This is a genomic window from Blautia sp. MSJ-9 (assembly GCF_018919065.1).
Taxonomy (GTDB): domain Bacteria; phylum Bacillota; class Clostridia; order Lachnospirales; family Lachnospiraceae; genus Blautia_A.
The window spans coordinates 1-57,671 of the sequence record NZ_JAHLQG010000036.1 but is presented as its reverse complement, the minus strand read 5'-3'; the positions used below and the strand labels follow the sequence as shown (position 1 = coordinate 57,671).

The following is a 57,671-nucleotide window of genomic DNA, read 5'->3' as shown; positions in this document are numbered from 1 at the left end:
TCCTGCACCGACCAGCCAAACTTTACCTGCTGCCATTTTTTATTCTCCCCTCTCACAGTCCTCTTTAAGCTGCTTCGCAAGTGCGATACCAAGTTTCTCACACTCCTGTGCAGCACCTTTAATCTGTCCTGTGATCCATTTTCCTGTTGCTTCACTGTAATATAAACCGCGAATAAAGATCTCCTCTCCATTAACTTCTGCAAATGCAGCCACAGGAGAGGAACATCCTCCGTCCAGATATTTCACATATGCACGTTCTGCACTTCCTGCGATCCATGCGTCTCTGTCACAGTATCCATCCAGATAAGAATAATCCTGATCTTTACGTCCCTGCACTGCCAGGATTCCCTGACCTGCTGCCGGGAGCATCTCATCCGGTGTAAAATACCGGTTAATTCTCTGCTCCAGCCCAAGACGTTTCAGCCCTGCTGCTGCCAGGATCAGTCCGGAATACTCCCCGGAATCCAGCTTGCGCAGTCTTGTCTGCAGATTTCCGCGGATACTCTTCACTTCCATATCAGGATACAATTTCTTTAACTGCAGAGTTCTTCTTAAACTGGAACATCCCAGCGGTTTCTCCGGATCCAGTTCTGCCACTCCTTCCGGAAGCACCAGCACATCTCTCGGATCCTCTCTCTTTGAAAAAGCCAGCAGTGGAAGTTCTTCCGGCACTTCCATAGGCATATCCTTCAGACTGTGCACGGAAAGATTACTTCTGCCATCCATCAATGCCCTGTCCAGTTCTTTTACAAAAAGTCCCTTTCCGCCTACTTTATCAAGTGTACGGTCCAGAATAATGTCTCCTGTAGTCTTCATAGTCAGAATATCTACAGATACTCCGGAACCATTGTTTGCTTTATTATTCTGCTCTATGTAACTCTTTACCATCTCGCTCTGCAGAACTGCCAGTTTACTCTCTCTGCTGCCAATGATCACCTTAGTCATCGTTCTCTTCCTCGTCTTCCTGCGCCACTCTCTCCAGTGCTTTCTGTATTTCTTCTCTTACTCTGCGAGCTTTCTTATGATCCAGACCACTTGCTGTGATCCCCACAACTAATCCATCCTGCATATAAATTCCCGGAAAATAGAAATCACACTGTTCTCTGTCGCTGGCAACATTGACATAGATGCCCTCCTGCTTACAGATCCTGTGGATCTCATCATTCAGTTTCCGGTCATTTGTAGCGGCGATTACCATATACGCCATAGCAAAATCAGAACGTTTTACCGGACGTGTGATCAGCTGCACATAACCAGCCTTGCCAAGTTCCATCATCTCCATGGTAACTTTCGGCGCGATCACACGGATATTCCTCGTAAATGACAGCAGCGTCTTCACTCTTCGTGTCGCAATATTGCCACCGCCCACTACCACGATATTTTTATCCGATAAATCTATAAACATTGGAAAGTAAGGCTTATTCTTCATATATTTTCTCCAGTCCTGCCACACACTCCAGGAAAGCTTCCTGATTCAGACTGTCCCGTAAACCAAAAATTAATTTGTTCACCACTTTTCCGGCCGCAGTGTCCACTGCTTTTACTAGATTCTGTCTGTCATCGTCTTCCATCGGTGTCTTCTTCAATATTTTCGCAATCCTTAAATTCAGGTCATTGACTGCCTCGTCCTTGATCTCCTGAATCCTCGGGATCAGGTCTCTTCCGTCCAGCCATTGGAAAAATTCATCCATCTGTTCTCTTACAATGGCACCTGCTGCCTCCAGATTCTCCTGCAGTTCTGCCGGAATTTCCTTAATACGGAAACTGTCCATATCATAAAGTGTAATCCCCTGTATCTTTCCAATAGATGGCTCGATATCTCTCGGAACTGCCAGATCGATCAGAATCAGATTCTCCTTTGTCTGAAGTCCCTGAAATAATTCTTCTTTTAATGTATAGTTCGGACTTGCAGTTGCACTTACCACCAGGTCACACTGTGGAATATACTCCATTCGTTCCCCATAATTAATACGCTTGCAGCCTAACGGAATATTTACAACTCCGCTTCTGTACTGGCGAATAGTCACAGTCACATCTGCCCCAGCTTCTCTTAATGCCTGTGCAGCTACCTTTCCCATTTCACCGTTTCCGATCACCATACATGTCTTATCTTTCAGTGAATAACCGTTATCTGTCAGGAATCCGATTGCCTGATGGATCACAGATGGATTTCCATGTGAAAAAGGAACTTCTGTTTTAATTCTCTTTCCCGCAGTAACTGCCATTCGGAATAAAACTTCCAGAACACCATCTGCTGCAAAGTTCTCTCTTGCCAGATTCAGCGCATCCTTTACCTGGGTAAGAATCTGATCTTCACCGATGATCTGGGATTTCAGTCCACTGGTCAGATAAAACAGATGCTCCACTGCCTCCTGATTCTTTCTCTCTACAAAATATTCTCTGTAAGAATCTTCTGTAATTCCTTTTAACTGGCAAAGGCAGTCATAAAGACAGACTTCCTCATCATCGTCTACACTTGCCCATACTTCCAGTCTGTTACAGGTAGACAGGATCACGCACCCATAGATGCCTTCCTGCTCCTTTATTTTCTCCATGGCTTCTCCGGCGTTCTTCTTTGTAAAAGCAAAAAGCGCACGGATATCTACCGGTGCCATATTATGGTCTATTCCAATCATGGAAATGCTCATAATTCTTAATTCTCCTTCGTATCCCCTTTATTCCTCATCCATTTCACATCAAATAAACAGATTTCCGCACTCTGCTTATTTGATATGAAATGCAGCCGACACAAAATGCCAACAGAAATATCATAAAACATTTCTTATTGGTATGTCAATGCAAACACACAAAAACATAACTATCCTGAACAGGCTGCAAAATCGAAAAATCTTGTAGCTGTCAGGATAGTTATGGCTGTCATCATATTATTTTTGTATTTCCATCACAACTTTACATTTCTTCTTATAACAGGCAATTCCATACTTTAATTTTGTCGGCTTTTGCGCAAAAGTGTCCCGTATGCTGATTGTTTTTCTGTTTTCCCCATTCAGTAAGTAGCTGTTCGATTACCCGTGTCTTATCTACATAATAAAAGTCTTCCTGTCGTATTTCTTCAAAGTTTTCAATTCCGATGGGAAGTTTTTTTAATCCTGCCATTTGGTGCACTCCTCTACTTACAAAACATATACTCTCACTGTTACACATCTTTATTACTTTAATGATAACATGAATCCCATATGCCTGCCAAGTAAAATTGAGACCAAAAAGGGCTTCGCACTGCTGTCATAACAACAATACAAATCCCTCTCTCTTATTTTCTCACCTGTCACGGTGAATATTTTCTTACTCTTAACGGAATTCCGTTCTGTGCTGCCACAATCTTGCTCTGCTCTACTTTCTCCTCACCGATCACATCTACAACAGTGAAGCGTACATCGTCGATATACTGTTTGCAGTCTCTTGCAAATTTCAGCATTGCATCAAAAGATTTCTCTCCGTATGCCGGGCGGACTACTTCATTATAAGAAGCTGCATCCGGCATATTTAAGCTGATGGATACGCTGTCTACTGCCTGACAGACATCCTTCGCTGTAGAACGGTTATGGATCAGGTCTGAGAGCCCATTGGTATTCAGTCTGATCTTAAATGGATATCTTGCTCTCACATATTTGCTTACTTCGATCAGATTCTCCAGTGCCATAGTCGGTTCTCCGTATCCACAGAAAACTACCTCATTGCAGTCTGTAAAATCAAATTCGTCGATTGCTTTGTAAATTTCCTCCAGACTCGGTTCATGGTCGAACCAGAGATTGGATGCCTCACCGATGGCGTCTTCTGTATTTCTGATACAGAAAGTACATCTGCAGGGACATTTGTTGGTAATGTTAAAATATACCTGGTTTTTATATCTGTAAATGATATCTGTTGTCATTTTGTGTTCCCTTCAATCTTTATAATTACTGTTCACTTCGTGCACAGTAACATATTTCGCGATACACAGAATTTATTTGTCATTTATATAACTGTTCTTCTGCTGATATCTGATATTTTTATTTTCCTACATTTGCGATCTTGGTCTTAAATCCAACTCTGTCAAGCGCAGCTCCAATGATCAGGAACATAACTGCACTTCCGCCGGACTGTACAATACTTCCACTGACAGATGTAAAGAAAGATGCAGTAAATCCAAACATAATTCCTTCTGCCACATAATATCCTGTTGCAGAAATCATAAATGCAAGAAACAATGCGATCACATTTCTCTTTGTAACAAGTTTCTTTCCTTTAGAAGAAAATGGAAGACAGATCAGCATCTTGATAATGATCGTTGCAGGTGCCCATACCGGTGCAGTCAAAAGATCCGCTAGACCTCCGCCAATCGCGCCTGCCGCACATGCATAAGGCAGTGGCAGAAATGCTGCTGCAATATAGATCATCGTATCACCCAGATGTACATATCCGCCATTTACACCTACTGGAATATGAAAAATATAGGCAGTCATCAATGTAGTGAGAGCTGCCATTACTGCAGTTGCCGTAATCCTTCTCAATGTAACAGAAGTCTGTACATCCTGTTTCGTTGTTGTTACTTCTGACATAAACTTCTCCTCCTCGGCTGGATCATACCAGCATTTTTAAATATTTTTCAAAACAAACACCGTCATTTCTGTCTGTTCCTTCCAGCACTGCGTCATGAATGGCTCCTGACAGAAAAGCGATTGCCTTCTGCACACATTTCTTCATGGAAATGCCCTTTACCATTCCTGCACTAAGTACAGAAGCGAACAGATCTCCTGTTCCGGAATAGCTTCCACCTTCCTTCACAGAGAAATACCAGGCTGCTTCGTCTTTCTCTACAACAAGATTTCCCATCTTTACACTGCCATCCTCACACAGGATATCTACTCCTGTAATGACAATGGACTCCAGTCCAAAATGAGCTGCCAGTTTTCTTCCCAGTTCTTCGGTCTCACTAAGCAGCTGCTCTTCTTTCATACAGGAAAAAAGTTCCATTTTCTCTTTCATTCCCTGTTCTCCATACAAAAGGAGCAGTGCTTCCGTAATATTCGGTGTGATCACAGTCGCATGCTGTACTAGCACACGCATCTTCTCACATAATTCCTCGGAATAAGTTTTGTAAACATGTCCCTGATCTCCCATTACCGGGTCGATCAGAATATGTGTCCGTTCTGTACAGAACATATCCACAAATTTCAGGATCACATCTACCTGTCTGGCATCTGCCAGAAATCCTGTGTAAACACCATCTGGCTGAAATCCCATTTTCTTCCATTCTTCCATGATCTGCTCCATACGGTCTGTGTAGTCATCACAGAAATAAGAGCCGTATCCTGTCTGATTGCTCAGAACTGCTGTAGGCAGAGGACAGGCCTGCACTCCCATAGCAGAAATTACAGGGATCGCCGCTGTCAGGGAACATTTTCCCATACCGGACAGATCATGAATGACTGCAATTTTCTTCAATTTATCTGTACCTCTTACTTTCTCGTAAATCTGTTCCGAAAATTAAGAAAAATTTACATCCACTATTACTTTTCGCAATTAAAGCAGGAAACTCACCTAATTGGATTAAATTCCAGATTTTCGAAACAAAATTAGAATGATTTTTTATTATTCCATTCTGATCTTATTATTATAGCATCAGATTATTCATCTGAATATATTCAGTTTTGTAATTTTTTTAGAGATCAGTTTTATGTCGGTTTTATTTCTATTAAAAAACTATCGCAATTTCCATTTTATTTCTTATCATGCTCATCATGTTCATTCATAAAAAGTAACAATTTCCGTGTTCATATACTACTTAATTCCTATAGCTAACAATCTACTTTCATTTATAAATATAGTATTATACTTGTAAAAATTGTTATTTTTATATAGTTCTAATTTTTATTGCACTATGTAATCACCCTAATTCTATTCTTCCATCAATGTTCTTAAATGATCAATAATTTTACGCATATACACAATATTACTTGCAATATACTGTGTCATATTATCCATTACATGAATATCATAATTTTGTAATATTTCAAAATTATGTTTCTCAAGTTGGTCAAAAGTTAACAACTCTATCAAATCTTTATTTTTAAACTGGATATCTACCATCTCATGTGCCAATATATTGCGCATATTCAGCAGTCGGATCGCACAATCATAAAAAGAATATTCCGTAGTTGCTCTTTGAACAGATGATATTTCAAAGTTAAATGCTTTTAGACAAGAATTCTTTTTAAAAATTTTTACAATCTGGTTAATAGTAAGTTCCTTAAACAAATCATTATCCTTATACTTTATAGCAGATAACTTTACAGATTCTTCTTCAACATCAATATATGTTCCAATTCGACCTCCGCTATAAAAATAAAGTTGTTGAATGACTGTATTTGGCAATAAGGGAATATTTTTCTCAAATATTCCCCTAATCATCCGTTCAAGTTTATTATACTCTTTGAGAAATTCATAAATCATAAGTGATTTTATTTGAATAGATAAAGTATTTTGATCTATGCTTTTTATGCCATTCATATCATTTCTCCATTATCAACTTCTTCACTCGACAAAGTCGCTTATTCACATTACTTGTAGTTGCAGGTGATTTTTCAAGAGTATTTTTAACTAACTCATCAGAAAATATCCTATCTAATCCTATAAGTGCTCCATTATTATTGATTAGATCAATAAAAGGAACAAGAGCGTCAATTACATAATCTGCATTAGGAATATTTCCATAAGTCCTTTTCAGTTCAAGTGTTACATTCAGCAAAAGAAGTAGCTCCTCTTTCTTTATTGAATTGTTGCCTTTCTGTATATCTTGCAGTACATTATTGATCATATCACGAGGTCTAGAATTGTAGCCTTCAACAACACCTTCTTCAATATTTGAACGTAAATAAAATGCAAGAGATTTGTAAAAGCGCCCATAATCTTCATATCTCTTAATATCATTGGCCGTAAAAATAGTGTTATAAAATTCTTTATTTGTTTTCTGTTGACAATCAACAAAATCCGTAATCCAGCCAGTAATTTCTGACTTATAAATAGCTCGCCTAATTTCATTTACTTTTAGCTTTTCTGCACCCCGATTCAATCTGGCAAAAATATCATACTTTGTAAATTCCGGCGAATTAGCTGTAATTACATAAATATCAAGTATTGACGATAGCATTTGAGATGTTCTTTCAGGGTCAATTTCACGAACCTCAGAAAATGTTTTTCCGCCAAAAATATCAGCATAATATTCAAGATCACGTTCATTTAACTGCAATGAACCTTTTATAAAATCCATTATAGCTGTTAATCGTTGTTTGCCATCAACTACTTCATACTTTGTTTCATCAAGAATGTCTTCCCCAGGAATTTCAACAACATAAATTGGTGGAATCATAATTTCCATATAAAGAGATTCAATAAACGCTGTCTTTTTATCACTTCCCCAAATTACACGACGTTGATAATCAGGATCAAGAATAAGTTTCTTATCCTTTATTTTTTGATAAATTTCAGCAATAGACCATGTTTGACGAACAATTTTAGTTTTTTGGAGCAGACTTCGCTTTTGTACAAATTCATTCTCTACAAAATCTTTTTGTTCCTGCTCAATTTCTGTATTTTCGGCAAGAAGTTGAAGAGCTTCATCTTCTTTATCCTCTTCAACATTCATATTAACTCCCATTTCCATTTTCTCCATAATTCCCTCTCCTTTATATTCTATCACTATAAGGAAGTGATTTAATGTATTTTTCCATATAATTAAAATCAGGCATTCCATACTGGTCAACCGGTAACTTAATAATAACTTTTTCTATTCTCTTTGTCCCTAATTTTCTTCCATATGCATATTTAAATTTTTCTAACTCAATAACAGTTTTTATAAATAGTCCAGAATATACATTTATTTTTACATTTTCTTTAGGAGTTAAAATTCTAACATCATCAGGTGATGCAGCATAAGGTACAGGTTGAAAAAAGGTCGATCCAACAGACCCATTACGCGCAATTGTCAAAGTATTTGCTGCCTGTGATGGCTCTGTATCCACATAAGCTGTCAGTCCATTATTATCTGCTGAAGACGAAATGTACGGAGTTGTTCCACGATTACTATTCTGTAAATTTGGATCTTTGGACGTTGACACCAAAAATAAGTCAGAAAGTGGCATTTCTTTCCAATATTTAGGATCACTAAGTTTTATTAGTTCAGAAGCCGCATATTTCGAATTTAAAACCGTTATTCCATTTTTTACCTGAAAAGCCAAATAATCTCTAATAGATTGTTCAAAAATTGAATCATTTAACTTTTTATAATCTGTTTTCATATACGCTTCACATAACCATTCATCTTTATCAGAAACACAAGCTTTTATTGTGAATCCATCAACAACTTCCTTTTCTCGATATAAATGTAACCATCTTGCTTTTATATTGTCCCATTTGTTATATGCATCTATTCGTCCAAGTTTTTTTCGTTTAACAAATCCATCATCTTTATAATAACCAAAAAACGTAGAGATCTCCGAATTATGAGGTTTTCCAGCTTCCCAAATCATAACACAAACACACGTTCCCGCGCCTTGTCCATAAAAAATATCCTCCGGCATCGAAAAAACAGCTTTTAATGTATGTTTACTCATCAAACGTGACCGTATATCTTTAAATTTTGTTCCAATAGCACAGCTCGTAGGACATACAATAGCAACCTCACCACCCTGACAAATAATATCAAGTTCTTGCTCTAAAAATTCAAGTTCTGCATGATCTTTTTGAGAATATGGTGGATTCAGTAAACCTTTATTTAACACTATACTATTTCCTCTAGTATCTTTTAAATTTTTAAGTTTCTTTATTGTTTCATTATCAAAACAATCTCCATGAAAAATATGGGATTTTCCATCTCTTCTCATAATCATATTTGCAAGAGCAAGCGTATGAATATCTGAATCCTGCTCAACACCATAAAGATTATTTTTTCGAATATATTCAATCTCTTTTTGGGATGTAGCTTGCTTAAACATTTTCCCCATAGCAGTTACAAGAAACGCACCACTACCACAACAAATATCAACAACATGTGAATTCTTATCTATATTTATCAGCTCAGCCATAAACTCTGTTAAATGCTGTGGCGTTAATACAATGCCAAGAGAGTTACCATCTCCAGACGAATAACTAATAAACTCATGATAAAAAATTCCAAGAGCATCTATTGTATTCCCTACATAATCCATCATAGGTTTTATTTTCATTTCAAGTTGATTAATGTACCAACGCAAAGAGTGGTCATCTGAAAGAGGCGTAGCTTTCAATTTAATTACTGCCTTAATTTCACCAAATTTTCCTTTAATTTCATCAATTTTATCATATCCAATTTCACCATCAGAAAGTACACGGCTAATCGCAGAACAACAACTATCTAACAGTGTATCAAAACTTGTAATTTGATCGTAGTCATGGCTAAATGGATTATCTTGCAACGCTATAAGAATTCCTGCAATAAATAACGGTTTCAATTTTTCTGTCATCTTATTTATACGCAATGAATTATGAATGGTCACTGCTGTCGCCTTAACTTCCGACAAATTATATTCTTTTTGAACCCTCTCTCCCCGTACCAATTTCAAATAATTTTCTGGTTCCAAAATAATATTTTTTGCTTTAACAAGTTCTGTAAAAGATTCCTGGTTTTTAGGCCAATAATATGCATCAACCTGCAGTTCATTTTTTTTAGTTCCAGAAATTCCAATTGCAATCACATTAAAACTATTTTTAAGATATTTCGCATAATATAATACGCCATCAACTGCATAGTCTTTTGGGTGATCCAGTTGCTCACTTTTATGTTTTTTTACTGTATTCTTACATTCTACAACAAGTAATGTATTTAGATCACGTTTAAGAGTGATAATATATTCAGGCTTTGCTTTTCCTGTTCCATGAATATCAAAATCCGTCAAAGAACAGACTTTTGGTTTACCTCCAGCAGATTTCAATGCCTCATTAATGTTAGAATTAGGAGTATTTTCTCCCTGGACATATACAAAGCCAAAACTATTTTCGCCATATTCACCTATTTTCATTTCTTGTTCTGTTAATTTTTCAGTATATTTTTCAATCTTAGTAACTGCCATTCTTTATTCTCCATTTCCATAAAGAAAAAGTATTTACTCCAATATTTCATTGAACCCTTTTAAATATCAAGCACATTTCTTACAGGATTATATTAATTATATCCATCTATTTTATTCTTTCTACAATGTTTCCAGACTCTTATTATATCATATATAATCGAAGCAATAAACATTTGTTCTATCTTGAGCTAGGCAGTACATTTTCACTAGAATAATATCTCTAATATTACTATTCGCTATATTTTAGCAATATATTTTATGATGTACATCATGCTAACTTCAAATATTTGTAAAGAAAATTAAACTAATTTTCTATATTTTTGTAGGAATTTATTATACTCTCAAATAAAATAATTACATATTTAGCAATTGCATTTTGAACATTAAAACATTGTAATTAACTTGTATACAATTTTTACTAATCACTGCAAATCATCCTCATATTTACAAATTTTCGAATTCTCTTTATTTAAATCAATATCCTCTGTTATTATCAAGCATATAAAGCAGTGCATTACAGATGCATGCCGCGATATTGCTGCCGCCTTTTCTTCCTCTTGCCACGATATACGGCACATCTGCCTGCATGATCAGTTCCTTGGACTGTACCACATTTACGAATCCTACCGGTACGCCGATGATCAGTTCCGGATCAAGTTTGCCGTCTTCGATGAGCTCATAGAGACGTACCAGCGCGGTCGGAGCATTTCCGATGGCAAAGATCAGTTTCTTTCCCAGTGCTGCCGCTTTATCCATGCTTGCTGTTGCTCTTGTAGTCCCATTCGCTTTGGCTGTTGCTGCCACGTCTTCATCAGAGATAAAACAGAATACCTCGCCGCCGTAACGGGAGAGAACTCTCTTGTTGATCCCGGATTCTGCCATATGTGTATCTGTTACAATGCAGGCACCGTCTTTGATGGCTGCGATTGCTTTCTGTACGGCATCTTCAGAGAAGCAAAGGTTCTTTGCATAGTCAAAATCTGCACTTGTGTGAATGCATCTTTTTACGATCAGTTCTGTTCCAGGGATCAGTTTTGTATCGCCAAGTTCCTCTGTAATGATCTCGAAGCTGCGTTTCTCTATATCCATTGGTTTTACATTTTCCAGTTCTACTTTCATTTCTTATCTCCCAAACTCCATATTTCCCGTATCATTCATATAACAGTTACTTCTATTTCCGGCACGATAAATTTTCGCTATACTGATTCAGCCTATATCCCCTGCTCCAGTATCTCATAAATTTTCTTCATATCCAGATGTTTGCGAAGCTCCGCTGCCAGAATATCATACTGCGTCTCTTTAAATGCTGCGAAATCAACCCCTGTCATCTGAGACACATCAAGACCTTTCTTCTCACCAAGCACACGGACAACTGCTTCTGCCACATCCTCTTTATCAAAGACTCCATGTACATAGGTTCCACAGACGTTTTTACAGTATGCGCCATCTTCTTTCACAGTCCCTGACACATGATCCTCAATAGATACGCAATGTCCGGCATTCTCTTTCAAGCCGGTCTCTCCCATATGAATCTCGTAACCCTCCAGCTCTGCGCCGGAAAGTGCCGCCAGTTCTCCATCCAGATTCAAAAATTTTCCAGATACTCTGGTTCTTGTCTTATTCTCCGCAAATACAGTGTCCATAGGAAGAAGTCCCATTCCTTTGATAGTGCCACCTGCTTCCACATGATGAGGGTCGCTCAACGTCTCACCTAACATCTGATAGCCACCGCAAATTCCAAAGATGATCTTTCCTCTTGCAGCTTCTTTGAGAACTGCTGCCTCCAGACCATTTGCACGCATCCACAGAAGATCTTCCATCGTATTCTTAGTTCCCGGCAGGATGATCATATCCGGAGTCTTCAGTTCACTGACATGCTGCACATAACGGAGGGAAACCCCCGGAATACTTTCGAATGGGTTAAAATCTGTGAAATTGGAAATCCTCGGCACACGGATCACCGCGATATCGATCAGATCTACTTCCTGTTTTCTGTCAAAACGTTCCGTCAGACTGTCTTCATCTTCTACCTGAATATTCAGATAAGGCGCAACTCCCACTACCGGAATATGACTTCTCTCTTCCAGCATGTTCACACCTGGGTCAAGGATTGTCTTATCTCCGCGGAATTTGTTGATGATCAGTCCTTTGACCATCTGACGTTCATCTTCCTCCAGAAGTTCCACCGTACCGATGAGCTGTGCAAAGACACCGCCTCTGTCAATGTCTCCGACCAGAAGTACCGGAGCTTTCGCCATCTTTGCCATTCCCATATTTACGATATCTTCCGTTTTCAGATTGATCTCTGCAGGGCTTCCGGCTCCTTCGATGACGATAATGTCATTCTCTGCTGCCAGCGCATCATATGCTTTCATAATGTCCGGCACCAGTTTCTTCTTATATTTGAAATAGTCTCTGGCACTCATGGTTCCAAGAACTTCTCCGTTTACGATCACCTGAGAACCCACATCATTGGTAGGCTTCAGCAGGATCGGGTTCATTAGTACAGACGGCTTGATACCCGCTGCTTCTGCCTGCATCACCTGTGCCCTGCCCATCTCCAGACCCTCTTCTGTAATAAAAGAATTCAACGCCATATTCTGTGACTTAAAAGGTGCCACTCTGTAGCCATCCTGCTTAAAAATCCTGCACAGGCCTGCTGCCAGGAGGCTTTTTCCTGCATTGGACATTGTGCCCTGCACCATAATCGCTTTTGCCATTTCTTTGTCCCCTCTCTTAATCAAGTACCTCAGTCAGTACCTGTATCAGTTTCTCATTCTGTTCATGCAGCTTTACTGCAACACGGAAATATCCTTTCTCCAGTCCCGGATAATTGCTACAGTCACGAATCAGGATTTCCTTTGGTACACAGCGTTCAAACAGATCCGCCGGACCATGGAAAAAAATATAATTCGCTTCTGACGGATATACCTTCAGACCAAGCTGTGTCATCTTCTCTTTCATCCATGCAGATTCCCGGAAAATAAGCTGTCTGCCTTCTTCTACATATTCCGTTTCCTCAAGCGCTGCCAGTCCTGCCTGCTGTGCCATTGTAGATACATTCCATGGCTGTGTCACAGCTTCCATCCGCTCCAGCACACTGCTGTCCGAACAAAAGCCATATCCCAGACGCACTCCCGGAATCGCATAACGTTTGGTAAACGCTTTCAGCAAAAAGAGATTCGGATACTCTTCCAGCTTTTTTTTAAGAGAATGTTTCTCCGGTTCTCTCACGAAATCCAAGAAACATTCATCTACCACCATAAAGATTCCAAGTTTCGCACAGCTTCTGAGAATTCTTTCCAGAAGTCCCTGCGGCATGGTGATCCCTGTTGGATTATTCGGGTTACACAGAAAAATAATATCCGGTTTTTCCTTTTGCAGAATCTGCAGATAATCTTCTCTCACGCAGAAGTCCGCTGTTTCTTCCAGATAATATCTGGCAATCTCACATCCCACACTGACCAGTGCCTGTTCATACTCTGCAAAGGTCGGCGCCAGTAAGAGTGCTTTCTTCGGGTTCTGCGCTCTGCAAAGGGAAAAAATAAGGTCTGCGGCTCCGTTGCCGCAGATCAGATATTCTTTTTGTGTATGTTCATAGGCTGCGATTGCTTCTTTCAGCGGACCGCACCCTACGCGTGGATAATCGCTGAGCTCATCCACACTGTCCATAATTGCCTGTTTCACACTCTGCGGCGTTCCCAGCGGATTGCAGTTCGCTGAGAAATCCAGACAATGGTTATATTTGTAAACATCGCCGCCATGTATATGTTTCGTCATTGTTGTCTCCTGTCTCAAAATATAAGAAAACGCGCACCTGTGCCGATCAGCAGGAACACTGCCGCTCCCAGAATCGCAGTTGCATAAAGCAGGCGGTTGGATCGTCTGATATCTTCCACCTCTACCGGACGAATCGCATCTCCGATTGTTGGCTTCTCATAGAGTTTTCCAAAATAATATGCATTTCCGGCAAGCTGTACGTCCAGCGCACCTGCCATTGCAGCCTCTGTCTGTGCAGAGTTCGGGCTTGCATGGTTTCTTCTGTCCCTGCGGTAGATCTTAGCAGCATTCTTTGTATCCATTTTTACAAATACAGTTGCCGCAACCATAAGCCATCCGGAAATTCTGGCAGGAATAAAGTTCGCCACATCATCCAGTTTGGCAGCACAACGGCCAAAATAGAGATATTTGTCATTCTTATAGCCCAGCATGGAATCCATCGTGTTGATTCCCTTATAAAGGAACATTAACCATACACCGCCGATCGCCATATAGAACATTGGCGCTATGATCCCATCAGAAGAATTCTCCGCTACTGTCTCTACTGCTGCTTTTGTCACACCCTCTTCTGTAAGTGACTGTGTGTCACGGCCTACGATCATGGATACTGCATAACGCGCTTCATCTAAAGTACCGTTCTTCAGTCTGTCATAAACTTTCATACTCTCTGTTTTCAGAGATTTGGTTGCCAGAAGCTGATAACACCAGAATGTTTCCAGTGCAAATCCCGCCCATGCAGAAACTCCATACAGGAAATGCAGGATCAGATATGGGATGCCTCCGCTTAGGAGACAAACCAGAATTACCTCTGCAACACCTGCCACAAGTTCTCCTTTGTTGGTTTTCGGAAAAATCTTCCGAAGTATTTTCTCCAGAAATGCGATCAGATTTCCGATCAGACAGACCGGATGATAGAGCCATCTGGGGTCTCCTATGATGAGATCAAGGATAAAGCCTGCCGCAAGAGCAGTCATACTGTAATAAATCATACTTAATAAAACTCCCTCTTCTCACGTATTTTTCATACGCTCTGTTATAAAATCTTTGTCACTGTCCACTCTCTGCTGATTGCATAGAATGAACAATAACAAATTTTTTATATTCTCCCAGTTTTATGATATTCCATACATTTAAGCAGAAATGCTCTCGGAATCTCAGGATTTCCATAATAATATAAATGCGGATATCCTGCCAGCAAATTACCTGTACTGTGGATGCAGTCCCATCCCCGTTTGCTAAGTGGTTTCACTGCATGAAAATCATTGCCGCAGTTCTCTGAATCAAAATAGTGGAATTCATGAGCAGGAATCTCACCCACTTCTTCTGCGGCTATACCAAATATCGGCTTTGTGGCTGTCAAAGTAACATATCCGAATCTTGTCAGCTTCGGTGTCCGGAAACATTTTCCGGTAATTACTCCACAGGTCTTACGGCTGATTCCGTCCATGTCTTCCATCTGTTCATGAAGATACATAAAACCGCCGCACTCTGCTATACATGGCATACCTCCATTAACTGCCCGCGCAATCTCCGTTTTCATAGATTCATTGCGTTCCAGTGCTTCTCCGTTTAATTCCGGATATCCTCCGTAGAGCAATATTCCGTCCAGATTTTCTGGAAGATGTGCATCATGAACAGGTGAAAATTCCACCAGTTCTGCCCCCATTTCCTGAAGCATCCGGAAATTATCCGCATAGAAGAAACAGAATGCTTCATCCTTTGCCACTCCGATCCGTAATTTCTCAGGCAGGTGGAAATCAAATGCAGGATTTTTCTGTGACAGAGATTCCGGTGCATTCAGATCCGGCGCGTTTTCAGCAAGTGCAAGAATCCTGTCGATCTCCAATGTATCTTCCAGCACTCCCGCCAATTTCTGTAGCCGTTCTTTCAGATCAACAATCTCCTCTGGCAGTACCAGTCCCAGATGACGGCTCTCGATCACACAGTCCTCTACTTTCGGGACATATCCAAAAACTTCGATGCCAAGCTCTTCTTCCACCAGTTTCTTCATTCGTGGATAGAGCATGGGCGACATCTGATTAAAAATCACGCCTTTGATATGGCTGTTCTCTTTGTACTCCATAAATCCCTTGATATAGGCTGCCAGGGAAATGCTCATGCCTCTGCTGTTTACGATCAGGATTACAGGAGTGTCTGTCGTATCTGCCAGATCATAGGCACTTGCTCTGGTAGAGATTCCACCTACGCCATCATAAAAGCCCATAACACCTTCCATCACCGCGATATCGCAGTCTGCTGCGTTTCGTCTCAGAAGATATCTGGTTGTATCCGCATCTGTAAAAAAGGTGTCCAGATTCCGTGATTTTGTCCCGATGACTCTGGAATGAAACATCGGATCTATGTAATCCGGACCGCATTTAAAAGAAGCCACTTTCTTTTTTCTGTTGACAAGCGCCTGCAGAAGGCCGCAGGTGATCAGTGTCTTACCGCTGCCGCTGGCTCCTGCTGCAAGCAATATTCTTGGAATCTTCATTCTGATTCTCCTCTTGTTTTTTCATAAACTATACGAGTAAACTGCTCATAATCAGATAACTGCTTTGCAGTTTATTTGAGTCAGATAAATAAGATCTTTCGCCTCATTCCTTGCTCATAACCAAACAACTGCTATACAGTTTATTCAGTTGAATTATTTCTGAGGATTCTGCAATGTAATAATATAGATTGGATTCTCGCCCATCATCATATGATAACGCCCAATCGCCTTTGAACGCGCTGCACTAAGCTGAACAATCTCATTCTCCTCAAATCCGAATTCTTTCGCTGTTTCCAATGCTTCGGAGACAGTTTCCAGCGTGATGCAATTAATCACAATACGGACCTGCGGGTTCTTTTCGATCAGAAGCTTTACAATTTCTTTCAGATTTCCGGAAGAACCACCGATAAATGCATGGGTTGGGGCCGGAAGGTCTACGAGTGCTTCCGGTGCAAGTCCCTCGATAATTTCCAGATTGTCGGTTGCGAATTTCACCTTGTTCTGGCGGATCAGTTCTACTGCATCCTCTTTCTTCTCAATCGCCCAGACTTTACCCTGATGTGCGCGCAGTGCCATTTCTATAGAAAGAGAACCAGTTCCTGCTCCTACATCATAGCAGATGGAATCTTCTGTCAGACGAAGTTTGGAAAGAGAGACTGTACGCACTTCTTCCTTTGTCATCGGTGCTTTGCCTCTGATAAATTCTTCATCTTTAATTCCGTGGGTTTCCAGACGCTCTCCGGCAGACTCGTTTATTGCACAGATGACAGATAACGGATCACCTGTGTATTCTGTCATCTCATCTGCTGTTTTTACAAAAATCTTCTCATTATCGTAGGATAAGTTCTCTCCTACATAGAGAAGCACATTACCCATTCCATATTCTACCAGTTTCTTTGCCAGAACAGCTACGCCGTCTGAAGTCCCGAGAATGGCAAATACTTTCTTCTCATTGCAAATATAAGAAATAAGATTACATCCCCTGCCATGGGCGCTGACGATCTTTGCATCATCCCAGGATAGTCCGATCTTTGACATAAAGTAGACTACAGAAGAAATCCCACACTGAACCTGAATCTCTGGTTGTGTCGTATCCTGTATCAATCTGCCCTGTCCCATTTCATTCTGTTCAGGGATTTCTGAATTCAAATCATCCTGACTTAATTTGTTTCGTTCCGGCATCTTTTCATTCATAATACCCTGACACTGTCGGTTCTGCTGTAACACATCCAGAAGTTTCTTGGCCCCGCTATAGAACCCCACATCTCCAGATAATACGATCACGATATTGTTATATTCCGGATGTGAATCAATATAATCTTTGATCTCCTGACTTCTGTATTCTATAAATACATCCTGCCCCGGGCGTTTCACAGAATCGACCATTCTTCTGGCACCGATCAGGAGATCTGCCTGATCCAGACTGTTCTTTCCCTGTACGGTCAGCATTTCAGGACTTCCCATTCCGATTCCCAGAAGTGTGACATGTGGTTGATGAGTCAGCGAAAAATGTTCTGTCAGAAATCTCTTACATTCTTTTACAGACATTCCCTCTTCTTTCAGGGGGCGTCCAATGATCACAGGAACTGCGTCACATTCTAAAGCAGCATCTATCTTGTCCTGAAATCCACCGGCTTTTCCGGTATCCTTTGTCACAAGATATTTACAGTGATACTGTCTGAGCATTGCTGCATTTAATTCTCTGGAAAAAGGTCCCTGCATCCCGATCAGGTGCTTGCCCTCGAAGCCCAGCTCTGCACATGCCTGCATCACATTCGGCAGGGAAAGGACTCTGGCATAGAGACGTTCCTGGTAATCTTTCATCCCTGTAAAGCCTGCCAGTTCCTTACTTCCTGTTGTGAGCAGGACATTTCCCTGTGTCTGATCCAGATATTGGGCTGCAGCCTGAACGCTCTCTACATAGACTGCTTTGTCTTCATGTACGCCAGACTCCCGCAAAACTCTTCGATAAGGAATCTGTGTTTTCTCACAGGCAGTCCGGATATTTACCGTAACTTCCGCTGCATAAGGATGAGTCGCATCCAGTACCATCTCCGGCTTCTCCTGAGCGAAAATCTGCTCCATGGCTGCTTCGTCCAGTCTTCCGGTCTGTACAGTGAGATATTCATTTTCTGTCAGGGATTTGCTGCCATATTCTGTAGCCACAAATCCCTTCGTCTGTACCTGATGATCTGCCAGGAACCGGCAGATTTCATACCCTTCTGTGGTTCCTGCAAAAACAAGAACTTTATACATTCTTATATCCTCTCGGTGTTACCATCTTGTGGTTCAGTTCCTTTGTCTGAGAATTTCCGATAAATACAGTGGTAAACATATCTACCTGTGTATCTCTCAGTTCTTTCAGAGTCATTACATTCGCAGTTTCGCCCTCTCTTGCGATATTGGAAACCGTACCGCATATGGTATCCGGTGATTTATATTTCATCATCAGATCACATGCTTTCTGCAGATAGTCATGACGTTTCTTGCTTGACGGATTATAGAGACACACTACGAAATCTGCCTGTGCTGCTGCCAGAAGTCTTGCCTCGATCTTTTCCCACGGGGTAAGAAGATCACTTAAACTGATCAGACAGAAGTCATGGATCAGCGGTGCACCGAGAACTGCTGCTCCGCCTGTTGCTGCTGTTACGCCCGGGATGATCTCAAGTTCTGTTTCCGGATAATTGACACCAACCTCATACATCAGGCCTGCCATACCGTAAACTCCTGCATCACCACTACAGATCATGGAAACGGTCTTGCCTTTCTTTGCTTCCTCAAAAGCAAGGACGCAGCGGTCTACTTCTTTCTTCATCGGTGTGGTCATAAATTCTTTTCCCGGGAAATATTCTTTTACCAGGTCAACGTATACAGTATATCCGATGATCGCATCACTTTCATTCATGGCACGGATCGCTTTTCCTGTCATCTGGTCATAAGCTCCCGGTCCGATTCCGATTACATATATTTTACTCAAAATGTATCCTCCATTCTCTGGCTGCCACTGCTGTGGTCACACCGTTCTCTCCATTTTTTTTCTGAAGCAGAGTGCCATTGCCGCTGGCAAGGACTGCGCTTCTCTCACAGACATTGTCCACGCCTGTAATCTTCTTTACAAAAGGTGAGGGGGTAAATTCTCCCTGCACCTGTTTCAGTTCGTTTTCTGTATATGTGACAAATGGGATCTGCCAGTCTTTTGATAATGACAGAATTCCCTGTTCGTCTTTCTTCAAATCGATGCTGGCGATCTGTTCGAATGCTTCTCTGTACAGTTCTGACGTGTCAAGCATTTTCTGTGCAGCTTCTGCAATTCCCTCTGCCTCTTTGCCTTTGCGGCATCCCATGCCCAACGTCAGACACTTTGGTACTACCTGAGTTGTAGATGCAAAAGGCTGACAGAATGTGTGCGCGGTAACTGCCACTCCACACTCTGGTTTTGTATCATCTGCCATCATACTGCTTGTATTTTCGCATAAAGCATCACTGCCTGCGAAACTCTCTTTATCTTTCAGCAGACCGTCATCCGCAGATCTGACCGGCTTTCCACATTCATCACATAAAAGCAGACCGTCCGGCAGCTCTCCCTCTACAGGAAATTCACTGTAAAATCCAACCGTCCTGCTTGCCAGAAGCGCTGCAGAAACCTCTTTTGCAGCTTTCATATTGAAAATACTGCAGTTGTTCTTTTTTGCAAAAACATCTACTGCAAAGCGATGATGCAGATCTGTAGCTGTTGTTACTACAGGAACTGCATGTAATAGTTCTGCTGCTTTTAATGCCAGTTCATTGGCGCCTCCCAGATGTCCGGATAAAAGGGAGATTACAAATTGCCCGCACTCATCTATTACCAATACTGCAGGATCTGATTTCTTTGAGGCCACATACGGTGCAATACTGCGGACTGCGATACCTGTGGCACCAATAAAGATCAGAGCATCTGAATCAGAGAACTTCTCCCCTGCCCAGACAGAAGTGCTGAACTTTATGGAATCCGGCAGATATTTGCTTTTCTTATCGAGCGCCGCTGTCATACCGGCTTCTTTCAGGCCAAGGCATAATTTCTCTCCGGTTTCCTGTCCGGTAAGGCTGAAGCATATAAGTGCGATCTTCATTTTCTCTCTCCACAACGAAAGTTCTCATCAGGCAGATAAATCATCTACTTCTTCACTGTCTGATTTGGTTAAATGATTCTGTATACAGTCCAAACTGATTTATGAATGATGAGTTTTGGACTTTGTAGCCTCACGGAATTCTGTAGTAAATTCCGGATCATACAATTTGGAGCGGTCGTAATGTCCGGCTGCCACTGTATCTCCAATGATCATCAATGCCGTCTTTGTAATATTATTCTCTGCCGCTGTCTTTGCAAGGGTTCCTACTGTGCAGACAAAAGTCTTCTGCTCCGGCCAGGTCGCTTTGTATACGATAGCCGCAGGGGTATCTGCTGTATATCCGCCTTCGATAAGACGTCTGCTGAGTTCTTCCAGCATTCCTGTGCTAAGGAACACTACCATAGTTGCCTGATGTGCGGCAAAGGACTGGATGCTTTCTTTGGATGGAACCGGAGTTCTGCCTTCCATACGGGTGATAATCACGCTCTGTGAAATATCCGGCAGAGTGTATTCGAGGTTCAGGGCACTTGCAGCACCGCAGAATGCACTGACTCCCGGGCAGTAATCATAAGCGATCTTCTTCTCATCCAGAATATCCATCTGCTCACGGATTGCTCCATAGATGCATGGGTCTCCTGTGTGAAGACGAACAGTGGTTTTTCCCTCAGCCTCTGCTTTCTCAACAACTTCGATCACTTCTTCCAGCGTCATCTTGGCACTGTTATAGATCTGACATCCCTCTTTTGTATAAGTGAGAAGTTCCGGATTTACCAGAGAGCCTGCGTAGATCACTATGTCTGCTTCCTCCAGATATTTCTTTCCTCTTACTGTGATAAGGTCCGGTGCTCCCGGGCCAGCTCCTACGAAATGTACCATGTTTCTCTTCCTCCTTATTTACTGTATAATCTGTGTTACTGTTCACACGCTACTATCCCGAGACATGCATCGTGAAGCGTGTTACTGAGAACGGAGTGAACAGTAACTAATCTAGTTTACAGGTCATAAATTTCTGTTAATTACTATTTTCATCTGACTATTCTTTTGATAATCTGTCATTCTGTGCGCTGATCTTCTCTATCAGTTCCGCTGTATCCGCAGTCTGTCCCAGATATCCACATGTATTGTTAAAGATTACTGCCCCCAAAAGAATCTGCTCATAAGACCTATGGTTTAAATAAAACTGAATCCGGTCAAGGATTTCTTTCATTGTCCCCTGCAGTATCTGGTATCTCTCCAGAATCTCCAGTGCTTCATCTGTGGTAGATGCATCCAGAATCTCCTTTGCACACTCCAGGGGAGCGCCTGCACGGATCGCATTAGATGCCAGAACTTCCATTCTACCATCAGCACTGTGTGAATGCGTATTCATAATCCCGGCAGCTACCTTTACAAATTTTCCAATATGGGCGATAAAAAGGATTCCCTTAACTCCCATATCAACTGCCATGTCTATGGTTTCTCCTACATAGTTGCTGCATTTAATGTTCTTCTCATAAGGAAGATCCATATGTTCTCTCAGATAATCCGCACCATAATTTCCAGGTGTGACCAGAATATATTCCTCTCCCTGTAAAAAATGCTGCTTCATTTCCACATGAATACTCTGCACAAGTGCCGCCTCGCTCATCGGTTCCACAATCCCTGAAGTTCCAAGAATAGAAATTCCACCTACAATGCCAAGCCTTGGATTAAATGTTTTCTTGCCGATTTCCACTCCTTCGGGAACCGAAATAACAATCTTGAGACCGCCTTCATAATCATACTTCTCGGCTGTCTCCGAAACTTCCCGCAAGATCATCGCTTTTGGCACTGGATTAATTGCAGCCTCTCCGATCTTCTGAGAAAGTCCGGCTTTTGTCACTCTTCCAACGCCAATGCCACCATCTACGATAATTCCAGGTTCATTTGTCTTTTGTATAGAAGCATAGACCAGAATTCCGTTTGTAGTATCCGGATCATCCCCTGCATCTTTCTGGATCGCACAAGTTACTTTATCAGATTCTATCTGAATGTCTTTCAGCTCCAGGGTAAGCAGAATTCCCTTCGGTGTCATCAAAGATACCGTTTCCAGTTTCTGACCACTCAGAAGCATCTCAGCAGCACCTTTACACGCTGCTGCTGCGCAGGAACCAGTCGTATATCCAAAACGCATCTTTTTATTTCCACGGATTACATAGTAATCTTCCAGTCCATTTTTCATATTTTCTCCTTTTTTGCATGATATCGCAGGATATATTTTATTATTTCCTGTATCACATAAAAAGAGAGATTCTGTATGCAACAAAATCTCTCCTGAAAATCTTTGTCTTGAAATAATCTCTGGTTGCCGCAGATTCTATTTCTCTGTGAAAAGCAGACAGTATCTGACTGTTACAGTAACGGACTTGTGCAGGACTTCCACCTGCTTCCTGTATATGCTTTTTCGAGTTTATTTTTCGACAATTATTATATAATTTTGAAATATAAAAGTCAACGTATTTTGCCCATTATGACAATCTTATACCACCTTATGGTTAAGCCATTTCCGGCTATGGAAGCGGATTCCGAAAATGATGCCTCTTATTGTCCAGTCAGTAAACATTCCAATCCAGACTGCCATTGGACCAAACCCCTGGAAACGGATAAGATATACACAAAGACAAAATCTGAACACCCACATAGTAGTACAGGATGTGATCATGGAAAATTTCACATCGCCGGCGGCTCTCAAGCCGTATGCCGGTACAAATCCCATTACCCATACGATTGGTTTGACAATTGTGATCCAGGTCACCATATGGAAGCACATTTTTGCACTTTCCGGTTCCATTCCACCCAGTTTTGTTATCGGAATAGTTAAGGCAAATACCAGAAGACAGCTTACAATAATGACAATTTCAGCAAGAACACATAATTTCTTAATGTAATAAACTGCCTCATCTTTTCTGCCGGCTCCAAGACATTGGCCTACTACTGTCATAAGACCAATTCCTACACCAATAGCGGCAATACCATTGAGATTCTCAAGAATGTTTGTCATTGCCTGGGCAGCAATAGCTGTTGTTCCTAATGTAGATACTGAGGACTGAATAGACAATTTTCCCAGCTGAAACATACTGTTTTCTACTCCGGATGGGATTCCCAGAGAAAGAATCCTGCCGATCATTTTTCCATCTGGGCGAATCTGATAATAATCCTTTACTACGATCGGCTGTCTGTCCAGTCTCAACTGCCAGAGTACGACTACAGCGCAGAAAACTCTTGACGCCAGTGTTGCAATAGCGGCTCCTGCCACCCCCATATGGAATACCCATATCAGAATTGCATTTCCACCAATATTGATACCATTAGATATCACAGAAACTATCATTGGTCCTCTGGTGTTTCCCTGAGATCTAAAGATAGATGCACCCGCATCATAAAGCGCGATAAACGGGAACGATAATGCAGTATAGAAGAAATATACTCTGGAAGCAGTCATAACATCTGCTTCTACTTTTCCGAATATCAGCTGTAACAAAGGCATACGAAATATCAGACATAGCGCAGTTACTGCCACAGATATGGCTGTTATGATAAACAGTACCTGTCTGGCTGATTTGTTGGCCATTTCATGATTTTTCTGACCTATGTACTGTGAACAGATAATGGCGCCGCCGGCTGCCAGAGCCGAAAATGCCTGAATCACCAGAACATTAATGGAGTCCACCAAGGATACGGCTGATATTGCTGCAGAACCTACATTGCTGACCATCATGGTATCAACAGTTCCCATCAAAGAATTTAATACCTGTTCAAAAATAACCGGAACCAGCAGATTTCGGAGCATTTTATTTGTAAAAATATGTTGCTGTTCGTTCATCTTTCCCCTACCCATTTGTTTTTCTTTTTCTGATTATACGCCTAATTTCTTTGGATGCAAGGGAGTATTCTGTGTTTTTTATAAGATTTTGGGAGATTATTGGAAAATATTTTCTTGTTATGTTCCACAAAATCTGATACATTAATCTGCAGAATCTCTGCTCAATCGGATATTCCCGATTGAACACTATAAAAAAACAGGAAAGCAGATACATTATTATGGAAAGAATTATTGAATACTCTATTTCCGAAAGTACAAATCCGGTTACCGTTCTGGATTTTCTGAAAAGGGAGGGTTTTTCCCGCCATATATTAAGTTCTATGAAAAATTCTCCAAATACGATCATACTCAATGGCGAACGCGGTTTCGGAAGATCTGTTCTCACTTCCGGGGATCATCTGGTGATCACAATTCCTGAAACAGAAACAGGGGAAAATATCATTCGCACAGAAATGGATCTGAAGATTCTTTATGAAGATGAAGATATCCTTGTGATCAATAAGCCTGCCGGAATGCCGGTGCATCCATCTATGGGTAATTATGAGAATACTCTTGCAAACGGAATTGCCTGGTATTTCGCAGAAAAAGGCGAAGACTTTGTTTACCGGTGCATCAACCGGCTGGACAGAGATACTACCGGTGCACTGATCCTTGCCAAAAATCCTCTAAGTGCCGCCATTCTGTCCGTGCAAATGAAGAACCGGCAAATCCGCAGGACTTATCTGGCTCTTGTTGATGGACTCCTTCCTGAATCAGGTACAATTGATGCACCGATTGCACGAATGGAAGGCTCTGTGATCACCCGGGAGGTAAATTTTGAAACAGGGGAAACGGCAGTAACGCATTATGAACGTCTGGCAGTCGGCAGAGAATATTCCCTGGCTGAGCTTCATCTCGAAACAGGACGTACACATCAGATCCGGGTGCATATGAAATATATCGGGCATCCGCTTCCCGGCGACTATCTGTACAATCCGGACTACCGCAAAATCCAGAGACAGCCTCTTCATTCCTATCAGCTGGAATTTACCCATCCTGTTACAAAAAAAGCCATGCTCTTTACTGCACCGGTTCCTGAAGATTTTATCTCTGCTTTCTGAAATATCCGGCAGATAAAAAACAGTTCACCAGACAGAAAAAATCTGGTGAACTGTTTTTATTATTCATAATTATTATCTGTTTTTTTCATAAATATAGAGAAGTCCTCTCAGAAGAAGTTCTTCATCCAAAATGATCTTTCTCTTACAATGTGGAACAATTTTCTTAGCCAGACCACCGGTCGCTACTACTGTAGCCTTTTCACCCAGTTCTTCTTCGATCCGGTCAATGATCCCATCCAGAGCTGCTGCATTGCTGTACAGAACTCCACTCTTCATACATTCAATAGTGTTCTTTCCAATGACATGTTTCGGAGCATCGATACTGATCCCGCTGAGCTGGGAAGCTCTTGCAGTAAGTGCATCCAGAGAAACACCTACACCTGGCAGGATCATTCCTCCTACATACTGCTTCCTGCTGTTGACAACGGACGCTGTAGTTGCAGTTCCCATATCAATCAGGATCAGAGGTACCGGATAATTTGCAATTCCGGCCACTGCATCTGCAACCTGGTCTGCGCCAAGCTGTCCCGGATTATCCATCATGATATTCAGTCCTGTTTTCACACCAGGGCCAAGAACGATTGCTTCTTTCTTAAGGATCTTCTCTGCTGCCAGCTTTGCAATATTAGTGATCTGCGGCACTACAGAAGAAATAATACATCCCTCAATCTCTGTTTTTTTGATATGATAAATATCAAGAACGTTCTTAATGTCTACCGCATATTCCAGCTCTGTCTTTGTACGGTTCGTAGAAAGACGCTCTATAAAATATGTCTTTTTGTCATCAATACATCCAACTACAATATTGGTATTTCCGATGTCAATCGCTAAAATCATACTTCTTTATCTCCATATTTATATCAATATACAATTCCGGCTGATAAAACCCTTAGACTGTTGCTTTGGCAACTTTGTCATTCTCGCTGTCTGCAGCTTTCTGTGCCGGAATCAGATGTGCTTTGGAAAGAGCAGCACCTACAGCTCCTGTGATAACTGTTGAAGATACCATTTCACATACTGCATTAATACCTACCATCATGCAGCATCCAATAATGATGTTTCTTCCACCCATCAGTCCCTGTACATATTCTGTATTTCCGAACAGACCTACTAAAGCTGTCATGAAGAATAATGTATTCAGGAATGCGGAGAAAAATCCAGTTACTGCGCAGGATACATATACATTTGTCTTCTTGCGCATAGCCTTGTAAATATAGCCAAGGCAGATTCCGTCGAGAAGACGTGGCACAAATCTCTGGACAAATGCCAGAACCGGATTGATACTAAACAGCATAGCTCCCATTGCACTTGTTCCACCAAGTCCGATACACTGTCCAAAGCTTGTCAGTCCGAAGATCGCACCTGCGATGGCTCCGCCTGTCGGTCCGAGTACAACTGCACTGATCGCAACCGGGATCACATTAAATGAGATTGCCAGTGGTCCTATGTTCAGGTATCCCAGTGGTGTGTAGGCCATCAGCAGAAGAACTGCTGCCATAAGGCCAAGCATGGTGAGCTGTGTTGTTGTGAATTTCTTTGTTTTCATTTTTTTCCTCCTTGTTACCGTTCCGTTTCCGGATACAATACGGTGATGGAAAGCAGATCTGAGATTTTCCCTTACGGGATTTCCGCTTTTCAATATTAAATTTTATGTTACTGGACACAGAGTGAACAGTAACAATTTTCTCTGCAGTCTGATTTTACTTTTGAATATCAGCTGCATTCTTCTTTACTGCTCCTTATCTGAAGTCAGCAAAAGAATTTTATCCAGGATCTTAAGAGCTGCATCCTCTTTGCTCATAAGCGGGAGTGATACTTCCTCATCCTGTGTAATCAGAGTCAGCACATTAGTATCTCCCTGAAATCCGGCTCCCTCAACCTTTACGTTGTTGGCAGCTACCATATCCAGGTTCTTCTTTGTGAGCTTGGCTCTGGAATTACCAATCACATTCTGTGTTTCCATGGAGAATCCGCAGAGGAACTGTCCCTCACGTTTGTGTTCTCCGAGATATTTCAGAATATCATCTGTTCTTTCTAATTCTATGGACATCTGTCCGTCACTCTTCTTAACTTTCTCGTCACTGACTTTCGCAGGACGATAATCCGCTACTGCTGCTGCCTTGATGATAATATCCTGCTCATCACTGACCGAAGTCACTGCTTCATACATATCCTTTGCAGTCACAACAGGTACCAGATTTACGAACATTGGCGGTTCGATGGCAGTACGTCCGCTCACCAGCGTGACATCTGCACCACGAAGCATCGCAGCTTTCGCAATAGCATAGCCCATTTTTCCGGAAGAATGATTTGTAATATATCTCACAGGGTCAATTGATTCCTGCGTCGGTCCTGCTGTTACCAGGATCTTCTTACCTTTCAGATCTTTCTCACAGGCAGTTTCTCTCTCAATATAAGCAAGTAGTGTCTCAGGTTCCGGCATCTTGCCTGCACCTGTGTCACCGCATGCCAGATATCCGCTTGCCGGTGCAATCACTTCATACCCGTAATGCTCCAGAATCTTAAGGTTATCCTGTACAACCGGGTTTTCAAACATATTTGTATTCATGGCAGGAGAAATAAATTTTTTACATTTACACGCCATGATCGTGGTGGTAAGCATATCGTCTGCAATTCCATGAGCTAACTTACCGATCACATTGGCACTTGCCGGTGCGATCATCACTACATCAGCTTTCTTTGCAATAGATACATGCTCTACCTGAAACTGAAAATTCCGGTCAAAAGTATCCACCAGACATTTATTGCCTGTGAGAGTTTCAAAAGTGATCGGATTAATAAAATTCGTAGCATTCTTTGTCATAAGCACATGAACATCTGCATGACGCTTCATCAATGCACTTGCAAGATACGCAATCTTATATGCGGCAATACTGCCTGTCACTCCTAATAATACTTTTTTTCCTTCCAGTGTCATTTCTCTTCTACCTCTTTCTCCGGATTCATACAATTCCTTAAAACATTCTTCTTTATTATAATCTAATTATCACAGGAAATGCAATATAGGATTTGTTTTCTTTGTAAAACAATTTATCAGCTTGACTTCCCCCATGATCCCGTGCAAAATATAATATCAGAAAATGAATGTACATATCCGACAGTACAGACATTCAGGCAAATAAGGTCACCTGCTTCGCGACTTGCCTGATTTAAATCAAACGGATATTCGCAATTGAAGCAGAGGACTTACTTGATTTGGTTAAATTATTCTTACGGAGGGCATATGAAGAATTATCAGATTACTCAATGGTGTGCAAACTTTATACGACAACAGGTACAGGAAGGCGATTTCTGTATTGATGCTACTATGGGAAATGGAAACGATACGCTTCTGCTGACGCAGTTATGCGGAAAATCAGGAAAGGTCCTGGCATTTGATATTCAGAAACAAGCTCTGGAAACTACAAAAAAGAAACTAACTGCAGCACACGTTCCGGAAAATTACAAACTCCTTCTGGAGTCTCATGCAAATATGGCAGAATATGCAAATCCAGACAGTGTGAGCTGTATTGTCTTTAATTTCGGTTACCTGCCCGGAGGAGATCACACGCTGGCTACCAGAGGTGAAACCAGTATTGAAGCACTGTCTCAGTCTTTGACACTTTTGAAAAAAGGCGGCATGATTTCTTTATGTATCTACAGTGGCGGCGATTCCGGATTTGAAGAGCGGGATCAGATCCTGGCATGGCTGAAAGAACTGGATTCCCGTAAGTATCTGGTGATAAAGAGCGATTATTATAATCGTCCCAATAATCCACCAATTCCAGTGCTCATAATTAAGAACTGAATGCAGATCCAATGAATATTCACAAGTCAGGCGGATAAAATCATCCGCTTCGCTACTTCTCATAACCCAATAACTGCTCCGCAGTTTATCAGAAGATTTCCTTAAGCTACCACGCAAAACAGCGGGAAAGATCTCTCATCATCTTTCCCGCTGTTTCTCTGATCTCATAATTTATTTCTGTTTATAGAAATTCTATAGCAATCTTCTTAAATACATTATTTACGAGAATTGCTATAATATCAGTCTGTAATCTTAATAGTTTCGATCACCGGCTGCTCATCTGCCGTAATTGTTCCGTTATTATCTGTTGGTTTGGAATCTTTGCAGATTTTATCAACGATATCCATACCTTCTGTTACATGACCGAATCCTGCATAATCGCCATCCAGGAATGTACTGTCAGACTGTACAATAAAGAACTGTGAACTTCCACTGTCCGGATCTGTTGCTCTTGCCATGGAGATAGTTCCTCTTGTATGAGAAATATCATTCTCTACTCCATTGTTGCTGAACTCACCCTTAATATTCTCATCAGATCCACCGGTTCCATCTCCGTTCGGATCACCACCCTGGATCATAAATCCATCCATGATACGGTGGAATGTCAGTCCGTCATAGAAACCTTCCTGTGCAAGTTTCACAAAATTAGTTACTGTGATCGGCGCTGTATCTGCATCCAGTTCTACCTCAATGGTGCCATAATCCTTTACTTCAATCTCTGCATGGTGAGTACCTGTCAGTTCTTTAGAAGTATCCAGAAGTACGGTTGTGCTGCTGTCTGAATCCTCTGCATCTGCTGATTCACTGTCCTTATCTGTGGAATCACTGCTCTCTTCCTCAGAGCCATCAGAGAATCCTGCCTTCTCTCCCTCTTCTTCACTTGCTACATCACTGCTGTCTTCAGACGCTTCCTCTGTCTTATCTTCTGCCTGATCAGAAGTTTCTTCCTTAGTTGTCTCTTCTGTCTTTGTCGTATCCTCTGTTTTATCACTGCTGCCGCATCCTGCCAGTAAACTTGCTGACATAGCTGTAACACAAAGTGCTGCCAGTAATTTTCTCTTCATTTTCTCTACCTCCGAAATTATCTGTTTCCGAGTTTGTCCCGGAACACAATCTTATCTGATTATAACCTATTCATAAAAAAAAACAACTCTTTTCACAAAATGTTCAGATTGTTCACGGTTCCTGTATTTACTTCCGGCCAATTGCCTGCTAAAATGTGTTTCAGAAAACAGTTTCATCAAAAACTGATCATACAACAAATCAAAAAATGAAAGCGAGGAATCCATAATGGAAAAAATAACAAGTTTTACCATAGACCACATCAAATTACAGCCAGGAGTTTATGTTTCCCGCAAGGATCCGGTAGGCGGCACTGTTGTCACTACTTTTGATATCCGTATGACTTCTCCTAACGAAGAGCCTGTTATGAATACAGCAGAGCTTCACACTATTGAGCATCTGGCAGCTACTTTTCTCAGAAATCACAAAGAATTCGGACCAAAAATGATCTACTGGGGACCAATGGGATGTCGTACTGGTAACTATCTTCTTTTAAATGGAGATTATGAGTCCAAAGATATTGTTCCACTTATGATAGAGACATTTGAATTTATCCGTGACTTTGAAGGTGAAGTTCCGGGGGCATCTGCCAAAGACTGTGGAAACTATCTGGATATGAATCTGCCAATGGCAAAATATCTGGCAAAGAAATTCCTGGATGAAGTTCTTTACGATATCAAACCGGACAGACTGGTTTACCCACAATAATATCTTTCTCCATTCCAAACACTAAAAATTCTGCCTGTCAGAGCACAAAGTCTCCTGCAGGCAGAATTTTTGAACCTTATGCAAAAAGCAGAAGCTATCGGAGATATTCCTCTCCATGCTTCTGCTTTCTTTATTTTTTTCTGGTTTCTATATCAGTATAGTCTTCTACCTCTATAGATTACTGAGCACTTTCATCATAAGATGCATCACTGCTCTCGTCATAAGAAGTATCCTCAGAATATGTATCTGTACTTGTATCTGCAGATGTATCGGCTGCTACATCACCTGCCGGAGCTGTCGTTGTCACGAAATCTCCACTTGCATAGCATGTCTGTCCATTATAATCAATACGGATCCAGCCATTGTCACATACACCTGTGCTGTTCAGCTGTGTTCCTGCCGCTACACTTGCGATCAGACCTGCATCTGCACTTGCATCAGAACGAAGATTCAGTTCAGATGCTGCATAATAAGTACCTGTCTTCACTTCTACATTCACACCACTGGCTGTCTGCTCTGCTGCAGGGGTTGGTGTTGCTTCTGGTGTTGGTGTTGCCTGTACTTCAGGAGTAGGTGTCACTTCCGGTGTAGGTGTTACTTTTACGATCATAACGCTGGAATCAATAGTCGGGTCAAATCCGCATCCCTGAGCGGCAAATGCAAGTCCCAGTACGAGAACCAGCCACAGTGGTTTTTTCATAAGTAGTGTCCTCCTTTATCAAAACGCGGAAACGTCCCTCCGTGTTTTCTACATCACTTTACGTACTAATATACACGATTCTTTCATAATATGCAAGTACTGTTCATTCTGTGCCAGAGCGTGTTTGAAAAAGGCGTTACTGTTCACTCCGCGCTCAGCAATATGCCTCCCAATACAAAAAAGCAGGAACTAGAGTATCTCATAAAGCACTTCTACTTCACCACCGCAGATCATTCCCAGATTTGCGCCACCCTGATTGGACAGATTATAAGATTTTATTTCGCCGTGCTGTGCTTTTGGCGCATATTTCAATGCCTGAAATTCCACATTTCCTCCACCGATACTTCCGTGAGATCTACCCTCCCTGTCCAGGAACATCTTACTTCCCGTTCCTCTTGGAGAAGATCCCCTTTTGGAAATAATGGTGATCATAACACCTTTTTCTTTCTCCCAGACAGCTTTTTCTACTGCTTCATCTATATATGAAACATTATATTTATTCTTCTCCTGGACAATTTCCGCTGTAATACTCACTGCAATCTCCGCAGGCATATGTCCGCCAATTGGCAGGCCAATTGGCGCATGGATCGTATTAAGCTGATCTTCCGTAAATCCCTCTCTCAGAAGCTTTTCTCTGGTCAGTTTCACTTTATTTCTGCTTCCGATCATCCCCAGATAAACATACGGGCGTTTCAAAATCTGTCTGGCACTGGCGCTATCTCCCAGATGTCCTCTGGTCACAATTACATAATAAGCATTCTCGTATACCGGAATCTTCTCCGGAATTTCTTCATAAGTACCCTGGATCAGTCTATCTGCATCAGGGAATCTCTCTTTTGTTACAAATTCCTCTCTATCATCCATAACTGTCACATGAAAACCAAGCATTTTGCCTATTTTTGCCACAGGCTGAGACACATGACCACCGCCAAGAATGATCAGCTGAGGATTTTTTACATAAATCTCCACAAAAAAATCAGTTTCATCAATACGGATTACTTTTGTATCCTGACAGGATACCAGCTGTTCCTCATATTCTTTCCAGAATTCCCGTGCCTGTCCACCATCAAAAGCTGTACAATGCTCCTCCTTTATCAGGCATTTTTCGCCCTTATGGTTACCATTTAAAACCATCGCTGTCTTTACTTTTCCTGTTTCTTCTAATATCTGATAAATTTCTTTGTACATAGTCTCTCCTGTCTTATGAATAACAATTGTGATTTTCCCGAAAATATATTATAATTGAGGGAAAAGGGGGAAATAACATGAAAAAAAACAATTTTCTACACAGCCTGCCGTTTAAATTACTTGTCGGCGTGGCTCTCGGCATCTGTGTCGGTCTTCTTCTGAATATGACAGATGAATCCGCCATCACAACCGCCATACTGAATGTGGCTGTAACGCTGAAGTACATTTTTGGTCAGCTGATCAACTTTTGTGTTCCATTGATCATCATCGGATTTATTGCTCCGTCCATCACTAAGCTTGGAAATAATGCTTCCAGGATGTTGGGAGTTGCAGTCTGTATTGCCTACGCTTCCTCACTGGGAGCTGCTTTATTCTCTGCAATATCCGGATATGCACTGATTCCGCATTTGTCAATCAGTTCTACTGCCGATAACCTCAAGACTCTGCCGGATGTAATCTTTGAGCTCTCTATCCCGCAGATCATGCCTGTTATGAGTGCACTTGTCCTCTCTGTTATGCTTGGTCTTGCAGCTGCATGGACAAAAGCCAGCCTGGTTTCATCTTTTCTGGATGAATTTCAGAAGATCGTACTTGCCATCGTATCAAGAGTGATCATTCCGATTCTTCCATTCTTTATCGGTCTGACTTTCTGCACACTTGCATATGAAGGAACCATTACCCGACAGCTTCCTGTATTCCTCCAGGTAATCGTCATTGTTCTGGTTGGGCATTTTATCTGGATGGCACTTCTGTATGTGCTGGCAGGCATTTATTCCAGGGAAAATCCTCTGGAAGTTGTCAAGCATTACGGACCGGCTTATCTTACTGCTGTAGGCACCATGTCATCTGCTGCTACACTTGCAGTTGCGCTTCAGTGTGCACGGAAAGCAAAACCGTTGAGAAAAGATATGGTGGATTTCGGTATTCCGTTATTTGCCAATATTCATCTCTGCGGATCTGTCCTCACAGAAGTATTCTTCTGTATGACAATCTCAAAGATTCTCTATGGTGCTCTCCCTGCACCTGGAACTATTGTTCTGTTCTGCATTCTTCTTGGTGTTTTCGCTATCGGAGCACCTGGTGTACCTGGCGGAACTGTTATGGCATCTCTTGGAATCATTACCGGTATCCTGAAATTCGGAGATTCCGGTACCGCTCTGATGCTGACAATCTTCGCTCTGCAGGACAGTTTCGGAACAGCCTGCAACGTAACAGGCGATGGTGCTCTGACTCTGATCCTTACCGGATATGCAAAGCGTCATAATATTAAAGAGCAGAACATCAGTGTTGATCTGTAACTTTTAACTGAACTATTATTTATAAAACCATCGTATAAATTTTCCTGATCTGACAGGAAATATACGATGGTTTTTATTAACAGATTTCCCTTTTCCGATACCGGAAATATCGTTCACTTCTGCCAGAAGGTATTTACGGACGGATCACTTTATCCGCGCCAGTCATGCGTTCTGCAATCGTATACATATCAGTTACTTTTCCAACCATCAGCTTCTCCATCAGGCCATAATGTTTCAGACAGGTACCACAGGTCAGAATTTCCACTCCCTCTTCTTCCATCTTTTTCAGATCCTCAAGGCTCTCAGAACCCTCTGTCGTCAGTTTAGCTCCACCATTATAGAAAAGGATCGTATCCGGAAGTGTATCTAACTGGGAAAGCGCATAAATAAAACCTTTGATCAGAATCTTGCCTAACTCATCATCACCATTTCCCATCACATTAGAAGAGATCACAGCTACTGTCACTTTCTTATGAGGAGTTTCGCATACAAATTCTTCCTCATCTGCTGCACCACCAGTCTGCTCTGTCTGAACAGTCATTTTTACCTGATATTTCTTAGTTTCCAGTTTCTCGGATACAAATGTGCAGCCTGTCTTATTTGCAAGTCTGCTCAGGTTGTTTACTGCTGTCTCATTGTCTACCAGAATCTCAATCTCATCACCGATTGCTGCCTTATCAATTACCTTCTTGGTCATAACAACCGGGATCGGACACTGTTTTCCCATTGCATTTACTTCATGTCTCATCTCTAGTCACCTCTCGTTATTTTTTATATCAAGTGGTCAAAAATGTCTACCCTATATCTGATCAACTCACTGTCTTACAACTGATTCCTACCACGTTTAATATACTTTCCAGATTTTTCCTGAATTACTTTTCCATCCTGTACCACATGTGTACCTCTCAGATATACACTGTCAATATCACCGTGCAGTTTAAATCCCTCAAATGGATTGTTATCTGTATTATATAAATGGGTCTTCGCAGAGATCACATTCTCTTTCTCAGGATCAAATACAACAATATCTGCATCACTGCCCTCACGGATCACACCTTTATTCGGATATACACCATAGAGCTTCGCTGCATTCTCACTTAACAGGCGGCACATCTGCTCCTGCGTGATCTTTCCTGTGCGGACACCATAGGTGTAAAGGAGAGTTCCTCTTGTCTGTACTCCCGGGAGTCCTCCTGGAATCTTTGTGAAGTCATCTTTTCCAAGAGCCTTCTGTTCCATAGTAAAGCTGCACTGGTCAGTAGCTACGGTCTGGATCTGACCATTTGCCAGTGCTTTCCACAGACAATCCTGATCTGCCTTCTTGCGGATTGGAGGAGCGCATACATACTTCGCACCTTCAAAATCTGGTTTAGAATATACACTGTCCTCTAACAGCAAATACTGCGGACAAGTCTCTGCATATACTTTCTGTCCATTTATTCTCGCACGCATCACTTCTTCAAATGCTTTCTGATTTGTCAGATGAACTACCATTACCGGTGCATCTGCTACATCTGCAATCACAAGAAGACGATGTACTGCTTCTGCTTCCATAATATCCGGACGTACCAACGGATGATTTTCAGGTCCCAGACGCCCCTCTTTCTTCGCCTCTGCGATCAGCGCGTCAATGGCTCCTGCATTCTCACAATGTACGCCTGCAAAGCATCCATATTCATTCAGTTTCTTCATAATCTTATAAAGATCACTGTCATCTACGATCATTGCCGGATATGTCATATAAAGCTTAAAGCTGGTGATTCCCTCATCGATCATATTCTGGATTTCTTTCTCAGTCTCCTCATTCCATTCTACAATAGACATGTGGAAAGAATAATCACATGAGCATTTGCCGTCAGCCTTCTTATGCCATTTCTCAAGACCTTCTTTCAGAGTATGTCCTCCTTTATCCTGAGACGCATAATCAATCACCAATGTCGTTCCGCCTGCAATCGCAGCTCTTGTTCCTGTCTCGAAATCATCTGCAGTCACAGTGCCCGCCACTTCCAGATCAAAGTGTGTATGTCCATCTATAAATCCTGGAAAAAGAAGCTTACCGCTGACATCGATTACCTGTGCATTCTCTGCCTTCAGGTTCTGTCCTACTTTTATAATCTTCTCTCCCTCTATCAGAACATCCTCTCTGACAGACATATCCCCTGATACTACTGTTCCGTTTTTCAATAAAATCACTGTTCCTGGCACCCCTTTCTTTGCTTTACTTATGTAAAATATAGCATGATTTCCTTATTACTTCAATGATTTCAGAAAATATTTACAAATTCTTTTAGGTATTCACATTTATTTTTTCTATCCTCTTTTTATTTTTCTTTTTTTATGTTAGAATAAAGAAAACGTGCAGTTTTCGTATGTCTGCACAACACAATCGCCAAATGGATATTCAGAATCGTATCGCAAATATCCCTAATTCGGTAAAAATCTGTTTATTAGGAGGGAATCAAATGGGACGGCTTACTGTATTAAAGCAAATTGCCGCTGATCTTGCTTCTCAGTTCGGACCAGACTGTGAAGTAGTGATCCATGATCTGAAAACTGCGGAACCAGAGCATTCAATCGTTTACATCGTAAACGGTCATGTTACAAACAGAGATATCGGAGATGGTCCATCTAATGCAGTTTTTGATGCAATCCGAAATCAGAAGAAAGAAGATGGACCAGAGGATCATACTGGTTATCTGATGAAAACTTCCGATGGCAAAATCCTCAAATGCAGCACCTCATACATCCGCGATGATGACGGCAGCCTGCATTATGTTTTCGGAATTAATTATGATATCACCAAACTTACCATGATCGAATCTGCTCTTCATTCTCTTGTTACTCCTGAGAATAAAGAAGAAAAACCCAGGGAAATCACCCACAGTGTCAATGATCTGCTGGATCATCTGATCGAGGAATCTGTGGCACTTGTTGGAAAACCTGTTCCGCTGATGAACAAAGAGGATAAGGTTACTGCCATTCAGTTCTTAAATGACGCAGGTGCATTCCTTATCACCAAATCCGGAGATAAAGTTGCCAATTACTTTGGTATTTCCAAGTATACACTGTACAGCTACATTGACGTAAACAAATAATGTTGCTGTTCACTCCGTGCCCAGTAACACGCTTCGCGACGCAGGAAAGATGAACCTCCTTGCGCAAAGCCCAAGGATTATCGTTTGCTTCGCAAACTTAATTTATGCCAGCCGCATAAATAGACGGGCAGATATGGTGCCACTTCCATATCTGCCCGTCTTCTTTTTTCATTTTCTTTTTCTTTCGCGCCGATCAAGACTCTTCATACACATATTCCAAATACAAATCTCTTCCGCTGTCCTCCGTTTCTTCTGTAACTGTGTAATTATTTTAACACAAAAAGAACTTCTTATTTCCGTTTTGTGCGAATGGTGAATATACAGCGCGAATGGTATTTCAGATCATAGCCCAAGGGTTGTTATTATAGATAGAATCTTTTATACTTATTTATGAAGTCAGGAGCAAATTCTCTTTTGACCCTGACTTCTATATGATGTGTAAAATGGAGGTGCTATTATGCTGGTGCAGATTCTTTCTGCCATTCATGGTATTACAACTATGCTTTTTGGAATTTACTGTTCTGCTTTCTTTCTTGGAGTAAAGCCTAATCGAAAGAATATTATGACTTTATTTCTGCTGTTTAGCGGACAGGGATGCTTATATATAATCGATTTTCTGTTATTCGGCGAAACACTTGCAAATATGTCCTACCCGCTGATCGTGCATTTCCCACTGATCTTATTTTTGACCTATCATTATAAATATCCACTGATTTCTTCTGCTATCTCTGTTTTTTCTGCCTATCTGTGCTGTCAGATAAGCAATTGGGTCGGATTATTTGCTCTGGCAGTGACAGGGGCCCAGTGGTGTTATTATTTTGTGCGAATCCTGACGACAGTTACAACTTTTGTCATTCTTTTTAAATATGTATTCCGCTCCACGAAAACAATCTTTGCCAAAAATGCCCGGGAACTCTCTATCATTGGTTTCCTTCCTTTTGTTTATTACATTTTTGACTATACCTCCACCAAATTCTCCCATTTGCTCTATTCCGGAAATAAAGCAGTCGTAGAATTCATGGGATTTGCATTTTGTATTGCCTATCTGGTATTTCTCATGATATATTTTAGAGAATACGAGAACAAACAGGAATTGAAACAATACAGTGATCTTCGCGAAATACAGATTCAATCCATGCAAAAAGAAATCGAGCAGGTAAAGATCAGCAGTCAGAAACTAGCAATCCTCCGGCACGATATGCGTCATCAGTTGAACATCATTCTGACTCAGCTGCAGAACGATCATCCGGATAAAGCACAGGAATATATCCATGAAATCAGTTCTGCATATGACGATACCATTATCGCCAGTTATTCCAGAAATGAGATGCTTAACTCTGTGCTCTCCATTTATCATTCCCGTTTCACAGACAAGGGATTCTCTCTTAACTGCAATGTTTCCACAGGAAAAGATCTCCCTTGTCCTGATCTGGCAATCTGTACGATTCTGTCCAATGCACTGGAGAATTCCATGCATGCACTGGAGAATCTGGAATCCTCTTCAAAATGGGCCAAGCTTACACTTTCCCAAAAAAAGAACCATCTCCTGTTCCAGCTCGAAAATCCCGTAGAAAAGATTCCTGAGTTTGTAGATGGAGTTCCGGTTTCCAACAGAAATGGACATGGGATCGGAGTCAAGAGTATTATTTATTATGTGGATCAGTTAAATGGCCAGTGCCATTTCTCGATCACTGACCATTGTTTTGTCCTGAGAATTATCATCTAATATCTGGCATTCCAAATTTCTGCCAGATATTTAGATGTGCATATATTATAGAAAGGTTTTTGGAAAATTTTATGAAAATCGCAATTTGTGATGATGAAATAGACTTCGGTCAGGAACTACGGACACTTCTGACACGTTGGGCCGTTAATAATGGTCTTTCCCTCGCTCTGTATCAATATACGAATGGAGATGATCTGCTGACAGCTCTGCAGACTACTTCCGTGGATCTGATCTTCCTGGACATTATCATGCCTCTGCTAAATGGCATAGACACTGCAAGGGAACTGCGAAATGCAGGGATAACAGTTCCGATCATTTTCCTGACTTATTCCAGAGAATTCGCATTAGAATCCTATGAAGTAAAGGCCCTTAATTATCTTCTGAAACCGATAAACAACCATCGACTCTTCTCTGTCATGGATGAGTTTCTAAATGATTTCGAGGCTTCAGCAGAAACTTTCACCGCACATACTGCAGATGGTTTCTGCAAGATCACCCTCAATGATGTGGATTATCTGGAAGCTCAGAATAAACAGGTTCTGGTTTATCTCTCAGATGGAACCATTTTGAAAATCCGTGAATTATTTTCGAAATGCGAAGGAGTCTTCACACCTGAAAAAGGATTCTTTAAGTGCCACCGTAGTTACATCGTGAACCTGTCGCGTGTGAAGCAGTTCACCCGAAATCTGATCACTACCGGAATTTCCTCTTCTATTCCAATTTCCAGAAACAGTTATTCTGCATTTAAAGATGCTTATTTTGCATACATGTTTGATTCCGCTTCCAATAACTGACTATCAGAAATTTGTCTGCTTAATTATATATCCTTTTACATAACAAATCCCGTGTATCGTCCTTATATCAAAACTAATACCCGGGATTGTTTTTTGTCTTTTTATCGCTCCAGTTCATGTGCCTGTTTATAAATTTCACAGGCAGCAAGGTTTACACATCTGTCATGTGCACAGTCCATAAACGTGAGAGTTCTTTTGTCCCCCTCTACGGCATATTCACAACAGACTGTAGTTCCTCCATTGCATGTTCTGCAGAATCCTGAAATAAACTCTTCTTCTATTTCCATAATGTCCTCCTTATTTTCATCATTAATCATGCATATTTACACCAAACGCCTCGCGGAATAGCAGCGAACAAACAATGGCTAATATGTACAATTTTTTTCGTTTTCATCGTTGTTTTTATTGCAATTTGCAGTAAACAGATTTATAATCAGTATATCATAAAAGCACGCGGAATGCTAATATAATGAAAAAAGAGGGAAAATGTTATGAACAAAGAACTTTACGATGAGGCGGTGCGCTCTAACATTCTGTCAAAGAATCTGATCTCAGAACTGATGGAAAGTATGAATTACGAAAGTATTTCTTTCATCAACTGGACTGTAGATGTCTTAAATATCATCAAAACACGTCTGGAACGTGGAGATAAGATTACAGATGAGGTTTCCAAGATTACTTACGACATGAAATCTTTCCGTAAATTTGTAGAGACCAATTTCTCTTCCTACATCACCAGTCAGGTTTTTGACGCTCCTGACAAAGCAGAGAAAGTATACTTCTCTCTGGAAGAAGCCGAGCATGGTCATTCCTACAACATGGTCATGGCAAGTTCGTCAAAGAACAAAACATATAAATGGATTTCCAGTCTCAGCAAACGTTTCTCATTAGTCGAAATGATTGCGACTGGTATCGTATATCTGAAAGATAACAGAACTGATACCTATCAGCCATTTATTTCTGGAAATGGGAAATACTGCAAATATGACGTTGAAAAGGGTCAGATTGTTGAACTGTAATTAATCATCATTATAGATATGTACATATTCAAAAAATCCCCCGCCGCATCCGGCGAGGGATTTTATTTTAATCCTATTCAGATTAGTTGTTGATAAGTTTGTCTTCGCCATTCCAGCTGTAAAGTTTACGGATTTCTTCGCCAACTTTCTCAGACTGATGCTCAGAAGCTTTCTTTCTCATAGCTTTGAAGTGAACCTGTGCACCTGCATCAGACATATCAAGTAAGAAGTCTTTTGCAAATGTACCATCCTGGATATCAGAAAGAATTTTCTTCATAGCTTTCTTTGTATCTTCTGTGATGATCTTAGGTCCTGTGATGTAGTCGCCATATTCAGCAGTATTGGAGATAGAATATCTCATTCCTGCGAATCCTGACTGATAGATCAGGTCTACGATCAGTTTCATTTCATGAATACATTCAAAGTATGCATTTCTTGGGTCATAACCAGCTTCAACAAGTGTTTCGAAACCAGCCTGCATAAGTGCGCAAACACCACCGCAAAGTACAGCCTGCTCACCAAAGAGGTCTGTCTCTGTCTCTACACGGAATGTAGTTTCAAGAAGACCAGCTCTTGCTCCGCCGATTCCAAGACCATATGCCAGTGCAAGATCCTGAGCTTTTCCTGTGTAATCCTGCTCTACAGCGATAAGACAAGGTGTTCCTTTTCCAGCCTGATACTCACTTCTTACTGTATGACCAGGTGCTTTAGGAGCGATCATTGTAACATCAACATTCTTTGGTGGTTTGATGCATCCGAAATGGATATTGAAACCATGAGCAAACATTAACATGTTGCCTTCTTCAAGGTTTGGCTCGATGGATTCTTTGTAAAGTTTAGCCTGTAATTCATCATTGATAAGAATCATGATGATATCTGCCTGTTTAGCTGCTTCAGCTGCTGTATATACCTTAAAGCCCTGCTCTTCAGCTCTCTTCCAGGATTTGCTGCCTTCATAAAGACCGATAATGACATCACATCCGGAATCCTTTAAGTTCAGAGCATGTGCATGTCCCTGGCTTCCGTATCCAATAATTGCAATTTTTTTACCATCCAGTAAGCTTAAATTACAATCTTCCTGATAAAAAATCTTGTTAGCCATTTTATTTTCCTCCTGCTAATCGTAAAAAAATTTATCGTTAAGGGATGCTCCCCTAGCAAACTATAATATGTACTGTTTCTGAGATATTTTTCAATTTCCTGCGTTCCGAAAAGCCTTCCGGTCTTTCATCAGAAATAGGTTACATCCTGCGAACCTCTTGATAAACCGGTCATTCCTGTACGTGCAAGTTCGAGAATCTCGTAATCGCCCATCAGCTCAAGAAATGCCTCCAGTTTATTATGGTTACCTGTCATCTCCAGTATCATGGAATCCACACTTACGTCTGCGACTTTCGCATGGAAAACATCCGCTATGGAAATGAGTCCCTGTCTCTGCTCCGGTTTCGCAGCCACCTTGATCATCATTAATTCATGGCATACGCTGTTGTCCGGCTCCAGGATCTTAATATCTCTTACATCTACAAGCTTGGCAAGCTGATTCGTGATCTGCTCCAGAATCAGTTCATCCCCGCTGCACACAACGGTAATTCTGGAAAAACGCTCGTCCGCTGTTACACCTCCGGTAATGCTGTCGATGTTATAGCCTCTGCGGCTGAATAATCCAGATACTCTGGTTGTTACACCTGCAGTATTATCTACTAACAGGGATAATACTCTCTTCTGCATGTCCCACCTGCTTTCAACGTGTACATTTTCACCACGTTAATATAATAAATAGCTCGTATGGTTACCATTATATCAATAATCATGATTTTGTCAATAAATTTTTCGCACAAAAACAAATGTCTTTCTGTGACGTTACTGTTCACTTCGTTCCCAGCAACACGCTTTGCGGGATATTACCAGTGAACAGTAACTCTATGATAACTTTTGTAAAAACATCAAATTAACTGCCTATATCAGATATTTATTTCTGAACTCTTCGATCATTTTCGGTTTCAGATAAAATACGGTCTGGAAAAACTTTTCCATAGAACCATAAGTCTTTTTCACTGTTTCAAAAACAGCAGCCAAATACTCCTCTTTTACATTATATATAATTGGAAGCTTCTCGGTCATTTTCTCATCTGCCTCCGGCCAGGTCTGTACAAGTCTCTGCATATATACCAGTTTGGGCTCCATATAACGGTTTGTGCGCAGATAGTCTTCATATATCACATCTTCCTCCACCCCCAGCAGACTGAGCAAAAAAGCAGTCCCGATCCCTGTACGGTCCTTTCCAGTTCCGCAATGCCACAAAACAGCACCTTTTTCCTGCCTGAAAAGAATATCGATAAACTTCGCATACTGTTTCAACACCAGCTGATCCATGCATAAATTCCTGTACTGTCTGATCATATATTCTTCCATATCATCCGGAAGTCCTGCAAGCATTTTCACAAACTGTTCTCTGTTGCTGATAACCTGCACATCCTCATCCACAACCGGTACATGGTAGTATTCTACTTCTGCTATAATAGTATCCGGTTTACATTTTCTCTCTTCTGCCGAACGCAGGTCGATCACCGTCTTCAGATTGTATTCTTCTCTGAGTCTGTTCTTATCGCTCTCTGAAATGTGATAAAGTTCCCCGCTTCTCAGAAGCCTCCTCGGCAGGATGTGTCTGTCATCAGCTGTAACGATCGCACCCAGATCTCTGGTATTCGGCAGACTATGAAGAGATATCCTGCCGCCCTTCGGGAAACCTGTTGCCATATCCGGGTTTAATATCTTAAGAATGCGGATACACTCATGAATCTCTTTTTCTGTCATATCGAACTTGTATCTCTTCTTACGTCTGGTAACAATTACAAGATAATTTACACTCAGCTGTCTGTCATCACCTTCATCTGCTCCCTCTTTTCGCATATATGCCCATACAATGTCTTTACATGGAAGATTGTTTATCATCATATGTCTGGTAAAAACCAGAAATCCATCTTCTATTCTTATCTTTCCATACTTCATGATCCACCACTCCACTGTCTGCAATTTTATTACTGTTCACTCTGCTCTTAGAGCGTGTCTGAAAAATCATTCCCGCAATCTGCAAGGCATACTGAACAGCAACCATTTTTTTCAGAATAACACAGAAATCGAAATTTGACAATTCCTGTCAAACGTTTATAATCATGGTGTTATTGTGATATAGCAGTCACCTTATGAACCGTACTTTTTGTACAGAAATCATTTTTTTGAAAGGATTTATGAAAATGGAAAATCTTATTTTCTGTCTTAATGCTACAATCCCGATTTTTCTCACCCTGATGCTCGGGCTCTTTTTTCGGAAGATCGGACTCTTTGATGACACCTTTGTCAGCCGTCTGAATAAGTTCGTATTTAATGCAGCTCTGCCTGCGCTTTTGTTTCTTGATATTGCAAAGTCAGATTTCTACAGTGTGTGGAATACGAAATTTGTATTGTTCTGCTTCTTTGTCACACTGATCAGTATCGGAATTTCCACAGGACTTTCCTATCTGCTGAAACCGCGAAATATCCAGGGCGAATTTATCCAGGCTTCTTACCGGAGCAGCGCTGCGATCCTTGGAATTGCAATTATCCAGAATCTTTACGGAAACGCAGGAATGGCACCGCTTATGATCATCGGAAGTGTGCCTCTTTATAATGTGATGGCAGTTATAACACTGTCACTGTTCGCTCCCGGCGGCGGTAAACTTGATACCGCAAAGCTTATCCGAACCCTGAAAGGAATCGCCACGAACCCTATTATCCTTGGTATCCTGACAGGTATGGTATGGTCGCTGCTTCATCTGCCAATGCCAACAATTCTGAATACTGCCGTAGATAATCTCGGAAAAACAGCGACTCCTCTTGGGCTGATGGCCATGGGTGGCGCACTGAAATTCGGCAAGGCATTCGCAAGGCCGAAACCACTGATCGCATGTAGCTTTCTGAAGCTTGTGGGATATGAAGCTGTATTTCTTCCACTGGCTGTGCTTCTGGGATTTTCCCATGATATGCTGGTTGCAATCATTATCATGCTTGGCTCTGCCACTACTGTAAGCTGTTATATCATGGCCAAAAACATGGATTATGACGGCGATTTTACTTCCGGTGTGGTTATGACTACCACTCTGTTAAGCTCCTTTACCATGACAATCTGGCTCTATATATGCAAAAGCCTGGGACTGATCTGAGCCCAGGCTTTTTATGTTTATATCAGCTTCAGATATTCCAGTCCGTTTCTGATTCCATAATGGAACATATCCTGTGTAATATGATCAGCCAGAGCTTTTATTTTCTCCGAACCATTTCCCATGGCAACCTTCACTGCCGCATATTCAAACATGGCGAGATCATTATTGCTGTCTCCAAACACGATCGTGTCCTCCCATGGAATATCAAAGAGTCTGCACACTGCCGAGATCCCCACTGCCTTGTTAAAGCCCTTTGGGACAAGTTCAATGGTGGTTCCTGCAATCCCTGAACCACTCTCATGACGGATAATGTCATAATACTCACTCAGTTCCCTGCAGGCAGCTTCTGCATCACAGCCTTTTATCATCTTTGCACTGATCTTATTAATGCGCATACAGTCTTCATTTCCCCTGATGGGACGCCATTTAGGTCCTAAAGATTCTGTGATCAGATCCGTATACCAGTTCACATCTGTATTATATTCATCCTTATCATAATACATGAAATCTGCACCTTCCATAACCGGGACCAGACCATATCTGCGCAGGATTTCCACTGATTTTTTTGCAACTTCCGGGGGCATCTCTTTATTAAAAAGACGTTCTCCATCTTTTTCAATGGTAGCCCCGCAGGCACTGATCATACCGGTAAACGGAAGCTCTTCCAGATACCGGGAAACAAAGGCCCTGCTCCTGCCTGTGCAAAGCCATGCGTCATGACCGTTTTCTCTTAATTTCTTCAATGCCTCCTTTGTGCTCTGGGGTACACCCTTTTCCATATCGCAGAGTGTTCCGTCTGCATCAAAAAACACTGCTTTTCTGTTCACTTTCTTATCTCCTGATTTTTATATTTACGTTTATCTGCCAGTGTGCCGACAAGCTATGCAAAAAATACTGTCGCTGCCTTAACCAGGCTCTCTGTATCTTTCGCACCTGTTGTTTCATATACAGAGTGCATGGCAAGCTGTGCCAGACCGATATCCACTGTTTTCACAGGAACCTGGGTATTGGAAATATTTCCCAGCGTGGATCCGCCTGCCATATCCGAACGGTTCACAAAGGTCTGGTACGGCACCTTTGCCCTGTCACAGATATCCTTGAAAATTGCAGCGGACACTCCGTCTGTACAATATTTCTGGTTTGCATTGTACTTGATCACGATTCCCCCGTTCAGCACCGGACGGTTTACCGGATCTGTCTTATCCGTATAGTTTGGATGGAGAGCATGGGCATTATCTGCAGAAATCATAAAACTGTCTGCAAGTGCCATATAATATTCCTCCTGAGTGCGTCCCAGTCCCATATTGATCCGCATCAGAGTATCCTTAAGGAATGTGGAGGCAGCCCCCTGTCTTGTACTGCTTCCCACTTCTTCATTATCCAGCACACAATGTACAGAAATGCTTTCTTCACGATTTCCCTGCAGGAATCCCTCCATAGAAGAGAATGCACACTGCAGATCATCCAGTCTGGGTGCAGAGATAAATTCCTCATTTACTCCCCACAGAGTACCCGGAGTTCTGTCATAAAGAAACAGATCATGTCCCAGAATATCTTCTGTCTTTACTTCTGCGGCCTCAGCCACATTTTCCATAAATCTGCCCTTTCCTTCCTTATCGCTGAAAAGAGGCAGCATATCCTTCTGCACATTATATTTATATCCGTCATTTACTTCCCTGTTCATATGAATGGCAAGATTGGGGATGACCAGCAGATCTCTGTCCACAGTCACCATCTTCTCTCTGATTTTTCCATCCTGACGGACGATCAGCCTTCCTGCCACTGACAGAGGTCTGTCAAACCATGGAGACAGAATCATTCCACCGTAACGCTCTACATTCAGTTTGATATAAGCATTCTCCACCTCTATCTCAGGATTCTCCTTGATCTTAAGGGAAGGGGAATCACTGTGGCTTGCCATAATATGAAACTTCCACACAGGCTTCTGCGGAATGGAAAAAGCTATGATCGCAGAATGATTTCTGGTCACATAATAATTTCCGCCTTTTTTAAGCTTCCAATGATCCTCCTCTTTCAATTCTTCAAAGCCTTCTTTGTCAAGCCTTTTGGTCATCTCCGTCACTGCCTGAAATGCAGTGGGGCTTTTCTCTATGAATTTCAGTAACTTCTTTGCTGTTTTTCTGTACATAGTTTGATTCTCCATTTGAATGATTAATCAAGCGGATATTCGCAATCCGCTTCGCTACTTGCTCATAATCGAATAACTGCTTCGCAGTTTATCAGAAGGAGCTTGCACTCCTCCTGATACAAGCAAGTCCCCACCCACTGCTTATTACTTTTCGCAATTGAAGCAGGGGACTTACTTGATTCGGCTAAAATGCTACCTGATTTATACTGTTTTTTATTATAATCAGTCTGTCCTGGTAATAAAAACAGCAGTCATTATTTCCATAAGAAATATGTGCTGCTGTTTTTATATCAGTCTTTAATGATCAGAGCCATAAAAACCAGATCTGTATTTCCTGTATTTGCAAGTGCATGTCCATGATTGTCCGGTGTGAATGTAATATCTCCTGCTTTTACCGGACGATAGGTACCGTTGTCATTGTATTCACCCTGTCCCTGTAAAATATAGTAGGTTTCACTTTCTCCATGATGTTCATGATATCCCAGTGAACATCCCGGCTCCAGGGTTACCTGTGCATACAGTCCACATTTACCATTCAACTGTTCTGCATCAAGGATTTCTTTGATGATTACGTGACCATTTCCACCTGCCATGTGTTCTTCGCGTCTGATTTTCATAATTTTTTGCCCTCCTGTAGATGTTTTCTCTTTTATAGAATTTCCATTGAATATATCATAGCACTGTTTATAGAAAATGGCAAAGTAAATATCAATGGAACATTCAGAAAAATATCGTTACTGGTTACTGTTCACTTTATTTTGCAGTATTTTCAGATTTGTTCAGAAGGCTGTCCAGAAGCTGCGAAATGGTCTGATTTAACACAGGATGTCGCAGATACGGAGCAATCTGATTCATTGGTACAAGAACGAAATCGCGGTTGTGCAGATCAATATGAGGAATATGAAGATCTGGCATATCAATAATTTCCTGATCATAAAACAGGATATCCAAATCCAGTGTCCTTGGTCCCCAGTGAATGATACGTTCCCTGTTTGCCGCCTGTTCTAACTGATGCAGTCGCACAAGCAATTCTCCAGGAGTAAGAAGTGTCCGCATTTTCAGAACTCCATTTAAAAATTCATCCTGATCAGTAACTCCGTAAGGTTCTGTGATAAGATAATCGGAAATTGCCTCTATACGGCATCCTTTTGTCTCTGCCAGACCACGGATCCCATTATCTATATACATCTTTTTATCACCCATATTAGAGCCAAAAGCAATATAAGCAGTATGCCATTTCCGTGTAATTTCCACAGATACGGTTTTCAGAGGAAGACCAACCGGTGCCCACGGCTTTTCGATCTTCAGAGTGATTTTTTCAAGTCCGGAAAGAGAGCAAAGAAGCATTTCTGCAAGATTCTCTGCAAGAGATTCCAGAAGTTTATAAGTATGTTTTCTGGTGAAATCAGTGATCATATGGCTGACTTCGCCATAGTTTATGGAGGCAGACAACTCATCGGTTAATCCCGCCAGACGTGTCCTGGTAAAAAGAGTGGCAGAAATAACAAATTTCTGTCCCAGAACATTTTCCTCGGGATATACACCATGGTTTGCAAAAACCTCCAGCTCTTTAATTTCTATTTTATCTAATCTGGTCTCATCCATAACAGCAAATCCTTTCTGTATGTTATTTATATTTACCATCTGTTTTGTGCCAGTAATTTATCTGCGTCCCAGGATTGCTTCTGTCATCTGGATCACACGCTTGTTTTCTTTAACATCGTGGACACGAACAAAAGAGCATCCCTTCATTACGCCAATTACACTGGTAGCCAAAGTCCCCTCCATGCGCTGATCTACAGGAAGATCCAGTGCCAGTCCGATCATGGATTTGCGGGATGTACCAAGGAGAACCGGAAATCCCAGATTCTGAAAAAGCTCCAGGTGATTCATTGCTTCCAGATTCATTTCAAATGTTTTTCCAAAACCAATTCCCGAATCAAGCATGATTTTTTCATCTTTAATGCCAGCCTGTCTTGCAAGATTGACACATTCCTGTGTTTCGGCGAGCATATCAATGAGAAAGTTTTGATATTCTGTATTAGATTTGTTGTGCATCAGACAACAGGCCACATCATATTTTGCGATCACAGCTGCCATTTTCGGATCATATTTTAATCCCCAGATATCGTTAACCAGGTCAGCTCCTGCCTGAATAGAACTTTCAGCAACACTGCTCTTAAAAGTATCTACAGAAACAGGAATGTCAAAATGTTTTTTGACCGCTTCAATAACAGGAAGAACTCTCTGTGCTTCCTCATCAGCACTGACAGGTGTATGGCCGGGACGTGTAGATTCGCCTCCGATATCAATAATATCTGCACCATCAGCAATCATTGCCTCTGTATGTTTCAAAGCTTCATCTATATGATTCCATTTGCCGCCGTCTGAAAAGGAATCAGGGGTAACATTTAGAATTCCCATTATGTAAGTATGATTCTTAGTATCAAAAAAACGGTTTCCAATTTTCATGAGCAGAGCCCATCCTTTCTTTTGTGCTTATGAAGAAAATCAGTATTCAATTTTCATATTTTTTTTATCATCAGACCAATAGCATTCAGAAGCAGCGGAACATAAAAAACAATTTCTGGACTGCTTATCCGCTTTATAAAGAAGTGCTGCCAGCGTACTGCAGGAATCTCCTTTTCGGTGATGTCCAATGGAAGACAGAATCAGTTCTTTTTCCTGTTCTGTAAAGTGCAGATCTGTCAGAATTTCCCGTGCGATTTCTACTCCTGCAATATCATGGGGAATGTTGTACTGATATTGCTGTGCACGTCCGATATCATGAAGAAGTGCTGCTGCATAGATAAGCTCTTTAGGCAGCTCCAGATGTTCCTCTAGTGCATAAATGTACATCAGCCGTGCAACATCCAGAAAATGTTCAGGAGTATGACGGCAGAAGCTCCGTTCACTCTCAAGTTCCTGTATTTTTTTATAGTGTTCCTGATAAACCGGGTGCCTCCAGATCTGATTGACACGGTCCATATCTAAAAAATTATTATTCATCCTTTTACCATAGAAAGGAACATTTTCTGCAGTTCCTTATCTTCTGTAAACGCACCACGGGTTACAGTAGTGATCGTTTTGCTGCCCGGTTTTTTTATTCCGCGCATGGTCATACAGGTATGTTCCGCTTCCAACATTACCATAATTCCTTTGGGATCCAGAGTACGCTCCAAAGCATCTGTGATCTGAACAGTAAGGCGTTCCTGAATCTGTGGTCTTCTGGAATAAACCTCTACTGTACGTGCCAGTTTGCTTAAACCGGTAACTTTGCCGTTGGGGATGTATGCAAGATGAGCTTTTCCATAAAAAGGCATCAGATGATGCTCACACATGGAGTAAAAGGTGATGTCTTTTTCCAACACGATTTCATTATTTTCTACAGGAAACTGCTTCAACAGGTGCTGGTCCGCTTCATGGCCAAGACCTCCGTAAATTTCTTCACACATGCGGGCAATCCTGTCAGGAGTATCAATCAAACCTTCCCGTGTAATATCTTCACCGATACCTTCCAGAAGCAGACGGACTGCCTGCTCAATTTTCAATTTGTCAACCATTAAAAAATAACCTCCTTTGTATTTTTTGAAATGGAGATTATCCTTTTGAACACACTCAGGTGGATATTCAGTAAAAAAGGATATCTCCAATTGTGATAGAATGTATGTCGAAAACATTCCCTAACACAATATGAGATATCCTCTTATATTGTTTGCAACGGGTGCGGATAATATACCGTAAGACGCACTTTTCGTTTCAGTGACAACTCCCCATTCACCGAACACTTAACGCATAAAATCCTATTTTGCATATCATTCATTTCGGTATTCAGTATACCATGTACTACGATAATAGAAAAGCTTTTTTCTGACTTTTCAAAATAATTTTTTCCTGTTGCTTTACATCTTCCGGTCCGACGATCGTCATCCCGGATCCGACACCGGTAAGCCAGCCAAAAAACTGCAAGCTTCCGAGTATCTGTTTTTACATTTACCACTCTTCACATTTAATATCGCTTATCTGTTCAATTGGAATGACCGTTTGATCCGTCATAATTATGGTATGCTCGTATTCGTCTACCTTTTTTACAATACCGGAGCACATAACATAGGATCCACCGGCTTTTTTTGCATCGGGAATAAAATAAGTTATGGATACATTCTGTTCTATACCGATATTATTTCTGATTATGTTGATTTTTTCGTTCAGTTGAGCAATCACTTCCTCACTCAGTTCCAATCGTTCATCGGTTAATCTTGCTGTTTCTTTTATCGCAGCATCATGTCCGGTCAGAGCTGCAAAAGGAGCAAATTGCGCTGCCCGATCCCAAAGTGGCATTTGCGGATGATTCTTAGAGACCGGATGCGGTAAATTGATGATATCGTCATAAGAATTATTTTTCATTCTCTTTCAACTCCTTTACGCCTTATGACCGCCAATCTGTTCATTTCTGTCCCGGGCGGTTGCACCTTCCTGAAGATTCATCCCCTTCAGCATAGCATTTTTTCCAAATTTCTTTTTAATACTGAGCATTGCTTCCTGCATACGTTTTTCGCGATCCAGCGCAGCCTCTTCCTCTTCCTGCTTTTTCCTTTGCGCCTCATAATCCGTAAAAAGATCCAACTGCTCATACACTTTTTCTTTCTTTACAGAATTTTCATCCACAAGCCTGTTCGCTGTGATATTAATTCTTCTGATAAGCAGGTTTCTGTCAACAATCCCGTCATATAGTTCTATTACTGCATCCGTTATCATTTTTGTTGAGGAAGTCTGCCGTTTCAGATTGGTCGTTCCATGTGCGTGTTTCGGGATTTTTCTTCCATAACGGTCGATCGTAACCTCACCATGATATTGCTTTTTCCTGTCGGTATTATTCAAATTCTCAATATCATAACCAACCGTCAACACAATCTGGTCTGTTACAAGCTTCTTATCCACCAGATCCAAAACCATCTGGTCCGTCATCTCTTTGACGACTAATTTTGCTTTTTCAAAGTCATAAGGACAATGAAGTACCTGCCCGGAACAAACACTGTTCGTTTCCGGTTTGTAAGCCTTGACCATTTTCATGGTACAGGGCTCATATCCCCAGGCATGATCGATCAGCAGCTCTGCATTAACGCCAAACAGTTTATATAGCAGATCTTCGTTATATAATTCATTCTCTTTTCCGATGGAACATCTGGCAATATCACCCATCGTATAGAGGCCATATTCTTCCAACTTCTTTGCATATCCCTTTCCGACTCTCCAGAAATCAGTAAGAGGTCTGTGGCTCCAGAGTTTCCTTCGGTATGACATTTCATCCAGTTCTGCAATTCGTACACCATCTTTATCTGCTTTAATATGCTTCGCCACGATATCCATCGCAATCTTACACAGATACATATTCGTTCCAATTCCTGCAGTTGCTGTTATACCTGTCGTTTTCAGCACATCCTGTATCATGGTCATTGCAAGTTCTCTTGCTGTCATATTATAAGTATGCAGATAATTCGTTACATCCATAAATACTTCGTCAATCGAATACGGGAAAATATCTTCCGGTGCAATATATTTCAGATAAATGCTGTAAATTCTGGTGCTGTATTCCAGATAGAGAGCCATCCGGGGAGGTGCAACAATATAATCAATCTCCAGTGCAGAATTGATATTTAATTCTGTACTGTCATCAGAAGAACCAATAAATGTTCTGTTCGGTGCTTTCCACCTGCGGGCACTATTGGCTTCTTTTACTTTTTGAACAACCTCAAATAAACGAGCCCTTCCGGGTATCCCATAACACTTTAAGGCTGGAGATACCGCAAGACAGATCGTTTTTTCTGTTCTGCTTTTATCCGCAACCACAAGATTAGTCGTCAAAGGATCCCTATTTCGCTCTTTACATTCCACAGATGCATAGAATGACTTAAGATCGATTGCAATATAGGTTCTTTCCTTTTCCGTCATTCTGCACCTCCCAATTCTCCTGTGTTCCGTTTGTGATTATTTCTCCTTATCCATTGCCATATGTATCATTTTCTCGAAGGATTCTCTGAAATGCTCATCATCCTCCGATGTTCGTTTTCTTGGTCCTTTTAAATGATTCTTTCCGGATGCCCTTCGTGCCTTCTTATTCAGATGCCGCTCCATAAGCATCTGGTCAATATTCTCATTGGTATACCATTTCCCAGATTGATGAATCACATACGCATTTTTTCCAAGTGCCATTGCCGCCACTCCATAATCCTGTGACACAACAATATCGCCTTTATGACAAATACTGATCAGTTTATAATCTACTGCATCTGCACCGGCTTCAACTACAATCACTTCACTGTAATCAGAAGACAACACATGATTTGTATCACACAATAACGTTACCGGAATACTGTACTCTTTTGCTACTTTTTCAACAATACCAACTACCGGACAGGCATCTGCATCAACAAAAATCTGCATATCTTCTCCTTTAATTAGACATAAATGGAGTGCGAACCTCAATGAGATTACCACTCGGATCATACAATCTTACAAGTTTCTGGCCACCTGCAATTTCTGTTAGTTCAGTGGCATATCGAACAAAATATTTACCGGATTCATATTTTGCAAGCAATCCATCTATATCAAATTCCTCAAAATACAGTTCCATCCTGTTATTAAATGGAGTAGAAATCTCATCCAGCGTCTTTCCCCATAAACCAGTGTCCTGCAAAACAAGACCCTCCGATAAAATCACATTACCTTCATTCTTAAGAATCACTTGAAGGCCAAATAAATCCCTGTAAAATTCTATAGATTTTTCTATATCATCCACTACAATCAGTACATTTTTCAGCATATCCGTCACCTCGCAATCCGCTTCATTACTTGAGTCGAGTTAAGCAGCTATTCTCAATCCGCATTCGGTTATATTATCTTTCCGGACAAATGATCGATCTCATGCTGACAAATCTGTGCAGTCCATCCAGACAGCTTCTGCCGCTGTTTTTTCCAGTTAAAGTCATAATATTCTACTTCAATTTCCTGATATCTGGTCGTCTTACGAACACCATCCAGAGACAGACAACCTTCTTCCGTCTCATACATGTCCCGTTTTGAAACAATCACCGGATTGAACATCACAACATCTATGAATCCCATATTCACAATAATGATATTCTTCTTTACACCAATCATGTTTGCAGCCATACCAACGCACCGTTCCCGGTTTGCCTGCAGTGTGTCCTGCAGATCCTTCCCAATCTGGATATCTGCTTTTGTGGCCGGCTCGGATGGCTGGCTTAAAAAGAAAATGTCTCTTACTATTTGCTTTACCATTGTAGTTCTCCTGCAATTTTTATTTTACTTTTTTCAACTTGTTGTTCACATCAAGACAAACCTTGTCCCTTTCATTGATGTTACATTCATAGAGCATGGCATCCTCTGCTTTTACCCTTATTTCTTTTCCTGAAGAATTCATAAGCGTCACTATTGCCATGACTGGCATACCTTTCGGTCGCTCTTCACACCCGAAGTCCAAATCTTCATCAATTCGTTTTACTGTGTATATCATATCTATTCCTCTGAAAATAAGTAAGCGTTTAATTTTCAGGTGTCGCTAGAAAAATATCCGACTACTTTTCAGCAGTCGGAGTACCTTGACAATTCACATATGATTGATCATTCGTCGGAGCTTTCTGCCAGGCGCCTGAGTTCTGCTTTGACATCTTCGTTCCATGGTGCCAGCTGATCCAGTTCTTCGTCACTCATACTATCATTAGGCTGTTTCTCTAACAGGTAGGTCAGATAGTGATAGACGTTTACTCCATTTGCCTTTGCCATTTCTACCATGGTATATACAATGGCACTGGCCTGTGCACCGTTCGGAGTATCACAGAACAGCCAGTTTTTACGGCCTACCGTGAATGGGCGGATCGCATTCTCGCTGAGATTATTAGAAAAGCTGCATCTGCCATCTTCCAGATAGATCATAAGATAGGTCCGGCGGTTCTGGATATAGGTGACTGCCTTATCCATCCGGGATCCCCGGATAGGTTTCTGCAAGTCAAGCCACGACAAAAAGCCCTCAATGACAGGCACTTCTTTTTCAAGGCGTGCTTTTTTGAGAGAATCGAAGGTTGTGCTTTTGGCTTTAATCGTTTCTTCCAGACGGAAGAGACGGTCTACATACAGGATACCCTGCACAGCAGGCTGGCTATAATCCAGGTTTTTGCCTTTCGGGACTGCATCCACCAGGTACCTGCGTATATGTGCCCAGCAGGCTGTACGCTTTGCATCCGGCACTTTGTTGTACCCGCTGTATCCGTCGCACATCAGGTAGCCTTTGAATCCCTGAAGGAATTCAACCGCGTTGTCTCCGGCACGGGTTTCCGAGTATTTATAAAGGATGATCGGTACCCCTCCATCTTCCCCGCTGCGGAAAAGCCACATGTAGGATTTTGACTGGGCCCGGCGCCCCGGTTCATGCAGTACCTGCAGGGGCGTTTCGTCTGCCATTGCGAATTCCCTCTCCAGCAGTTTCCGGCGGAAGTATTCATACATCGGACGGAAAAATGCATCTGAATTGAGGATGACCCAGTTTGCCATGGTCGCCCTTGTGATGGACGCACCATACTGCTTCCAGTCTTTTTCCTGACGGCAGTATGGCAGGCTGTTGCAGAACTTCTGGTACATCACCCATGCAACTGTTCCTGCCGAAGCCATCCCATAGAGCATATGCGGTTTTCCGTCTTTTCCTTTTTTGATAACAGGAAGATCACGTTTGCTGCATTCCGGGCATTTATAGCTGATGCTGTAGTATTCAATGACTTTCAGCTTTGCCGGTATAAAGACCAGTTCACGACGCACGAACTCTTCACCGATCTTTTCCAATGGAGCATTACAGACCGGGCAGAACCTGTCCTCTTCCGGGATATCAAAATATTCCTTTTTTACAGGCAGGCCTTTAAAACGTTCTGCATTTGCTGCGCGGGCTTTTCTCTTTTTCCCGGGAAGCTGTGCTGCCATCTCTTCGGCTTCAGCGGCCGCAGGATCCTGTTCCATTTCCGCTTCATTGAAAAGGTTCAGCTGTCCCGGAAGATCAGTGGAGCGTTTTTCGCTGGAAGTACCAAAAAGTTTTTTGCGGAGAAGTTCCACTTCTTCTTTCAGGTTGTCACGTTCCTGTATAAGGGCTTCTTCCCGTTTATTTCCAGCATCGACAGTTGCCTGAAGAGTTTTTATTGAATTTTTCAGGTCCATGATCACGTCTTTCAGCTCTCGCAGCTGAATATCTTTGGAACTGTCTGCCACTGTTTTTTCCTCCTGTTTTTGATATCTTTATTATATCAGAAAACAGACTGGACTGCCAGTACAACAGGAAAACAGTGGACCTTGAAAGTGCCGAAAATACAGGAAAAACGGGGCATTTTATGTGCAGTTTTACTGCCTTGCACAGGATGTTTTGATCGCTTTGGGCTGCTCGATATCGATGCCTGACATCAGCCAGTCGAATTCCCTCCATGTGAGGTTCCGGACTTCTGACTTATCTCTCGGCCACTGGTAAGACCCCTGGGCTGTCAGCCGTTTGTAAATCATAACGATCCCATCCGGTTCTTTTAAGATGGCTTTTATCCTGTCACATTTCCGTCCACAGAAAAGATAGAGTGCATGGTCGATCTCCATGGAAAACTGATCCTGGATGATCGCACATAAGCCATCAATAGATTTACGCATGTCTGTTCTTCCACAGACGATATAAATGGCATCGACATTTGAAATATCCGCTAACATAATGGCTCCTTCAGCGCGTCCATCAGGATCTTCAGGAGCGAAGGATGGACAGTATTATTCATCCGGATCATCAGTCCTCTGGCTTCGATCTCAATCGTATGTGGATTGTCAAGGTACATAGAACGGTTATCTTTATCTGAAACCAGTTCTGCCGGAGAAGTTTCCGGTTCTATAGCGATCTGGACCACATCCTGTTTATGGGATGTGAGATCAAGGGTACTGGCTTGCCAGCCGGTTCTGGGATCTGACAGGCCTTTTTACGCAGACGTGTGACCGCATTATAAAAACAGCTGGGAGAGATCCCGTGTTCATTACACCATGCGGCATCAGTAAGTCCGCTCTGTCTGCACTGGATCACCAGTTCCATCCATTCATCCAGGGAACGCCCTGGGGCACGTTTACTGCTCATAATGAAACCTCCAAATATAGTAACTGTCCACTTTCTATCGTAAGCGATGAATAATCCACCGGTTTTTCAGTATCCAAAATTTATGAGATAATCCCTCTAAGGAGTGGTATCTCTATAACTTTTTCAGTTTTTTGCACTTAGGACCATTTCACTTCAGTTCTTCTGGTACCTGTGCTAATCTCACTCCAAATAAAAAACAGGAGTTGAATTTAGTACCATAAAAGTGTAGTTGTTGGAGAGTAATTAACTCTGACAGCTGCACTTATTTTATTATAATATAGGGGAGTAATTGGTCTGACGTAGCTCTATTTGGATCATTGCATCCGT

At 41.5% G+C, this 57,671-nt stretch carries 60 protein-coding genes, 1 pseudogene and 1 riboswitch (1 of these 62 running past the window's edge); of the genes and pseudogenes, 10 read left to right on the top strand and 51 right to left on the bottom strand.

What is annotated here, in order from left to right; genetic code table 11:
• The 4 genes in view from cobA to hemA are tightly spaced (at most 3 nt apart) and all read right to left on the bottom strand, a layout consistent with a single transcriptional unit that may run on beyond the window.
• Window positions 1–36: the 5' end (the start) of a uroporphyrinogen-III C-methyltransferase gene (cobA, locus tag KQI87_RS10215; RefSeq protein WP_216460057.1), read on the bottom strand. 1,473 nt of this gene lie to the left of the window's left edge; 36 of the gene's 1,509 nt are visible here — the first part of the coding sequence; the start codon lies at window positions 34–36; its stop codon lies off the left edge, out of view.
• 3 nt (window positions 37–39) lie between these two features.
• Window positions 40–945, bottom strand: coding sequence for a hydroxymethylbilane synthase (gene hemC / locus KQI87_RS10210; protein ID WP_216460056.1), 906 nt, complete (start codon window positions 943–945; stop codon window positions 40–42).
• On the bottom strand, window positions 938–1,429 hold the full coding sequence (locus KQI87_RS10205) for a precorrin-2 dehydrogenase/sirohydrochlorin ferrochelatase family protein (protein ID WP_216460055.1): 492 nt from the start codon (window positions 1,427–1,429) through the stop codon (window positions 938–940). The genes hemC and KQI87_RS10205 overlap by 8 nt, the downstream gene beginning before the upstream one ends.
• The gene (gene hemA / locus KQI87_RS10200; RefSeq protein ID WP_216460054.1) at window positions 1,419–2,648 is read right to left on the bottom strand and encodes a glutamyl-tRNA reductase; all 1,230 of its coding nucleotides are present in this window, start codon (window positions 2,646–2,648) and stop codon (window positions 1,419–1,421) included. Before hemA ends, KQI87_RS10205 begins: the two co-directional genes overlap by 11 nt.
• Window positions 2,649–2,839: 191 nt before the next feature.
• On the opposite strand from hemA, the gene KQI87_RS17555 reads away from it, so the two are divergent.
• Window positions 2,840–2,986, top strand: a complete 147-nt coding sequence (locus KQI87_RS17555; RefSeq protein WP_216460103.1) for an SWIM zinc finger family protein — start codon at window positions 2,840–2,842, stop codon at window positions 2,984–2,986.
• An 11-nt stretch (window positions 2,987–2,997) separates the two neighbouring features.
• Here KQI87_RS17555 and KQI87_RS17240 read toward each other — a convergent pair.
• The 18 genes and pseudogenes from KQI87_RS17240 to KQI87_RS10105 form a co-directional block, all read right to left on the bottom strand.
• A pseudogene (locus tag KQI87_RS17240) lies at window positions 2,998–3,117 on the bottom strand (AAA family ATPase); the annotation flags it as partial.
• Window positions 3,118–3,286: 169 nt separating this feature from the next.
• On the bottom strand, window positions 3,287–3,892 hold the full coding sequence (locus KQI87_RS10185; protein WP_216460052.1) for a TIGR04100 family radical SAM protein: 606 nt from the start codon (window positions 3,890–3,892) through the stop codon (window positions 3,287–3,289).
• 118 nt (window positions 3,893–4,010) lie between these two features.
• Window positions 4,011–4,559: a TIGR04002 family protein gene (locus tag KQI87_RS10180; protein ID WP_216460051.1), complete on the bottom strand. Its 549-nt coding sequence runs from the start codon at window positions 4,557–4,559 to the stop codon at window positions 4,011–4,013.
• 22 nt (window positions 4,560–4,581) lie between these two features.
• Window positions 4,582–5,445 carry a pyridoxamine kinase gene (locus tag KQI87_RS10175; protein WP_216460050.1) on the bottom strand — a complete coding sequence of 288 codons (864 nt, stop codon included), beginning with the start codon at window positions 5,443–5,445 and terminating at the stop codon, window positions 4,582–4,584.
• A gap of 453 nt (window positions 5,446–5,898) precedes the next feature.
• Window positions 5,899–6,510, bottom strand: coding sequence for a hypothetical protein (locus KQI87_RS10170; RefSeq protein ID WP_216460049.1), 612 nt, complete (start codon window positions 6,508–6,510; stop codon window positions 5,899–5,901).
• 1 nt (window position 6,511) lies between these two features.
• Complete coding sequence (locus KQI87_RS10165) at window positions 6,512–7,672, bottom strand: DUF262 domain-containing protein (RefSeq protein ID WP_216460048.1); 1,161 nt, start codon at window positions 7,670–7,672, stop codon at window positions 6,512–6,514.
• 13 nt (window positions 7,673–7,685) lie between these two features.
• Complete coding sequence (locus tag KQI87_RS10160; RefSeq protein WP_216460047.1) at window positions 7,686–10,106, bottom strand: N-6 DNA methylase; 2,421 nt, start codon at window positions 10,104–10,106, stop codon at window positions 7,686–7,688.
• 474 nt (window positions 10,107–10,580) lie between these two features.
• Window positions 10,581–11,225 (bottom strand): precorrin-8X methylmutase, encoded by a 645-nt coding sequence (locus KQI87_RS10155; protein ID WP_216460046.1) that lies wholly within the window; start codon window positions 11,223–11,225, stop codon window positions 10,581–10,583.
• Between the two features lie 92 nt (window positions 11,226–11,317).
• Window positions 11,318–12,826 (bottom strand): cobyric acid synthase, encoded by a 1,509-nt coding sequence (locus KQI87_RS10150; RefSeq protein ID WP_216460045.1) that lies wholly within the window; start codon window positions 12,824–12,826, stop codon window positions 11,318–11,320.
• 16 nt (window positions 12,827–12,842) lie between these two features.
• Window positions 12,843–13,886, bottom strand: coding sequence for a pyridoxal phosphate-dependent aminotransferase (locus tag KQI87_RS10145; RefSeq protein ID WP_216460044.1), 1,044 nt, complete (start codon window positions 13,884–13,886; stop codon window positions 12,843–12,845).
• A 14-nt stretch (window positions 13,887–13,900) separates the two neighbouring features.
• Window positions 13,901–14,875, bottom strand: coding sequence for an adenosylcobinamide-phosphate synthase CbiB (cbiB, locus tag KQI87_RS10140; protein WP_216460043.1), 975 nt, complete (start codon window positions 14,873–14,875; stop codon window positions 13,901–13,903).
• Window positions 14,876–14,982: 107 nt separating this feature from the next.
• Window positions 14,983–16,380 carry a cobyrinate a,c-diamide synthase gene (locus KQI87_RS10135; protein WP_216460042.1) on the bottom strand — a complete coding sequence of 466 codons (1,398 nt, stop codon included), beginning with the start codon at window positions 16,378–16,380 and terminating at the stop codon, window positions 14,983–14,985.
• Between the two features lie 153 nt (window positions 16,381–16,533).
• A complete protein-coding gene (cobK, locus tag KQI87_RS10130; protein ID WP_216460041.1) occupies window positions 16,534–18,636 on the bottom strand; it encodes a precorrin-6A reductase in 2,103 nt (700 codons plus the stop codon).
• A complete protein-coding gene (cobJ, locus tag KQI87_RS10125) occupies window positions 18,629–19,360 on the bottom strand; it encodes a precorrin-3B C(17)-methyltransferase (RefSeq protein WP_216460040.1) in 732 nt (243 codons plus the stop codon). Before cobJ ends, cobK begins: the two co-directional genes overlap by 8 nt.
• Window positions 19,353–20,495, bottom strand: coding sequence for a cobalt-precorrin 5A hydrolase (locus tag KQI87_RS10120; protein WP_216460039.1), 1,143 nt, complete (start codon window positions 20,493–20,495; stop codon window positions 19,353–19,355). The genes cobJ and KQI87_RS10120 overlap by 8 nt, the downstream gene beginning before the upstream one ends.
• Before the next feature lie 99 nt (window positions 20,496–20,594).
• Window positions 20,595–21,371 carry a precorrin-4 C(11)-methyltransferase gene (gene cobM / locus KQI87_RS10115; protein WP_216460038.1) on the bottom strand — a complete coding sequence of 259 codons (777 nt, stop codon included), beginning with the start codon at window positions 21,369–21,371 and terminating at the stop codon, window positions 20,595–20,597.
• A 157-nt stretch (window positions 21,372–21,528) separates the two neighbouring features.
• Window positions 21,529–22,695: a cobalt-precorrin-5B (C(1))-methyltransferase CbiD gene (gene cbiD / locus KQI87_RS10110; protein ID WP_216460037.1), complete on the bottom strand. Its 1,167-nt coding sequence runs from the start codon at window positions 22,693–22,695 to the stop codon at window positions 21,529–21,531.
• A 297-nt stretch (window positions 22,696–22,992) separates the two neighbouring features.
• Complete coding sequence (locus tag KQI87_RS10105; protein WP_216460036.1) at window positions 22,993–24,336, bottom strand: MATE family efflux transporter; 1,344 nt, start codon at window positions 24,334–24,336, stop codon at window positions 22,993–22,995.
• Window positions 24,337–24,554: 218 nt separating this feature from the next.
• Between KQI87_RS10105 and KQI87_RS10100 the strand changes: the two genes are divergently transcribed.
• Window positions 24,555–25,436, top strand: coding sequence for an RluA family pseudouridine synthase (locus KQI87_RS10100; RefSeq protein ID WP_216460035.1), 882 nt, complete (start codon window positions 24,555–24,557; stop codon window positions 25,434–25,436).
• Window positions 25,437–25,508: 72 nt separating this feature from the next.
• Here the strand turns inward: KQI87_RS10100 and KQI87_RS10095 are convergent, their stop codons facing one another.
• From KQI87_RS10095 to coaBC, 3 genes are all read right to left on the bottom strand, one after another.
• Window positions 25,509–26,273 (bottom strand): type III pantothenate kinase, encoded by a 765-nt coding sequence (locus tag KQI87_RS10095; protein ID WP_216460034.1) that lies wholly within the window; start codon window positions 26,271–26,273, stop codon window positions 25,509–25,511.
• A 52-nt stretch (window positions 26,274–26,325) separates the two neighbouring features.
• A complete protein-coding gene (locus tag KQI87_RS10090; RefSeq protein WP_216460033.1) occupies window positions 26,326–26,982 on the bottom strand; it encodes an ECF transporter S component in 657 nt (218 codons plus the stop codon).
• A 183-nt stretch (window positions 26,983–27,165) separates the two neighbouring features.
• A complete protein-coding gene (gene coaBC, locus KQI87_RS10085) occupies window positions 27,166–28,374 on the bottom strand; it encodes a bifunctional phosphopantothenoylcysteine decarboxylase/phosphopantothenate--cysteine ligase CoaBC (RefSeq protein WP_216460032.1) in 1,209 nt (402 codons plus the stop codon).
• Window positions 28,375–28,680: 306 nt separating this feature from the next.
• Here coaBC and KQI87_RS10080 point away from each other — a divergent pair, with 306 nt between their 5' ends.
• Window positions 28,681–29,244 carry a class I SAM-dependent methyltransferase gene (locus KQI87_RS10080; protein ID WP_216460031.1) on the top strand — a complete coding sequence of 188 codons (564 nt, stop codon included), beginning with the start codon at window positions 28,681–28,683 and terminating at the stop codon, window positions 29,242–29,244.
• 239 nt (window positions 29,245–29,483) lie between these two features.
• On the opposite strand, the gene KQI87_RS10075 is transcribed toward KQI87_RS10080, so the two are convergent.
• Window positions 29,484–30,308 (bottom strand): peptidylprolyl isomerase, encoded by an 825-nt coding sequence (locus KQI87_RS10075; protein WP_253292461.1) that lies wholly within the window; start codon window positions 30,306–30,308, stop codon window positions 29,484–29,486.
• A 226-nt stretch (window positions 30,309–30,534) separates the two neighbouring features.
• Here KQI87_RS10075 and KQI87_RS10070 point away from each other — a divergent pair, with 226 nt between their 5' ends.
• Window positions 30,535–31,014 (top strand): S-ribosylhomocysteine lyase, encoded by a 480-nt coding sequence (locus tag KQI87_RS10070; RefSeq protein WP_216460030.1) that lies wholly within the window; start codon window positions 30,535–30,537, stop codon window positions 31,012–31,014.
• A 178-nt stretch (window positions 31,015–31,192) separates the two neighbouring features.
• Here KQI87_RS10070 and KQI87_RS10065 read toward each other — a convergent pair whose 3' ends face one another.
• Both KQI87_RS10065 and KQI87_RS10060 read right to left on the bottom strand, forming a co-directional pair.
• Entirely contained in the window at window positions 31,193–31,714 is a 522-nt protein-coding gene (locus KQI87_RS10065; protein ID WP_216460029.1) for an SH3 domain-containing protein, read from the bottom strand.
• Window positions 31,715–31,903: 189 nt separating this feature from the next.
• A complete protein-coding gene (locus KQI87_RS10060; RefSeq protein ID WP_216460028.1) occupies window positions 31,904–32,902 on the bottom strand; it encodes an XdhC family protein in 999 nt (332 codons plus the stop codon).
• A 77-nt stretch (window positions 32,903–32,979) separates the two neighbouring features.
• Here KQI87_RS10060 and KQI87_RS10055 point away from each other — a divergent pair, with 77 nt between their 5' ends.
• On the top strand, window positions 32,980–34,200 hold the full coding sequence (locus KQI87_RS10055; RefSeq protein ID WP_216460027.1) for a dicarboxylate/amino acid:cation symporter: 1,221 nt from the start codon (window positions 32,980–32,982) through the stop codon (window positions 34,198–34,200).
• A gap of 133 nt (window positions 34,201–34,333) precedes the next feature.
• Here KQI87_RS10055 and yedF read toward each other — a convergent pair whose 3' ends face one another.
• Window positions 34,334–34,948 carry a sulfurtransferase-like selenium metabolism protein YedF gene (gene yedF / locus KQI87_RS10050; RefSeq protein ID WP_216460026.1) on the bottom strand — a complete coding sequence of 205 codons (615 nt, stop codon included), beginning with the start codon at window positions 34,946–34,948 and terminating at the stop codon, window positions 34,334–34,336.
• Between the two features lie 74 nt (window positions 34,949–35,022).
• Window positions 35,023–36,393 (bottom strand): dihydropyrimidinase, encoded by a 1,371-nt coding sequence (hydA, locus tag KQI87_RS10045; RefSeq protein ID WP_330655777.1) that lies wholly within the window; start codon window positions 36,391–36,393, stop codon window positions 35,023–35,025.
• Between the two features lie 269 nt (window positions 36,394–36,662).
• Here hydA and KQI87_RS10040 point away from each other — a divergent pair, with 269 nt between their 5' ends.
• From KQI87_RS10040 to KQI87_RS10030, 3 genes are all read left to right on the top strand, one after another.
• On the top strand, window positions 36,663–37,295 hold the full coding sequence (locus KQI87_RS10040; RefSeq protein WP_216460025.1) for a helix-turn-helix transcriptional regulator: 633 nt from the start codon (window positions 36,663–36,665) through the stop codon (window positions 37,293–37,295).
• Window positions 37,296–37,752: 457 nt separating this feature from the next.
• A complete protein-coding gene (locus tag KQI87_RS10035; protein WP_216460024.1) occupies window positions 37,753–39,021 on the top strand; it encodes a sensor histidine kinase in 1,269 nt (422 codons plus the stop codon).
• 71 nt (window positions 39,022–39,092) lie between these two features.
• The gene (locus tag KQI87_RS10030) at window positions 39,093–39,815 is read left to right on the top strand and encodes a LytR/AlgR family response regulator transcription factor (protein WP_216460023.1); all 723 of its coding nucleotides are present in this window, start codon (window positions 39,093–39,095) and stop codon (window positions 39,813–39,815) included.
• 101 nt (window positions 39,816–39,916) lie between these two features.
• Here KQI87_RS10030 and KQI87_RS10025 read toward each other — a convergent pair whose 3' ends face one another.
• A complete protein-coding gene (locus KQI87_RS10025) occupies window positions 39,917–40,102 on the bottom strand; it encodes a hypothetical protein (RefSeq protein ID WP_216460022.1) in 186 nt (61 codons plus the stop codon).
• A gap of 204 nt (window positions 40,103–40,306) precedes the next feature.
• Between KQI87_RS10025 and KQI87_RS10020 the strand changes: the two genes are divergently transcribed.
• Window positions 40,307–40,834 (top strand): hypothetical protein, encoded by a 528-nt coding sequence (locus KQI87_RS10020; RefSeq protein WP_216460021.1) that lies wholly within the window; start codon window positions 40,307–40,309, stop codon window positions 40,832–40,834.
• 82 nt (window positions 40,835–40,916) lie between these two features.
• Here the strand turns inward: KQI87_RS10020 and ilvC are convergent, their stop codons facing one another.
• From ilvC to KQI87_RS10005, 3 genes are all read right to left on the bottom strand, one after another.
• A complete protein-coding gene (gene ilvC / locus KQI87_RS10015; RefSeq protein ID WP_008704844.1) occupies window positions 40,917–41,936 on the bottom strand; it encodes a ketol-acid reductoisomerase in 1,020 nt (339 codons plus the stop codon).
• A gap of 128 nt (window positions 41,937–42,064) precedes the next feature.
• Window positions 42,065–42,562 carry an acetolactate synthase small subunit gene (gene ilvN / locus KQI87_RS10010; RefSeq protein WP_008704845.1) on the bottom strand — a complete coding sequence of 166 codons (498 nt, stop codon included), beginning with the start codon at window positions 42,560–42,562 and terminating at the stop codon, window positions 42,065–42,067.
• A 228-nt stretch (window positions 42,563–42,790) separates the two neighbouring features.
• Entirely contained in the window at window positions 42,791–43,843 is a 1,053-nt protein-coding gene (locus KQI87_RS10005; RefSeq protein WP_020993720.1) for a tyrosine-protein phosphatase, read from the bottom strand.
• A 245-nt stretch (window positions 43,844–44,088) separates the two neighbouring features.
• Here KQI87_RS10005 and KQI87_RS10000 point away from each other — a divergent pair, with 245 nt between their 5' ends.
• A complete protein-coding gene (locus KQI87_RS10000; protein ID WP_020993719.1) occupies window positions 44,089–45,033 on the top strand; it encodes an AEC family transporter in 945 nt (314 codons plus the stop codon).
• 17 nt (window positions 45,034–45,050) lie between these two features.
• Here KQI87_RS10000 and KQI87_RS09995 read toward each other — a convergent pair whose 3' ends face one another.
• From KQI87_RS09995 to tnpA, 17 genes are all read right to left on the bottom strand, one after another.
• The gene (locus tag KQI87_RS09995) at window positions 45,051–45,860 is read right to left on the bottom strand and encodes an HAD family hydrolase (protein WP_118588014.1); all 810 of its coding nucleotides are present in this window, start codon (window positions 45,858–45,860) and stop codon (window positions 45,051–45,053) included.
• A gap of 53 nt (window positions 45,861–45,913) precedes the next feature.
• The gene (locus KQI87_RS09990; protein WP_216460020.1) at window positions 45,914–47,182 is read right to left on the bottom strand and encodes a M18 family aminopeptidase; all 1,269 of its coding nucleotides are present in this window, start codon (window positions 47,180–47,182) and stop codon (window positions 45,914–45,916) included.
• 290 nt (window positions 47,183–47,472) lie between these two features.
• Window positions 47,473–47,799, bottom strand: coding sequence for a cupin domain-containing protein (locus KQI87_RS09985; RefSeq protein WP_008704853.1), 327 nt, complete (start codon window positions 47,797–47,799; stop codon window positions 47,473–47,475).
• Window positions 47,800–47,935: 136 nt separating this feature from the next.
• Window positions 47,936–48,787: a 2-amino-4-hydroxy-6-hydroxymethyldihydropteridine diphosphokinase gene (gene folK, locus KQI87_RS09980; RefSeq protein WP_008704856.1), complete on the bottom strand. Its 852-nt coding sequence runs from the start codon at window positions 48,785–48,787 to the stop codon at window positions 47,936–47,938.
• 57 nt (window positions 48,788–48,844) lie between these two features.
• A complete protein-coding gene (gene folP / locus KQI87_RS09975; protein ID WP_216460019.1) occupies window positions 48,845–49,654 on the bottom strand; it encodes a dihydropteroate synthase in 810 nt (269 codons plus the stop codon).
• Between the two features lie 39 nt (window positions 49,655–49,693).
• Complete coding sequence (locus tag KQI87_RS09970; protein WP_216460018.1) at window positions 49,694–50,191, bottom strand: HD domain-containing protein; 498 nt, start codon at window positions 50,189–50,191, stop codon at window positions 49,694–49,696.
• Entirely contained in the window at window positions 50,188–50,745 is a 558-nt protein-coding gene (gene folE / locus KQI87_RS09965) for a GTP cyclohydrolase I FolE (protein ID WP_216460017.1), read from the bottom strand. Before folE ends, KQI87_RS09970 begins: the two co-directional genes overlap by 4 nt.
• A 153-nt stretch (window positions 50,746–50,898) precedes the next feature.
• Window positions 50,899–50,995: riboswitch (THF riboswitch) on the bottom strand.
• Window positions 50,996–51,175: 180 nt separating this feature from the next.
• Window positions 51,176–51,589 carry a hypothetical protein gene (locus tag KQI87_RS09960; protein ID WP_216460016.1) on the bottom strand — a complete coding sequence of 138 codons (414 nt, stop codon included), beginning with the start codon at window positions 51,587–51,589 and terminating at the stop codon, window positions 51,176–51,178.
• A 15-nt stretch (window positions 51,590–51,604) separates the two neighbouring features.
• Entirely contained in the window at window positions 51,605–53,134 is a 1,530-nt protein-coding gene (locus tag KQI87_RS09955) for a Y-family DNA polymerase (protein ID WP_216460015.1), read from the bottom strand.
• A gap of 36 nt (window positions 53,135–53,170) precedes the next feature.
• Window positions 53,171–53,626, bottom strand: a complete 456-nt coding sequence (locus tag KQI87_RS09950) for a YaiI/YqxD family protein (protein WP_118572993.1) — start codon at window positions 53,624–53,626, stop codon at window positions 53,171–53,173.
• Between the two features lie 10 nt (window positions 53,627–53,636).
• Window positions 53,637–54,005 carry a VOC family protein gene (locus KQI87_RS09945; protein ID WP_216460014.1) on the bottom strand — a complete coding sequence of 123 codons (369 nt, stop codon included), beginning with the start codon at window positions 54,003–54,005 and terminating at the stop codon, window positions 53,637–53,639.
• Window positions 54,006–54,073: 68 nt separating this feature from the next.
• Window positions 54,074–54,484, bottom strand: coding sequence for a peptide deformylase (locus tag KQI87_RS09940; RefSeq protein WP_216460013.1), 411 nt, complete (start codon window positions 54,482–54,484; stop codon window positions 54,074–54,076).
• A 19-nt stretch (window positions 54,485–54,503) separates the two neighbouring features.
• Window positions 54,504–54,719 (bottom strand): hypothetical protein, encoded by a 216-nt coding sequence (locus KQI87_RS09935; RefSeq protein ID WP_216460012.1) that lies wholly within the window; start codon window positions 54,717–54,719, stop codon window positions 54,504–54,506.
• Window positions 54,720–54,826: 107 nt separating this feature from the next.
• Entirely contained in the window at window positions 54,827–56,455 is a 1,629-nt protein-coding gene (tnpC, locus tag KQI87_RS09930) for an IS66 family transposase (protein WP_216460011.1), read from the bottom strand.
• 129 nt (window positions 56,456–56,584) lie between these two features.
• Window positions 56,585–56,935 (bottom strand): IS66 family insertion sequence element accessory protein TnpB, encoded by a 351-nt coding sequence (gene tnpB / locus KQI87_RS09925; protein ID WP_216460010.1) that lies wholly within the window; start codon window positions 56,933–56,935, stop codon window positions 56,585–56,587.
• The gene (locus tag KQI87_RS16605) at window positions 56,929–57,123 is read right to left on the bottom strand and encodes a hypothetical protein (RefSeq protein ID WP_253292460.1); all 195 of its coding nucleotides are present in this window, start codon (window positions 57,121–57,123) and stop codon (window positions 56,929–56,931) included. Before KQI87_RS16605 ends, tnpB begins: the two co-directional genes overlap by 7 nt.
• Window positions 57,105–57,344: an IS66 family insertion sequence element accessory protein TnpA gene (tnpA, locus tag KQI87_RS16600; protein ID WP_253292459.1), complete on the bottom strand. Its 240-nt coding sequence runs from the start codon at window positions 57,342–57,344 to the stop codon at window positions 57,105–57,107. The genes KQI87_RS16605 and tnpA overlap by 19 nt, the downstream gene beginning before the upstream one ends.
• Window positions 57,345–57,671: the final 327 nt, after the last annotated feature.

Coding starts and splice junctions, on each gene's coding strand:
- KQI87_RS10005 (WP_020993720.1), bottom strand. CDS start 43,843: ATGAAGTATGGAAAGATAAGAATAGAAGATGGATTTCTGGTTTTTACC.
- KQI87_RS09960 (WP_216460016.1), bottom strand. CDS start 51,589: ATGAAAAATAATTCTTATGACGATATCATCAATTTACCGCATCCGGTC.
- KQI87_RS10025 (WP_216460022.1), bottom strand. CDS start 40,102: ATGGAAATAGAAGAAGAGTTTATTTCAGGATTCTGCAGAACATGCAAT.
- folE (WP_216460017.1), bottom strand. CDS start 50,745: ATGGTTGACAAATTGAAAATTGAGCAGGCAGTCCGTCTGCTTCTGGAA.
- hemA (WP_216460054.1), bottom strand. CDS start 2,648: ATGAGCATTTCCATGATTGGAATAGACCATAATATGGCACCGGTAGAT.
- tnpB (WP_216460010.1), bottom strand. CDS start 56,935: ATGTTAGCGGATATTTCAAATGTCGATGCCATTTATATCGTCTGTGGA.
- KQI87_RS10030 (WP_216460023.1), top strand. CDS start 39,093: ATGAAAATCGCAATTTGTGATGATGAAATAGACTTCGGTCAGGAACTA.
- KQI87_RS10170 (WP_216460049.1), bottom strand. CDS start 6,510: ATGAATGGCATAAAAAGCATAGATCAAAATACTTTATCTATTCAAATA.
- KQI87_RS10205 (WP_216460055.1), bottom strand. CDS start 1,429: ATGAAGAATAAGCCTTACTTTCCAATGTTTATAGATTTATCGGATAAA.
- KQI87_RS10150 (WP_216460045.1), bottom strand. CDS start 12,826: ATGGCAAAAGCGATTATGGTGCAGGGCACAATGTCCAATGCAGGAAAA.
- KQI87_RS10135 (WP_216460042.1), bottom strand. CDS start 16,380: ATGAAGATTCCAAGAATATTGCTTGCAGCAGGAGCCAGCGGCAGCGGT.
- ilvN (WP_008704845.1), bottom strand. CDS start 42,562: ATGCAGAAGAGAGTATTATCCCTGTTAGTAGATAATACTGCAGGTGTA.
- KQI87_RS10180 (WP_216460051.1), bottom strand. CDS start 4,559: ATGTCAGAAGTAACAACAACGAAACAGGATGTACAGACTTCTGTTACA.
- KQI87_RS10060 (WP_216460028.1), bottom strand. CDS start 32,902: ATGTACAAAGAAATTTATCAGATATTAGAAGAAACAGGAAAAGTAAAG.
- KQI87_RS10000 (WP_020993719.1), top strand. CDS start 44,089: ATGGAAAATCTTATTTTCTGTCTTAATGCTACAATCCCGATTTTTCTC.
- KQI87_RS10120 (WP_216460039.1), bottom strand. CDS start 20,495: ATGAAGATCGCACTTATATGCTTCAGCCTTACCGGACAGGAAACCGGA.
- KQI87_RS10105 (WP_216460036.1), bottom strand. CDS start 24,336: ATGAACGAACAGCAACATATTTTTACAAATAAAATGCTCCGAAATCTG.
- KQI87_RS09955 (WP_216460015.1), bottom strand. CDS start 53,134: ATGACGGAAAAGGAAAGAACCTATATTGCAATCGATCTTAAGTCATTC.
- ilvC (WP_008704844.1), bottom strand. CDS start 41,936: ATGGCTAACAAGATTTTTTATCAGGAAGATTGTAATTTAAGCTTACTG.
- KQI87_RS10090 (WP_216460033.1), bottom strand. CDS start 26,982: ATGAAAACAAAGAAATTCACAACAACACAGCTCACCATGCTTGGCCTT.
- KQI87_RS10075 (WP_253292461.1), bottom strand. CDS start 30,308: ATGAAGAGAAAATTACTGGCAGCACTTTGTGTTACAGCTATGTCAGCA.
- KQI87_RS10020 (WP_216460021.1), top strand. CDS start 40,307: ATGAACAAAGAACTTTACGATGAGGCGGTGCGCTCTAACATTCTGTCA.
- KQI87_RS09935 (WP_216460012.1), bottom strand. CDS start 54,719: ATGATATACACAGTAAAACGAATTGATGAAGATTTGGACTTCGGGTGT.
- KQI87_RS09950 (WP_118572993.1), bottom strand. CDS start 53,626: ATGCAGATTTTTGTTGATGCAGATGCCTGTCCGGTAGTTGGTATTGTT.
- KQI87_RS10100 (WP_216460035.1), top strand. CDS start 24,555: ATGGAAAGAATTATTGAATACTCTATTTCCGAAAGTACAAATCCGGTT.
- KQI87_RS10065 (WP_216460029.1), bottom strand. CDS start 31,714: ATGAAAAAACCACTGTGGCTGGTTCTCGTACTGGGACTTGCATTTGCC.
- folK (WP_008704856.1), bottom strand. CDS start 48,787: ATGGATGAGACCAGATTAGATAAAATAGAAATTAAAGAGCTGGAGGTT.
- tnpA (WP_253292459.1), bottom strand. CDS start 57,344: ATGAGCAGTAAACGTGCCCCAGGGCGTTCCCTGGATGAATGGATGGAA.
- KQI87_RS10165 (WP_216460048.1), bottom strand. CDS start 7,672: ATGGAGAAAATGGAAATGGGAGTTAATATGAATGTTGAAGAGGATAAA.
- yedF (WP_216460026.1), bottom strand. CDS start 34,948: ATGAGACATGAAGTAAATGCAATGGGAAAACAGTGTCCGATCCCGGTT.
- KQI87_RS10055 (WP_216460027.1), top strand. CDS start 32,980: ATGAAAAAAAACAATTTTCTACACAGCCTGCCGTTTAAATTACTTGTC.
- cobM (WP_216460038.1), bottom strand. CDS start 21,371: ATGGTACATTTCGTAGGAGCTGGCCCGGGAGCACCGGACCTTATCACA.
- cbiB (WP_216460043.1), bottom strand. CDS start 14,875: ATGATTTATTACAGTATGACTGCTCTTGCGGCAGGCTTTATCCTTGAT.
- KQI87_RS10095 (WP_216460034.1), bottom strand. CDS start 26,273: ATGATTTTAGCGATTGACATCGGAAATACCAATATTGTAGTTGGATGT.
- KQI87_RS10035 (WP_216460024.1), top strand. CDS start 37,753: ATGCTGGTGCAGATTCTTTCTGCCATTCATGGTATTACAACTATGCTT.
- folP (WP_216460019.1), bottom strand. CDS start 49,654: ATGAAAATTGGAAACCGTTTTTTTGATACTAAGAATCATACTTACATA.
- KQI87_RS09940 (WP_216460013.1), bottom strand. CDS start 54,484: ATGGTAAAGCAAATAGTAAGAGACATTTTCTTTTTAAGCCAGCCATCC.
- KQI87_RS09945 (WP_216460014.1), bottom strand. CDS start 54,005: ATGCTGAAAAATGTACTGATTGTAGTGGATGATATAGAAAAATCTATA.
- KQI87_RS09985 (WP_008704853.1), bottom strand. CDS start 47,799: ATGAAAATCAGACGCGAAGAACACATGGCAGGTGGAAATGGTCACGTA.
- KQI87_RS09970 (WP_216460018.1), bottom strand. CDS start 50,191: ATGAATAATAATTTTTTAGATATGGACCGTGTCAATCAGATCTGGAGG.
- KQI87_RS09990 (WP_216460020.1), bottom strand. CDS start 47,182: ATGTACAGAAAAACAGCAAAGAAGTTACTGAAATTCATAGAGAAAAGC.
- KQI87_RS10040 (WP_216460025.1), top strand. CDS start 36,663: ATGGGACGGCTTACTGTATTAAAGCAAATTGCCGCTGATCTTGCTTCT.
- KQI87_RS10155 (WP_216460046.1), bottom strand. CDS start 11,225: ATGAAAGTAGAACTGGAAAATGTAAAACCAATGGATATAGAGAAACGC.
- KQI87_RS10080 (WP_216460031.1), top strand. CDS start 28,681: ATGAAGAATTATCAGATTACTCAATGGTGTGCAAACTTTATACGACAA.
- coaBC (WP_216460032.1), bottom strand. CDS start 28,374: ATGACACTGGAAGGAAAAAAAGTATTATTAGGAGTGACAGGCAGTATT.
- hemC (WP_216460056.1), bottom strand. CDS start 945: ATGACTAAGGTGATCATTGGCAGCAGAGAGAGTAAACTGGCAGTTCTG.
- cbiD (WP_216460037.1), bottom strand. CDS start 22,695: ATGAAAAATGGACTGGAAGATTACTATGTAATCCGTGGAAATAAAAAG.
- KQI87_RS10185 (WP_216460052.1), bottom strand. CDS start 3,892: ATGACAACAGATATCATTTACAGATATAAAAACCAGGTATATTTTAAC.
- cobK (WP_216460041.1), bottom strand. CDS start 18,636: ATGTATAAAGTTCTTGTTTTTGCAGGAACCACAGAAGGGTATGAAATC.
- KQI87_RS10160 (WP_216460047.1), bottom strand. CDS start 10,106: ATGGCAGTTACTAAGATTGAAAAATATACTGAAAAATTAACAGAACAA.
- KQI87_RS10070 (WP_216460030.1), top strand. CDS start 30,535: ATGGAAAAAATAACAAGTTTTACCATAGACCACATCAAATTACAGCCA.
- KQI87_RS10145 (WP_216460044.1), bottom strand. CDS start 13,886: ATGACGAAACATATACATGGCGGCGATGTTTACAAATATAACCATTGT.